At 58.0% G+C, this 57,671-nt stretch carries 52 protein-coding genes (2 of these 52 only partly in view); 33 read left to right on the plus strand and 19 right to left on the minus strand.

Going from position 1 to position 57,671, the window contains the following annotated elements; translation table 11 throughout:
• Together ACXZ66_RS13570 and ACXZ66_RS13575 are read left to right on the plus strand one after the other, a co-directional pair.
• Positions 1-702: the 3' portion of a hydantoinase/oxoprolinase family protein gene (locus ACXZ66_RS13570; protein ID WP_458749475.1), read on the plus strand. The gene continues 1,329 nt to the left of window position 1, outside the view; the window shows 702 of its 2,031 coding nt (coding positions 1,330-2,031); its start codon lies off the left edge, out of view; it ends in the stop codon at positions 700-702.
• Positions 703-709: 7 nt separating this feature from the next.
• Positions 710-2,284, plus strand: a complete 1,575-nt coding sequence (locus ACXZ66_RS13575) for a hydantoinase B/oxoprolinase family protein (RefSeq protein ID WP_458749476.1) — start codon at positions 710-712, stop codon at positions 2,282-2,284.
• A 9-nt stretch (positions 2,285-2,293) separates the two neighbouring features.
• Here ACXZ66_RS13575 and ACXZ66_RS13580 read toward each other — a convergent pair whose 3' ends face one another.
• The 4 genes from ACXZ66_RS13580 to ACXZ66_RS13595 all read right to left on the minus strand — a co-directional run bounded on the left by ACXZ66_RS13580 (position 2,294) and on the right by ACXZ66_RS13595 (position 6,441).
• Complete coding sequence (locus tag ACXZ66_RS13580) at positions 2,294-3,823, minus strand: SulP family inorganic anion transporter (protein ID WP_458749478.1); 1,530 nt, start codon at positions 3,821-3,823, stop codon at positions 2,294-2,296.
• Positions 3,824-3,913: 90 nt separating this feature from the next.
• Positions 3,914-4,480 (minus strand): hypothetical protein, encoded by a 567-nt coding sequence (locus ACXZ66_RS13585; RefSeq protein WP_458749479.1) that lies wholly within the window; start codon positions 4,478-4,480, stop codon positions 3,914-3,916.
• A gap of 68 nt (positions 4,481-4,548) precedes the next feature.
• The gene (locus tag ACXZ66_RS13590; RefSeq protein ID WP_458749480.1) at positions 4,549-5,610 is read right to left on the minus strand and encodes an alpha/beta fold hydrolase; all 1,062 of its coding nucleotides are present in this window, start codon (positions 5,608-5,610) and stop codon (positions 4,549-4,551) included.
• 72 nt (positions 5,611-5,682) lie between these two features.
• Complete coding sequence (locus ACXZ66_RS13595) at positions 5,683-6,441, minus strand: Ltp family lipoprotein (protein ID WP_458749481.1); 759 nt, start codon at positions 6,439-6,441, stop codon at positions 5,683-5,685.
• Between the two features lie 277 nt (positions 6,442-6,718).
• On the opposite strand from ACXZ66_RS13595, the gene ACXZ66_RS13600 reads away from it, so the two are divergent.
• The 4 genes from ACXZ66_RS13600 to ACXZ66_RS13615 all read left to right on the plus strand — a co-directional run bounded on the left by ACXZ66_RS13600 (position 6,719) and on the right by ACXZ66_RS13615 (position 12,202).
• Entirely contained in the window at positions 6,719-7,483 is a 765-nt protein-coding gene (locus tag ACXZ66_RS13600) for an SDR family oxidoreductase (protein ID WP_458749482.1), read from the plus strand.
• 95 nt (positions 7,484-7,578) lie between these two features.
• Positions 7,579-10,326, plus strand: a complete 2,748-nt coding sequence (locus ACXZ66_RS13605) for an FAD-binding and (Fe-S)-binding domain-containing protein (RefSeq protein ID WP_458751399.1) — start codon at positions 7,579-7,581, stop codon at positions 10,324-10,326.
• Positions 10,327-10,497: 171 nt separating this feature from the next.
• Positions 10,498-11,142, plus strand: a complete 645-nt coding sequence (locus ACXZ66_RS13610; RefSeq protein ID WP_458749483.1) for an NADPH-dependent F420 reductase — start codon at positions 10,498-10,500, stop codon at positions 11,140-11,142.
• 1 nt (position 11,143) lies between these two features.
• The gene (locus ACXZ66_RS13615) at positions 11,144-12,202 is read left to right on the plus strand and encodes an LLM class flavin-dependent oxidoreductase (protein ID WP_458749484.1); all 1,059 of its coding nucleotides are present in this window, start codon (positions 11,144-11,146) and stop codon (positions 12,200-12,202) included.
• 83 nt (positions 12,203-12,285) lie between these two features.
• Here ACXZ66_RS13615 and ACXZ66_RS13620 read toward each other — a convergent pair whose 3' ends face one another.
• Positions 12,286-13,785 carry an FGGY family carbohydrate kinase gene (locus ACXZ66_RS13620; protein WP_458749485.1) on the minus strand — a complete coding sequence of 500 codons (1,500 nt, stop codon included), beginning with the start codon at positions 13,783-13,785 and terminating at the stop codon, positions 12,286-12,288.
• A 157-nt stretch (positions 13,786-13,942) separates the two neighbouring features.
• Between ACXZ66_RS13620 and ACXZ66_RS13625 the strand changes: the two genes are divergently transcribed.
• A complete protein-coding gene (locus tag ACXZ66_RS13625) occupies positions 13,943-15,214 on the plus strand; it encodes an IS1096 element passenger TnpR family protein (RefSeq protein WP_458749486.1) in 1,272 nt (423 codons plus the stop codon).
• On the opposite strand, the gene ACXZ66_RS13630 is transcribed toward ACXZ66_RS13625, so the two are convergent.
• From ACXZ66_RS13630 to ACXZ66_RS13645, 4 genes are all read right to left on the minus strand, one after another.
• Positions 15,188-15,568: a DUF202 domain-containing protein gene (locus tag ACXZ66_RS13630; protein WP_458749487.1), complete on the minus strand. Its 381-nt coding sequence runs from the start codon at positions 15,566-15,568 to the stop codon at positions 15,188-15,190. The genes ACXZ66_RS13625 and ACXZ66_RS13630 overlap by 27 nt on opposite strands.
• On the minus strand, positions 15,565-15,963 hold the full coding sequence (locus ACXZ66_RS13635; RefSeq protein ID WP_458749488.1) for a YidH family protein: 399 nt from the start codon (positions 15,961-15,963) through the stop codon (positions 15,565-15,567). The genes ACXZ66_RS13630 and ACXZ66_RS13635 overlap by 4 nt, the downstream gene beginning before the upstream one ends.
• 45 nt (positions 15,964-16,008) lie before the next feature.
• Positions 16,009-16,443, minus strand: coding sequence for a hypothetical protein (locus ACXZ66_RS13640; RefSeq protein WP_458749490.1), 435 nt, complete (start codon positions 16,441-16,443; stop codon positions 16,009-16,011).
• Between the two features lie 76 nt (positions 16,444-16,519).
• Complete coding sequence (locus ACXZ66_RS13645) at positions 16,520-17,071, minus strand: VanZ family protein (RefSeq protein ID WP_458749491.1); 552 nt, start codon at positions 17,069-17,071, stop codon at positions 16,520-16,522.
• Between the two features lie 93 nt (positions 17,072-17,164).
• On the opposite strand from ACXZ66_RS13645, the gene ACXZ66_RS13650 reads away from it, so the two are divergent.
• Together ACXZ66_RS13650 and ACXZ66_RS13655 are read left to right on the plus strand one after the other, a co-directional pair.
• The gene (locus ACXZ66_RS13650) at positions 17,165-18,115 is read left to right on the plus strand and encodes an acrylyl-CoA reductase family protein (RefSeq protein ID WP_458749493.1); all 951 of its coding nucleotides are present in this window, start codon (positions 17,165-17,167) and stop codon (positions 18,113-18,115) included.
• Positions 18,116-19,015: a hypothetical protein gene (locus ACXZ66_RS13655; RefSeq protein WP_458749494.1), complete on the plus strand. Its 900-nt coding sequence runs from the start codon at positions 18,116-18,118 to the stop codon at positions 19,013-19,015.
• A gap of 97 nt (positions 19,016-19,112) precedes the next feature.
• On the opposite strand, the gene leuS is transcribed toward ACXZ66_RS13655, so the two are convergent.
• A complete protein-coding gene (leuS, locus tag ACXZ66_RS13660; protein WP_458749496.1) occupies positions 19,113-21,941 on the minus strand; it encodes a leucine--tRNA ligase in 2,829 nt (942 codons plus the stop codon).
• A 116-nt stretch (positions 21,942-22,057) separates the two neighbouring features.
• Between leuS and ACXZ66_RS13665 the strand changes: the two genes are divergently transcribed.
• Both ACXZ66_RS13665 and ACXZ66_RS13670 read left to right on the plus strand, forming a co-directional pair.
• A complete protein-coding gene (locus ACXZ66_RS13665) occupies positions 22,058-22,864 on the plus strand; it encodes a lysostaphin resistance A-like protein (protein ID WP_458749497.1) in 807 nt (268 codons plus the stop codon).
• A 150-nt stretch (positions 22,865-23,014) separates the two neighbouring features.
• Positions 23,015-23,470 carry a cupin domain-containing protein gene (locus ACXZ66_RS13670; protein WP_458749499.1) on the plus strand — a complete coding sequence of 152 codons (456 nt, stop codon included), beginning with the start codon at positions 23,015-23,017 and terminating at the stop codon, positions 23,468-23,470.
• Here the strand turns inward: ACXZ66_RS13670 and ACXZ66_RS13675 are convergent, their stop codons facing one another.
• Both ACXZ66_RS13675 and ACXZ66_RS13680 read right to left on the minus strand, forming a co-directional pair.
• Complete coding sequence (locus ACXZ66_RS13675; RefSeq protein ID WP_458749501.1) at positions 23,471-24,694, minus strand: hypothetical protein; 1,224 nt, start codon at positions 24,692-24,694, stop codon at positions 23,471-23,473.
• Between the two features lie 201 nt (positions 24,695-24,895).
• The gene (locus ACXZ66_RS13680) at positions 24,896-25,087 is read right to left on the minus strand and encodes a DUF4177 domain-containing protein (RefSeq protein WP_458749502.1); all 192 of its coding nucleotides are present in this window, start codon (positions 25,085-25,087) and stop codon (positions 24,896-24,898) included.
• 84 nt (positions 25,088-25,171) lie between these two features.
• On the opposite strand from ACXZ66_RS13680, the gene ACXZ66_RS13685 reads away from it, so the two are divergent.
• On the plus strand, positions 25,172-26,113 hold the full coding sequence (locus ACXZ66_RS13685) for a tetratricopeptide repeat protein (RefSeq protein WP_458749504.1): 942 nt from the start codon (positions 25,172-25,174) through the stop codon (positions 26,111-26,113).
• Here the strand turns inward: ACXZ66_RS13685 and ACXZ66_RS13690 are convergent.
• A complete protein-coding gene (locus ACXZ66_RS13690; protein ID WP_458749506.1) occupies positions 26,110-27,207 on the minus strand; it encodes a GTP-binding protein in 1,098 nt (365 codons plus the stop codon). The genes ACXZ66_RS13685 and ACXZ66_RS13690 overlap by 4 nt on opposite strands.
• A gap of 114 nt (positions 27,208-27,321) precedes the next feature.
• Here ACXZ66_RS13690 and ACXZ66_RS13695 point away from each other — a divergent pair, with 114 nt between their 5' ends.
• From ACXZ66_RS13695 to ACXZ66_RS13705, 3 genes are read left to right on the plus strand one after another with little or no spacing between them, the layout of a single operon-like run.
• Positions 27,322-28,341, plus strand: a complete 1,020-nt coding sequence (locus tag ACXZ66_RS13695; protein ID WP_458749508.1) for a FecCD family ABC transporter permease — start codon at positions 27,322-27,324, stop codon at positions 28,339-28,341.
• On the plus strand, positions 28,338-29,150 hold the full coding sequence (locus ACXZ66_RS13700) for an ABC transporter ATP-binding protein (protein WP_458749510.1): 813 nt from the start codon (positions 28,338-28,340) through the stop codon (positions 29,148-29,150). The genes ACXZ66_RS13695 and ACXZ66_RS13700 overlap by 4 nt, the downstream gene beginning before the upstream one ends.
• A gap of 4 nt (positions 29,151-29,154) precedes the next feature.
• On the plus strand, positions 29,155-30,144 hold the full coding sequence (locus tag ACXZ66_RS13705; RefSeq protein ID WP_458749512.1) for an ABC transporter substrate-binding protein: 990 nt from the start codon (positions 29,155-29,157) through the stop codon (positions 30,142-30,144).
• Between the two features lie 42 nt (positions 30,145-30,186).
• Here ACXZ66_RS13705 and ACXZ66_RS13710 read toward each other — a convergent pair whose 3' ends face one another.
• Positions 30,187-30,612, minus strand: coding sequence for an OsmC family protein (locus ACXZ66_RS13710; protein WP_458749514.1), 426 nt, complete (start codon positions 30,610-30,612; stop codon positions 30,187-30,189).
• 76 nt (positions 30,613-30,688) lie between these two features.
• Between ACXZ66_RS13710 and ACXZ66_RS13715 the strand changes: the two genes are divergently transcribed.
• The 4 genes from ACXZ66_RS13715 to ACXZ66_RS13730 all read left to right on the plus strand — a co-directional run bounded on the left by ACXZ66_RS13715 (position 30,689) and on the right by ACXZ66_RS13730 (position 37,955).
• The gene (locus ACXZ66_RS13715) at positions 30,689-31,090 is read left to right on the plus strand and encodes a YbaN family protein (protein ID WP_458749516.1); all 402 of its coding nucleotides are present in this window, start codon (positions 30,689-30,691) and stop codon (positions 31,088-31,090) included.
• Positions 31,068-33,485, plus strand: a complete 2,418-nt coding sequence (locus tag ACXZ66_RS13720; RefSeq protein ID WP_458749518.1) for an excinuclease ABC subunit UvrA — start codon at positions 31,068-31,070, stop codon at positions 33,483-33,485. The genes ACXZ66_RS13715 and ACXZ66_RS13720 overlap by 23 nt, the downstream gene beginning before the upstream one ends.
• Positions 33,486-33,670: 185 nt before the next feature.
• On the plus strand, positions 33,671-34,570 hold the full coding sequence (locus ACXZ66_RS13725) for a LysR family transcriptional regulator (RefSeq protein ID WP_458749520.1): 900 nt from the start codon (positions 33,671-33,673) through the stop codon (positions 34,568-34,570).
• Positions 34,571-34,973: 403 nt separating this feature from the next.
• Entirely contained in the window at positions 34,974-37,955 is a 2,982-nt protein-coding gene (locus ACXZ66_RS13730; RefSeq protein ID WP_458749522.1) for an amidohydrolase family protein, read from the plus strand.
• Between the two features lie 128 nt (positions 37,956-38,083).
• Here ACXZ66_RS13730 and ACXZ66_RS13735 read toward each other — a convergent pair whose 3' ends face one another.
• Complete coding sequence (locus tag ACXZ66_RS13735) at positions 38,084-40,093, minus strand: IS1096 element passenger TnpR family protein (protein ID WP_458749524.1); 2,010 nt, start codon at positions 40,091-40,093, stop codon at positions 38,084-38,086.
• 140 nt (positions 40,094-40,233) lie between these two features.
• Here ACXZ66_RS13735 and ACXZ66_RS13740 point away from each other — a divergent pair, with 140 nt between their 5' ends.
• Positions 40,234-41,022 (plus strand): metallophosphoesterase family protein, encoded by a 789-nt coding sequence (locus ACXZ66_RS13740; RefSeq protein WP_458749526.1) that lies wholly within the window; start codon positions 40,234-40,236, stop codon positions 41,020-41,022.
• Positions 41,023-41,024: 2 nt separating this feature from the next.
• On the opposite strand, the gene ACXZ66_RS13745 is transcribed toward ACXZ66_RS13740, so the two are convergent.
• The 3 genes from ACXZ66_RS13745 to ACXZ66_RS13755 all read right to left on the minus strand — a co-directional run bounded on the left by ACXZ66_RS13745 (position 41,025) and on the right by ACXZ66_RS13755 (position 43,987).
• The gene (locus ACXZ66_RS13745) at positions 41,025-41,339 is read right to left on the minus strand and encodes a Rieske (2Fe-2S) protein (RefSeq protein ID WP_458749528.1); all 315 of its coding nucleotides are present in this window, start codon (positions 41,337-41,339) and stop codon (positions 41,025-41,027) included.
• Between the two features lie 211 nt (positions 41,340-41,550).
• Positions 41,551-42,855: a dicarboxylate/amino acid:cation symporter gene (locus tag ACXZ66_RS13750; RefSeq protein WP_458749530.1), complete on the minus strand. Its 1,305-nt coding sequence runs from the start codon at positions 42,853-42,855 to the stop codon at positions 41,551-41,553.
• 178 nt (positions 42,856-43,033) lie between these two features.
• Positions 43,034-43,987 (minus strand): GlxA family transcriptional regulator, encoded by a 954-nt coding sequence (locus ACXZ66_RS13755; RefSeq protein ID WP_458749532.1) that lies wholly within the window; start codon positions 43,985-43,987, stop codon positions 43,034-43,036.
• Between the two features lie 107 nt (positions 43,988-44,094).
• Between ACXZ66_RS13755 and ACXZ66_RS13760 the strand changes: the two genes are divergently transcribed.
• The 12 genes from ACXZ66_RS13760 to ACXZ66_RS13815 all read left to right on the plus strand — a co-directional run bounded on the left by ACXZ66_RS13760 (position 44,095) and on the right by ACXZ66_RS13815 (position 56,209).
• A complete protein-coding gene (locus ACXZ66_RS13760) occupies positions 44,095-44,703 on the plus strand; it encodes an isochorismatase family protein (RefSeq protein WP_458749533.1) in 609 nt (202 codons plus the stop codon).
• 67 nt (positions 44,704-44,770) lie between these two features.
• Positions 44,771-45,232 (plus strand): SdpI family protein, encoded by a 462-nt coding sequence (locus ACXZ66_RS13765; RefSeq protein WP_458749535.1) that lies wholly within the window; start codon positions 44,771-44,773, stop codon positions 45,230-45,232.
• A 250-nt stretch (positions 45,233-45,482) separates the two neighbouring features.
• Complete coding sequence (locus tag ACXZ66_RS13770; protein WP_458749536.1) at positions 45,483-47,051, plus strand: anthranilate synthase component 1; 1,569 nt, start codon at positions 45,483-45,485, stop codon at positions 47,049-47,051.
• Positions 47,048-47,683, plus strand: coding sequence for a glutamine amidotransferase-related protein (locus ACXZ66_RS13775; RefSeq protein WP_458749538.1), 636 nt, complete (start codon positions 47,048-47,050; stop codon positions 47,681-47,683). Before ACXZ66_RS13770 ends, ACXZ66_RS13775 begins: the two co-directional genes overlap by 4 nt.
• 6 nt (positions 47,684-47,689) lie before the next feature.
• The gene (gene trpD, locus ACXZ66_RS13780; RefSeq protein ID WP_458749539.1) at positions 47,690-48,718 is read left to right on the plus strand and encodes an anthranilate phosphoribosyltransferase; all 1,029 of its coding nucleotides are present in this window, start codon (positions 47,690-47,692) and stop codon (positions 48,716-48,718) included.
• Positions 48,705-50,132: a bifunctional indole-3-glycerol-phosphate synthase TrpC/phosphoribosylanthranilate isomerase TrpF gene (trpCF, locus tag ACXZ66_RS13785; RefSeq protein ID WP_458751401.1), complete on the plus strand. Its 1,428-nt coding sequence runs from the start codon at positions 48,705-48,707 to the stop codon at positions 50,130-50,132. Before trpD ends, trpCF begins: the two co-directional genes overlap by 14 nt.
• Before the next feature lie 33 nt (positions 50,133-50,165).
• Positions 50,166-51,407: a tryptophan synthase subunit beta gene (gene trpB / locus ACXZ66_RS13790; RefSeq protein ID WP_458749540.1), complete on the plus strand. Its 1,242-nt coding sequence runs from the start codon at positions 50,166-50,168 to the stop codon at positions 51,405-51,407.
• A 3-nt stretch (positions 51,408-51,410) separates the two neighbouring features.
• Positions 51,411-52,253, plus strand: a complete 843-nt coding sequence (trpA, locus tag ACXZ66_RS13795) for a tryptophan synthase subunit alpha (RefSeq protein ID WP_458749541.1) — start codon at positions 51,411-51,413, stop codon at positions 52,251-52,253.
• A gap of 84 nt (positions 52,254-52,337) precedes the next feature.
• Complete coding sequence (locus ACXZ66_RS13800) at positions 52,338-52,889, plus strand: hypothetical protein (RefSeq protein WP_458749542.1); 552 nt, start codon at positions 52,338-52,340, stop codon at positions 52,887-52,889.
• Between the two features lie 52 nt (positions 52,890-52,941).
• The gene (locus ACXZ66_RS13805; RefSeq protein ID WP_458749544.1) at positions 52,942-53,736 is read left to right on the plus strand and encodes a MerR family transcriptional regulator; all 795 of its coding nucleotides are present in this window, start codon (positions 52,942-52,944) and stop codon (positions 53,734-53,736) included.
• 2 nt (positions 53,737-53,738) lie between these two features.
• Positions 53,739-54,623: an ABC transporter ATP-binding protein gene (locus tag ACXZ66_RS13810; protein WP_458749546.1), complete on the plus strand. Its 885-nt coding sequence runs from the start codon at positions 53,739-53,741 to the stop codon at positions 54,621-54,623.
• A gap of 167 nt (positions 54,624-54,790) precedes the next feature.
• Entirely contained in the window at positions 54,791-56,209 is a 1,419-nt protein-coding gene (locus tag ACXZ66_RS13815) for a hypothetical protein (RefSeq protein ID WP_458749547.1), read from the plus strand.
• Here the strand turns inward: ACXZ66_RS13815 and ACXZ66_RS13820 are convergent, their stop codons facing one another.
• Entirely contained in the window at positions 56,210-57,295 is a 1,086-nt protein-coding gene (locus tag ACXZ66_RS13820; protein WP_458749549.1) for an NADH:flavin oxidoreductase/NADH oxidase, read from the minus strand. It abuts the gene before it with no gap.
• Positions 57,296-57,318: 23 nt separating this feature from the next.
• On the opposite strand from ACXZ66_RS13820, the gene ACXZ66_RS13825 reads away from it, so the two are divergent.
• Positions 57,319-57,671, plus strand: the 5' end (the start) of a protein-coding gene (locus ACXZ66_RS13825) for a bile acid:sodium symporter family protein (protein WP_458749550.1). It continues 625 nt past the right edge of the window; 353 of the gene's 978 nt are visible here — the first part of the coding sequence; the start codon lies at positions 57,319-57,321; its stop codon lies off the right edge, out of view.

The raw sequence follows: 57,671 nt of genomic DNA on the forward strand, positions 1-57,671 counted from the left end.
GGCATTGATATAAGGGCGTGCCACCTCATGGCCTTTGGTGGCGCAGGGCCTTTGCACGGCGCGGACCTAGTCCACGAGCTGGCCATGGAATCAGCAGTGATCCCGTCGGTACCGGGCATTGCCTCGGCGGTGGGCATGTTGGATGCGCCGATTCGCCACGACTTCTCGGCACCCACCTACGTGGACAATCCGGAGGACTTCCACAAGCTCGCACCGCTGTACACACAGCTCAAACAACGCGCCACAGAGGAAATGGGCACCAGCGAATTCACGGGCACCCGGCTCGTCGATGCGCGCTACCGCGGCCAAAGCTACGAGCTCACCATCGCGCTCGCGCCCGACTGGGGAACTCAAAGAACTCAATTCGATCGGGCCCACGAGGAGCGTTACGGATTCTTTGACCCAGATGCGGAACTGGAAATCGTCGTCACGCGTCTTGCCGCAACCATCGAACAACCTGACACCCCGCAACAAACGTTGCCACAGGGCAACGCTGCGCCCAAGGCGAAGGAGCACCGACCGGTCTACATCGATGGAGCGTGGGTGGAGACGCCGATTTATGATCGCGAGGAGTTCACCGCGGGGGCGAGCATCGAGGGCCCGGCGATTCTGGATCAATTCGATACGACAACCTTTGTGCGCCCCGATCAGCGTTGCGAATGCGACGAGTTCGGATTCTTGCACCTGACCCGAATCAAGTGAGACAAAGATGAACACCGAACTCAACGCAATTGAACTTGAGATCGCCCGCAACCGCTTGACCTCGATATCTGAGGAGGTGGGCATGGCGCTGATCCGCACTTCCTACTCCCCCAATATTAAGGACAGGCGCGATTGCTCCGCGGGTATTTACGCGCCCGACGGCGAGCTGATTTCGCAGGCCGAGCACATTCCGCTGCACCTGGGACTCATGCCCACGGTGATCGCGAATGCGGTGAAGGAGTACGGCCCCGAGAACTTGCGCCCGGGCGATGTGCTGATGACGAACAATCCCTATCTCGGTGGCTCGCACCTGCCGGATATGTGCGTGATCACTCCCGTTTTCGCAGGTGATGAGGTCATTGCGCTGGTGGCCACGATGGCTCACCACGTGGATGTCGGCGGGATCACCCCGGGGTCGATGGCCACACACGCCACCGAAATTTTCCAGGAAGGCATCCGCGTCCCGCCGATCCGCCTCTACGCCGCCGGCGAGCTGCAGCACGAAACCCTTGCCTTGCTCCTGATGAATATCCGCACAGCCGATAAGACGCGCGGCGATCTCATGGCACAGGTCGCGGCGAATCGTCTCGGGGAGCGTCGCATCAATGAACTTATCGACGAGTGGGGCGTGGCCGGTTTCCACCGCGCCGGCCGCGCCCTGATTTCCTATGCCGAGCGCCGTACCCGCGCAGCCATCTCGGCGCTGCCCGATGGCACCGGGCGCTTCACCGATTACCTCGAACACGACGGAGTGGAGGAGGCTTCCATACCTATAGTCGCTACGGTCACGGTCGCCGGCGACGAAATTCTCATCGATTTGACCGAGACCTCCGACCAGGTCCGCGGGGCCGTGAACTGCTCCTATGCGGTTGCCGAGTCGTGCGCTGCCTACGTTGTGAAAACACTCGCCGACCCGACGCTGCCCTCGAATGCGGGACTATATGCCCCGATCACGGTGAAGACCCGCCCGGGCAGTCTTGTGCACGCGGAGTTTCCAGCGCCTGTGGCCCACGGCAATATTCAGACGGCGCAGCGCATCGTGGACACGCTGTTGGGTGCGTTTGAGCAGTTCACCGATGGCTTGGTCCCGGCCGCCTCGAGCGGGTCGATGAGTATGGTCACCATCGGCGGGATGGACCCGCGCACCGGCAAATACTTCTCCTATGTGGAAACCTACGGTGGCGGGCAGGGCGCCAGCGCACAAGGCGCAGGGGCGTCGGCCACGCACACCCACATGACCAACACGCGCAATACGCCCTGCGAGGTCATCGAGCGCGAGTATCCCTTGCGCGTGGAGGCCTATTCCATTGTCCGCGGATCTGGCGGGAAAGGGCGCAATGCTGGCGGCGATGGTATCTATCGCCAGCTCACACTCACCGCAGGTCAAGCTACGGTCGTCGCGGGTACGTCTCGCGTGACGACGAGCCCCTGGGGACTTCGCGGTGGCGAGAACGGGGAGCGCGCCGTAGTGCGTTCGCATACTAAGGAAGGGGTGCGGGAGCGCTCGTCGTTAAGCAAATTCGATCTTTCCGCTGGTGAAAGTGTGTCTATTCAGACGGCCGGCGGAGGGGGATACGGCTAATCCCCGGCGCTAATCCCCGAGCCTGCCGGAAAGCTTGTCCAAGCGGTCTTGGCTGGCGCCGTCGAGGCCGATAATGGAGACGGTTTTGCCCTTGGCCTGGTACTTCTGCGTGATCGCGTCGAGGGTTGCCACGGTGGAGGCATCCCAGATCTCGGCGGAGGTGAGGTCGATGACGATGTGGTCGGCGGTGTCGTTGTAGTCGAAACGGTAGACAAGATCGTTGGAAGAAGCCCAAAACAGCTGGCCGTGGACGCGGTAGGTGCTGGTGCCCGGCTCGGCGATCTTTTCAATGGAGACCATGTGGGCGACGCGGCGGGCGAACATTACCATCGCGGTCAGCACACCGAGGACAACGCCAATGGCCAAGTTACTGGTGGCAAGGGTGGCAACGACGGTGACAAGCATGACCGTGGTCTCGGAAAGCGGCATGAATTTCAGGGTGCGCGGGCGCAGCGAGTGCCAGTCGATGGTGCCGATGGAGACCATAATCATGATGGCCACAAGCGCTGCCATCGGGATCTGGCCCACGATGTCGCCGAGCAACAGGATCAGGATGAGCAGGAAGGTGCCCGCGAGCAGGGTGGATAAACGGGTGCGGGCGCCTGATTCGCGCACGTTAATCATGGTTTGGCCGATCATGGCGCAACCGCCCATGCCACCGAAGAGGCCGGAGGCGATATTGGCTATGCCCTGCCCCATTGATTCGCGGGTTTTGTCGGAATGAGAGTCGGTGATGTCGTCGACAAGCTCAGCGGTCATGAGCGACTCCATGAGGCCAACAATGGCCATGGCCAGCGCATATGGCGCGATCATCCGGAGCGTTTCCAGGTTCAGCGGAACATTCGGGATGAATAGTTCGGGCAGCGATTCGGGCAGGCGGCCCATATCGGCGACGCGTGGCACGTCAATGCCCGCGATGAGCACGATCGCGGTAATGACGATGATGGTGACTAACGGTGCCGGGATGGCACTTGTGAGCTTGGGGAAGAACACCATAATGGCGATACCGAGGGCAACCAGTGGATAGACCGCCCACGGCACGTCGATGAGGTGTTCGAGCTGCGCGATGAAAATTAGGATGCCGAGTGCGTTGACGAAGCCGATCATTACCGAGCGTGGGATGAAACGTTGCAGCTTCGCCACGCCGAGGGCTCCGAGCACGATCTGGATCACGCCCGCGAGCAGCACCGTGGCGATGAAATAGTCCATGCCGTAGTCGCGCGCCACGGGTGCGATGACCAGGGCGACGGCTCCGGTCGCGGCTGTGATCATGGCTGGGCGACCACCGGTGAAAGCGATCGCGATGGCCATCACCACCGAGGAAAATAGCCCCACTGCTGGGTCGACACCAGCGAGGATGGAGAAGGCAATCGCCTCAGGGATCAATGCCAGCGCGACTGAAAGGCCTGCTAAAACCTCTATGCGGAGGCGGCGTGGGGAGGAAAATGCGTACTTGAATGACGCAACGACGCCTGTCGGTGCGTTGGCTCCGTCAGCCGTGGGTTCGGGTGCGGTGGTGACCGCACGGGAATCAGACATATGTATCCAATCGTGTTGAGGGCGCGCATAAGTAAGCCAACCCTCCAATTTTGGGGGTTGGCGCTGGTGAATACAGTAGCCCGGGCGGTTCTAAGTCTCCAGCCGCTCGCACACGCCTGCAAACTGGTCTCGCGAGATCGGGCTCTCCCCCACGCCCAAAAACTCCACGGCGATGTCGCCAGGATTGTAGGCCGCCAGAGCCGTCATGCTTGTCGACGATTCCGTGAAAAACCTACTTGCCCTAATAGGTTCCGGCCCACCCTGATTCGTTGGAACGGCTTGCGCAACAAAGAAGTGATCGGGCCTGTCAGGCAATGTGAGCGGATACTCGGCGATCCACTCGCCTGGATCATTAATAGGAATCTCGATCACGCCTTGTACCGGCTCCGGGGCGACATAAAGGCCGATGAGCTCGTTCTCCTCTTCCGAAGCAAGCGCTTCCCTATCCGCGTAAATCTCAACTCTGTTCGTTGAATTTTCGCACGTATTCACGTGGATAACCACGTTGTATGAAGCATCGCGAGAGATTCCGACAATTCCGTCTCGTTTCGAGTTCACAAAATTTCCGCAAGCCGTAGTACTTGCGGTGGCCAGCACTACGGCGCCGACTAACAGGCGCCTGGCTAGTTTTCTTGTGTCGTTCCTTGTGACGGTCATGGCGTGATCCTTGATGTAGTTGTGTGAGACTGATTTTCTCACACGTCACGCCATGAGGGCTCCGTTGGTTAGGTTGAGAACAACTCGTTGAGGTGCGCATCGACTTGTTCGAAGTAGGATTGCTCGAAGCCGAACAATCCGAAGTGCCCACAGACGCTGTCAAGCACACGCAGTTCTGCGGTTGGGCAGAGGTCAACTTCGGCTTGGGCATCAGCCGGAGGGAAGAACATGTCTGAGGAAATCGGCATGTCAAAGAATTTTGCTTGGACTCGACCGAGCGCTGCGGATAAATCTCCGTCGGTATTCCTGGCTACATCGCCCCGCTGCCATTTCCATGCCATGGTGAGCAGGACATTGGGATCCATTTGCGCGAACAAGCTGCCAAGGAAGTTCTGGGAAAATTCTTCAAAGTTCCAACTCTGCCCCTCTGGCACGAATGGCTTCCAGAACTCAGTTTTCCAAAACTCCGTGCTGAACCCCATTACAGCCCAAATATCCGCGTGTCGACGAAGGCCTGCCTCGACTTCCTCGCGAGATTCGTAATGCCCCTCGTTGAATCCTGGATCCGAGGTAATGGCATCATTGAGCGTCTTTGTAAAAAGAAAATCGTGCGGAGTGTTTTGTGCGGTACCTGCTATTGCAGCGGCATGTCGTACGGCATCTGGGAATCTCACCGCCCACTCCCAGGTTTGCTGCGCACCCATTGAACCGCCGAGAACCGCGAATAGGGATGTAATCCCCCACTCTTGCTCAAGGAGGATTTTCTGGGCCCGGACGTCGTCGCCAATTCGTACTTTCGGGAAGTTTGGTCCTGCTTGGTCTCCGCCAATATTGTTCGGCGAGGTAGAGAGCCCATTTCCGATCTGATTGACTATCACGATGAAGTACTTCGCTGGGTCTAGGGCCCGGCCCTCTCCGATATAAAGCTGCTCCCAGGCTTGGTGAGTGCCTGAGAACCAGGTTGTGATCAGGATGGCGTTGTCTTTTTCGTCGTTAAGCTGGCCTTGAGTCGATACAGCAAGTTGTAAGTCCTCAAACACTCCGCCCTCCTCGAGTTCGAAGTGCCCGATAGAAATCATCTGGTACGGACCTTGTACTTCAGGCGTGTAAAACGGGTTCGGCGAAGGCATGGCAGGCTACTTTCTGTGACGTGGATTACATTAGGACTAGCCTAGACCTCTGCCATGCTTATGTCAATGCTTTTAGAGATTATCCACCGCGTACTGGGCCTGCTCTGGGGTGAACTGCTCTCCATAGGAAGAAACAAGCTGGTCATAGACCGCGGTTCCAGACATAGCCATTGAATCTTGGTAGGTACGTGCCTTCTCCAATGCGTTTGCATTCCAGTCGGCGTCCACGTTATCCACCGCATATTGTGCTTCCTCTGCGGTAAATTGCTCTCCATAAGAACTGGTCAGCTGATCATAAACACCAGCTTTGGACATGTGCATCTCGTCCGAGTAGGTTTTCGCCTTTTCGAGCGCATTTGCATTCCAATCAGCGTCGACGTTATCTACTGCGTATTGAGCGGCCTCGGCGCTAAACTGCCCACCGTATTCACTGGTCAGCTGATCGTAGAGCCCTGCCTTCGACATGTGCATCGTATTTGAATAGGTGTCTGCCTGGCGAAGAGCATTCTTGAAATCTGCCGAGACGTTCGAGTCTTCCTGTGCTGCGCCACCTTGATCTGCCGAAGAGTCACCTGCTGGGAGGGCCTCCGCGCTCACACTCGAATCGGTGGCAACGCTTGCGGAGTCGGAGCTTCCACTGCCCATATTCGAAGCCACGCCGATGACGATCAATGCCGCCACGCCGATGCCGCCCCACTTCAGACAGCCGCCCTTTTTCTTCTTCTTTGGTGGCTCAGCCTGCTGCTGGTAAGGCTGCTGCATAGGCTGCTGCTCAGCGTACTGGTAAGACTGCTCCGGTTGACCTGGGTTCTGTGGAGATTGGTTAGTCATGTCGACTCCTAATTCTGAAAATACGGGAAACAATGCACCGGACCTACTGGCCGGAGCCTGTTGCTTAATGCAACTAATGAAAAGATAAAAAATGCACTAGACATTGATGCGTCAAGCATCGAACAACTTAGCGAAATTACATAGACCAAATTTCGAAAGCAATTCAAACCTGCAATCGTCGCTATGCGAAAAATCGATCTATCCTGGCATTTTCCAGGTATATGCTGGGCTTTACTTCTACAAAAAGTCCCGACCAGAGGAAAAACGCGGAGGAATAATGAGCAAACGAATCTTGATCACTGCAGGAGCAAGCGGCATCGGCCTGGCCACTGCCCGAGCTTTCGTGGCCCAAGGCGACAAGGTCCACATTGCGGACATCAATGCGGAAGCCGTTGCCGAGGTCGTGGCCTCCGATGATCACATCACCGGCACAGTCGCCGATGTGTCCAAGCCCGAGGACATTGCACGCATTTTCGCAGATATCGACGACGCGCTCGGCGGCCTAGACACATTGATCAACAACGCAGGAATCGCAGGTCCAACTGCTCCTACCGAGGACACCGACCCCGACGCGTTTGATGCAGTTCTCGACGTCAACCTGCGTGGCACGTTCCGCGTCACCCAGCACGCCATCCCTCGTCTCAAAGCAAATGAGGAAGGTGGCGCAATTGTCACCATGTCCTCGATGGGAGGAAAGTTCGGCTACCCCAACCGCATCGCCTACTCCACCACCAAGTTTGGCCTGGTCGGCTTCGCTCAAACCCTGGCCCGCGAGCTCGGCGAGTTCGGTATTACCTCCAACTCCGTGCTGCCCGGCGCGATCAACGGCCCACGCCTCCAAGGAGTACTCCAGGGCCGCGCTGATCTGGCAGGCACCACGCTCGAGGAAGAGAATGCCAAAGCGCTGGCAAACCAATCCGTGCAGTCCTTCACCGAGCCGGAAGAAGTTGCCGCGCTGATTCTCTTCCTGACCGGCCCGAATGGTCGTCATATTTCTGGCCAGGCAATCTCTATTGATGGAGATTCCTACAAAGCGAGCTAGGAACTTTCCTAGACTGGGTAGCACACAAAATAAAGGGGTCGATCGTGATCACTGATGCCCAGTCCTCCTCCATCCTGACCAAGCTGCGCCGCGACATGCCCACGCGAGCGGCCTATAGTTCCGACGCCTCCATCTTCCGTCGCGTCCCCGCAACCGTTCTCGAGCCCACAGGCACCGACGACATCCGCGCAGGTATCCACCTTGCGCGCGAGAACGGCTGGTCCATCGTGGGTCGTGGCGGTGGCTCGTCGGTAGCTGGCAACGCTATTGGTGACGGACTGATCATCGACACCTCGCGCCACTTCAACTCGATCCTCGCAATCGATCCCGAAGAACGCACCGCCACCGTCGAACCAGGCGTGATCTGCGACGATCTGCGCGCCGCTGCCTCCGAGTTCGGCCTGACCTACGGCCCCGATCCGTCCACACATTCGCGCTGCACCATCGGTGGCATGGTGGCGAATAACGCCTGTGGTTCCCACTCGGTGGCATACGGCACCGCCGCCGAGAACCTCGTTGCGGTCACTCTCATGCTTGCCGATGGCCGCGAGGTCCGCATCACCGAAGATGGCGCCGACGATCCAAGTATCAACGCCGCATTGCGCCAGCTCTACGCCGATAATGCTGCGCTGATTAAGGCAGAGCTCGGTCGCTTCCCCCGCCAGGTTTCCGGCTATGGATTGCACTACCTCGGCTTCGACATGGCCAAGGCGATCGCTGGCAGTGAGGGCACGATTGGCATTATCACGGAGCTCACGGTGCGCCTCGTCGAAAAGCCAGCTCATACGGCGTTAGCCGTGCTCGCTTTCGAGGATGTCTTCGCCGCGGCCGCGGCGGCTCCCCTGTTGCGCCAGGACGGCGTGGCCACCATCGAGGGAATGGGCGGCGACCTGCTCGACGCGCTGCGCTCCAAGCAGGGCCAGTCGCAGGCGGGGTCCAATTTACCTGGTCAGCCGGGTGCGGGCGGCTGGCTCTACTGCGAGACGGAGGGTACCACGCTCGCAGAAGCCATCGCACGGGCACAAAGCTTAACGACGATTGCGTCCACCACCGGATCTGTCGTCGTGCATGATCGTGCGGAAATGCGGGAATTGTGGAAGATTCGTGAGGCGTCGGCGGGCATTGTGACTCGCCTGCCTGATGGCGGGGAGGCCTGGCCGAACTGGGAGGATTCGGCGGTTCCTCCGGAGAATTTGGCCTCCTACCTGCGCGATCTCTACGCGTTGATGGATAAATACCACTACCGGGGTATCCCCTTTGGCCACTTCGGTGAGGGCTGTGTGCACGTGCGCATCAGCTTTGATTTCTCTAATTCGGAAGGCATTGCCTCGTTCCAGGCATTCATGGTTGAGGCGGCGCGGCTGGTGTCGTCCTATGGTGGTTCGCTTTCCGGCGAGCACGGCGACGGACGGGCACGCAGTTCCCTGCTGCGCGAGATGTACTCCCCTGCCATGCGCGACCTATTTGAGCAGTTCAAGCTCATTTTCGACCCCGACCGCATCTTCAACCCGGGTGTTTTAGTGTGGGCTGATTCCGTAACCGACGGGCTCCGGATGGATCCTGCACAGCGCCAGTTTGAGATCACGCCGGTGCATGCGTTTTCCCAGGACAAGGGCAGTTTCACTAATGCGGTGAATCGCTGCGTGGGAGTCTCGGCCTGCCGCTCGATGGATGATTCCATGTGTCCTTCCTTCCAGGTGACGAAGGACGAGGTGCATTCCACGCGCGGGCGCGCCCGAGTGCTGTCAGAGCTTTTCCGGGGCGAGACCGTTACTGGTGACAACGTTGTCGAGGCCCTTGACCTGTGCCTATCCTGTAAGGCTTGTGTCTCGGAATGCCCAGTCAACGTGGACATGGCCACCTACAAGTCGGAGTTTTTGCACGACCATTACAAGGGCAAGATTCGCCCGCGGGCCCACTATCTCATGGGCTGGCTGCCTCTTTTGTCCCATGTGGCGCACAAGTTTCCGCTGGTCCCCCGCGTGGTGGACCTGGCCATGCACACCCCGGGACTCTCTAAAGTGATTGCGTGGGCAGGCGGGTTGGACACCTCTCGCCCACTGATTAACTTCGCACCTAAGTCGCTGCAGAAATGGGCTCACTCGAGGGCTTCTGCCGAGGGTGCTCGCGAAACAGTTGTGTTGTGGCCCGATTCGTTTAACTCCAAGCTGGCCACCGGGCCTGCGAAGGCTGCCGTGGAGGCTTTGGAGGAATTGGGATTTGAGGTTCTGATCCCCGATGGCTTCGTCTGTTGTGGCCTGACCTGGCATTCCACCGGCCAACTCGGCATGACCAAGCAGGTCCTCGAGCACACGGCCAAGGTAATGAAGCCCTACCTAGACCAAGGCCTGACCGTGGTGGGTATCGAGCCATCGTGCACGGTGATGCTGCAATCGGAGGTAGTCGAGCCCTCAGACAATCCAGACTTGGGGAAGCTTGCGCAGCTGACGAAGAGTTTTTCTGAGGTTGTCACTCCGCGGGTCGCTTCGCTCATGGAGGCAGGCGAGCTGAGTAAAACACCAGGTGACGTGCTTACTCAGGTTCATTGCCACGAGCAATCATTGGGAAACCCCTCGAATTCTTCTAGGCTATTAACTCTGTTAGGCATGTCGGAACAGCACATCCAGACTGGCTGCTGTGGCCTAGCGGGCAACTGGGGCTACGAGGCAGGCCACGGGGAAATCTCCCGCGAACTCGGGGAGCGTGAGCTGTTTCCGCGCGCCCGCGCGCACGAAGGGATCATTGCCGCCGAAGGTTTCTCCTGTCGCACCCAAGTAGAGCAGGGCACGGGCAAGCAGGCTGCGCACATCGCCGAGATTCTGCGAGATGCGCTGCGAAAATAGCACTGGCCAGCCGATTTACTATCGACGGATCGTGGATTTTTGGGCCAACCCGGGGCTCAGACCCGCGATTGGTCGATAGTGCTCCCGGTTAACCAACTGCCAAGGTTGTTGACGTGTCACAAATAAAACTGTAATCTTAAAGCAATTACAACAACTAGCTCGAGGTTAGCAATGAGTGAACCACGCTCGATCGGAATCTTGGGTGCTGGCAAGGTTGGAACCGCCATCGGTCGCCTCGCCGTCACCGCAGGTTACACGGTAAAAATAGCCACGGCCCGACACGCTGAAGAAATTAAACTCCTCACCGAAATCATGGTGCCCGGCGCGCAAGCCGTGGACGCAGAAGAAGCCGCCGAGGCGGACCTCATTATCGTGGCCATCCCGCTGCGCAAATACAAGGAGCTTGACCCAGAGCTGCTTGCGGGCAAGGTCGTCGTGGACGTGATGAATTACTGGGAGCCCACCGACGGGGAACTGGCAGAGTTCGACGATCCCAACCTGACAAGTTCCCAGGTTGTGGCCAATCACCTGCATAAATCCACGGTCGTGCGCAGCCTCAATCACATCGGCTACCACGATATGGACGAGGACTCCCGCGCCCCGGGCGCCCCGGATCGCCGCGCGCTCGCTGTGGCGGCGGATGACAATGAGGCGAAGGCGCTCGTCGCAAAGCTTATTGATGCTTTGGGGTTCGATCCCGTCGATGCTGGCACCCTGCACGACGCGAAGCTGTTCAACAACGGGACTGAGATTTTTGAGGGCTCGCACAATAAAGACCAGATGAAAGCGCTGCTCAGCGCGAAAGTAGAGGCATAAAATGGCACCGAAAATGGAAATCGGCGTGTACTCGTTCGGCGACACACAGCGCAACGAGGACGGTAGCTTGCGGTCGACGGGCGAGGCGATCCAAAACTTGTTCGAGGCAATTACGCTTGCCGACGAGCTGGGGTTGGACTATTTCGCCATCGGTGAGCACCACACGGAAACCATGCCGATGTCCTCGCCGGGCACGATCATCGCGGCGGCTGCGGCTGCCACCAAGCAGATTACGCTCAGCTCTGGTGTCTCGGTGATTAGTACCGACGATCCGGTGCGCATCTACCAGCAGTTTTCCATCGCTGATGCGATTGCGGGTGGCGGGAATCGCATCGAAATTATTGCCGGGCGTGGCTCCTCGACTGAGACCTTCCCGCTATTCGGCTACAGCTTGAATGACTACGACGAGCTCTACGCCGACAAGTTGGATCTGCTGCTCAAACTCAATGACAACCCCGAGGTGAATTTTAGCTGGGAGGGGAGTACTCGGCCGACGATTGATAACCTGCCGGTCGTGCCGAAACCTGTTTCCGGCAAGCTGCCAATCTGGCTCGGTACCGGCGGAAACCCCGGTTCCTCCATGCGCGCGGGGCAGCTGGGCATGCCGGTGTCTTACGGCATTATTGGTGGCAAGCCTACTCGATTCGCTCCGCTGACGCAGCTGTATCGTCAGGCGGGCAAGCAGGCCGGCTTCAGCGATGAGCAGCTCAAGGTCTCGGTGGCCACGATTGGTCTGGTGGCGCCAACGAATGAAGAAGCACTGGAGCGGATGCTTCCCGGGTGGATCAATATGAACTACGAAATGCAGGAACGCCGTGGCTGGAGTGAACCCGATACCCGGGCTTACTACGCGCAGGCTGCAATGGACGGCGCGTACTTCTTGGGCAACCCGGACGTGGTGGCTAAACGCATCGTGGACCTTTATGACCACATGGGGCACATGCGGCACTTCCTGCAGATGGATATCGGCTCGACACCCCACGAGTACATCCTGGAGGCCATCCGGCTGCTTGCCACCGAAGTAAAGCCGCGCGTGGATTACCTGATGGCTAAAAAGTAGCGCTGAGCTGTAGATTTGATATCGACCAATATGGTGTTTTGGGCCCTGTTCGGGCGCTCAGACCCACGATTGGTCGATAGTAACTACACCAATTTGGCGTAGAGCTCGTCGAAACGTGCGCGCCAGGCGTCGAAGTACTCGGCGCGGGAGGCAACAGGGGAGACTGGGTCGCTAAATGGCGGGATAGCGCGCTCGATGCCCGGTGCGATCACGTCCAAAGCGATGATTGCGGTGCCGCGCAGGGTCGCGCGCTTCATAGCCAGCGGGATGACCTCACAGTCGAGGGCATCGGCGAGAATCTGCAGCCACTGCGGGTGATCCGTGGAGACGCGACCCGAGGCAACGATGCGCTCTGGCTGGGCGCCTGCGGTATCTAGCTGCTCGTAGACGCGCTCGTAGGAAACAGCGATGCCTTCGAAGAGGCCGCGCCACAAATCCAGGGGAGTGGTGTCGTCGCTAATGCCGACGAAGGAGGCCTTTGCGTTGGCGGCCCAGCCGGTGGCGCGCTCGCCGGAGAAGAAGGGGAGCACCTCAGGGGCGTGGCCGGAAGGGTCGCCGGAGAGGGCTTCGGCAAGCTCGTCGGGGTCGACCTCGGTGACCACGCGTTCCAACCAGGCCACGGCGCGGCCCACGTCGTTGAGCGCACCGCCGACAATTGCCTGGTCCCGGGAGACTCGGTAGCACCACAAGCCCTCGGGCAGGACCTCGGGGACCTGGGGCAGCAGCACGCGCATCGCGCCGGAAGTCGCAGCGGCAACGGCAATTGTGGAAGGGGCGGTGGCGCCGGGGCCCACGTTGGACGGCCAGCCGTCGGGGATGCCGTGGAACCAGGGCACGCCGTCGAGGGCTTCCCAACCGGTGCCGGTGGGGTAGGCAGGCTCGTCGGGGTAATGCAGGGGAGCGATCATCTGAGCCGGCACGTTGCAGGCCTCGAGCAACTCGGTGTCCAGCTCACCGGTGTGCGCGTTGACTATGCCAGACCAGGCGCCGGTGGAGACGGCTAGGCCTACAACATCGGCAAGCTTGAGATAGACGTATTCGCCAATGGTCATGACCCATTTCGCCTGGTTCCATTCATCTGCAAACTCCGACTGCGCCCAGAGGAATCGCGCGGGGTGATAGGAAGTATGCACACGGACGCCGTTGCGTTGGTGGTACTGGGATTCGTCGATAAGCGAACGCACTTCTGCCACGAACGGTGCGCACCGCGAGTCGGCATAGGTGGCGCACTGTGTGAGAGCATCGCCGGACTCGGAGACCAGCATGAACGACGAGGCGAAGGAATCGAAGCACACGCCCTTGATCTGCAGGTTGTTCTCGGCGGCGAAGGCGACGATGCCGTCGGCAACCTCGCGGCACTCGGCGACAACCTGGTCAGGGTCGATCTGGCTGGTGCCGTCGGTCGCCGTGGAGAACTCGTGCGCAATGCGCTGCTTCGAGCCCTTGACGGGGCGCCCGGAAACATCGTAGAGCCCGCCGCGGGAAGCTGTGGACCCAACGTCCATGGCTAACACGTACGGACCTGCCGATTCCTCCAGGTGAATCGACATGGTGGGGATCTTCTTTTTCGCTGGGGCCGACATCGAGGGCTCCTTTGGCAAGCTATTGGGATAGTAAATCGATAGTTTCTAGCTTATTCACCCGAAGTATGCGCGGGGTGCAATTACCCCGATAATCTCTGCTTGTACTCTGTTTCATCTCACCGCGCGGGTTGGGCCGTTCTCTCGTAGGGTATTGGACATGATCGTTTCGCTCCTCATCACCGTGGAGGGTTCCAAGCCCGAAATGTCCCGGTTGCTCAATGTGGAAGACTCGACGAATCTGGGGGAATTAGCCAATATCATCGAGGCCGCATTCGGATTCTCGGGGATGGCCACACACATGTACATGGACTCCACTGGCCCCACCCGCCACGTGTATGCACCGCAGCCCAGCCTGGGTGAGATCGCGGAGGATTCCGTGACCGTGGCCGAGATCGGTCCGACTACCTACGTTTACGATTCGGGCGCGAATTGGAACCTCGCCATCGTGCCTTTAGGACAGTCCGATATTGATGGGCCAACCCCATTATTGGTCGATGCACTAGGCCCTGACGTGGTCGAAGCCAGTGGCGGCCCCTCCATGATGACACGCTTTCACCACGAGGCACGTCGCCTGTCCGCCGGGCTCGTGCCCGACATGGAGGTCGCCCCGTTGCTGCTGAGCTTCCTGCCCGTGATGAGCCCCGAGCGGATCCTACAGCGCCTCTCGGTCGCCGACCACGTCTCGGTGTCCGAGCGCATCTCTTATGTTGCCGAGGAGATGCAACTTAATGCCGCCTCCCGCGCCCCCGAGGATTCGCGTGCGCCTCAGCTGGCCAATGAGTTCGAGCACTTCCTCGAGCAGCGCCCTGACCTGCAGCAAATCATGTCGCTTGATCCGCGCCCGGAGCACAACCCGACGCTGGTTGCCGCCATTGCCGAGTTCTTCTCGGAGAACCTCGCCGACCAAGATGACTACGACGATGGCTTCGATGTCATGCAGCACAACCTCTCGGTCCTGCTCGACTACGCCGCCGAGGGCCTCCCCCTCACCGACGCGGGCGAACTCCGCGAGGGCGACGCGCGCATCATCGGCGAGGAAATCGGCCTGTCACCGCTGGCCAGCGCCCGCCCGGTCGACGCACTGCGCGAAGCACTCACCGCCACCAAGGTGCTCGAATCGCAGGGCGGAATTCTCACCCTTTCCAAGCTCGGGCATTCGCTTATCGACGACATCCCAACCCTGGTTACTCACCTCGTCGATAAGCTGCCGCAGGCATTCCCTGCCGCAGAATGGCCCAGCGTGCTGATGTGGCTGACCTCTTTCTCCGGGGCTCACCCGGGGCAGGCACCAACGCTGTCCGATCCCGAGCGCGCCTTGGACGTGTTCGTGGGCATGGGCGTGCTTTCGCCTGAACCCGGAAACTCCATGACCACCTCGGGTCAGCGGTTCTTGGCGCAGCTGCTAGACCGCCACGCTAACGAGGTATAAGCCAATTCCGCCAAGAACCGAAAGGCCCAGGGTCATCGCCAGGACTGACGCGATGTTCGGCTCGAGGCGTTCTTGTGCGATTCCGTGGGCTTCGCGGGAGTAGCGGGCGCGCTGGGTGACCACGATAAAGATCGCCAGGACGGTCAGGATACCTATGGCGACGTAAACTACGGCGGGGTAGTGCCATGACCAGCGCAAAAGGGTAGCGGAGCACACCAACATAGCCAGCGAGGTGCGGGTCCAAGCAAGGGTGGTGCGCTCGGGTTGCAGGCCCGGGTCGGTCACGGGAATAGTGCGCGGGCTGGGACGTGAGCGCGGGCGCTGGCTGGGGCGCTGGCTGGGGCGCTGGCTCATAGCAGGCTCGTCAACACAATCAGGGAGCCAACTACCACCGCAAGGCCCAGCACAGGAATAATCGCAGGCACCGGCAGGGGGCGACTGTGGCGCATCGCCCGCTCGACGCGCATCCACCGGACCGCAGCACCCAGCGCGATCAACATGCCGATAATGATGATCAGAATTGCAGCTATGCGGCGCAGCTCGGGATCCAACGTAGGAATCTGGAAGGCCTCTAGGGCGATTCCGCCAGCAAGGAAGGCCAAGGCTGTGCGCATCCAGGCGAGGAAGGTGCGCTCGTTGGCTAGGGTGAACCTGGGATCGGGCTCGTCGCCATCGGGGAAAATGGCGCGGGCCAGGGCGGATCGGTCATCGGTGGGCTCGTGCTCCGCCTCGCTGCGCTTTTCAACCATGCCCCTAGTGTATGGTGCACGGCATACTAGGGCGATGCGGCGGAGCTAGTTTTTGAGATTGCGTTTACGACCCCGACGCTTCGAACTATAGGCGTCTATCGCGGCGTTGTACTGACCAAGCCAAAAGGCTTCCTTTTCCTCTGGCGTAGCATCTGCGGCTAAGAGCCCCATGCTCCTCGCAAGGTTAAAGAAGCCCTGACCAGGCTTATTTTCATTGCCGTACATCACGATCGCAGAAAGTAATACATTGTTCTCGTCGTAGCTCTTCTCCGCAACATCACCGAGCAAATCACCAATCGCGTTTCGACCTTCGGGGTGCTCAAAATTAAACGCCTCCTGGCCGGTCGATTCTTTTAGCTCTAGGTTCAATTCAGTGTAGGTTACAGTGCTTCCTCGCCCTGCCTTCTTCTTCAAGTAAGCGAATGCTACCGATACAAGCTCGTCCCATTCTTCTTCGGTACGGCCATGCTTTAGTTCCACGTTCAGCTCCTTTGTCGTTTAACTCAAGGCTAATACTTAACGCAGACGCTTTGAGGCCGTTTCTCGAACATTTGCTCTAGAGGGCAGCAACTACAAACGGCAGCACCACAATCAATCCGGCAGCAATAATCAGCCCGACCATTGTGTACTTGCCCTGCAGGCTCAGGTGCTTGGCCAGCAGCGCTCCCAGAACCGCGCCGAGGGTGTTGAAGATGAGGTCGTCGATATCTGTGTACCCCAACGCAAAGATGTACTGAGTCACTTCGATGAATGCGCTGGCGCCTAATCCGACGAAAAATGCCGTGCGAATTGGCCTGCGAGGCGCAAAGATGAGCACCAACAAAAACCCGACCGGAATGAACAAGAAGATGTTCCCGCCGACGTTGAGAAGTGGGCCGTACCACACATTAGGGTGGAAAAACTCATAAAAGGGGATGGGGCGAATCTCGCGACGCAGGTGCACCGCAGCATTCCAGAAGGGAAGATCGACGAACCCTTTGAGCAGCGTGTAACACACGATCGCGGCAACAGACACAACGGCAGCAACCCATGCCGAAGCCCGGAGGCCTCGCCCGGCCCGGGGAGTCTGCGTGGGAGTCTGCGTGGGAGTAGTTGCTGTGGGAGTCACTCGGTTCACGTTAGTAACTTCGCCTGGGCACTTGCTGTGAGGCGATGGAAAAATCCCCCGACAATCACGCCCCGCTCGCCTACGCTTGGAGGCATGACTTCCACACTTCTCGTAACCGCCGACGGCACGCAACTCGTCGATACGCAAGACGAGCATGCCGGCACCGGCGACACCACCCTCAACCTGACCTACTCCTCCGTCAACTACAAGGATGCGCTCGCACTCAACGGCAACAAGGGTGTCGTGCGGGTGTGGCCGATGGTGCCTGGCATCGACGCGGTGGGCACCGTCGTGGAATCGCCCACGCTAGCAGCGGGCACGCTAGTCACCGTTAACGGCAACGGCATCGGCGAGACGCGCCACGGCGCCTACACCCCGCGGATGCGCATTGACGCTGATTTGATCACGGTCGTGCCTTCGCGTTTCGACGACTTTTCGGCCGCCGCCATCGGTACCGCCGGCTATACCGCTGCGCTGAGTGTGATTGGCCTCGGCGACTTTGACGGTGACGTCGTGGTTACAGGTGCCACCGGCGGCGTGGGCTCTATTGCAGTGCAGCTGCTTTCCTCGATGGGCAAGCACGTCATTGCGGTGACTGGTCGCGTCGACGAGTACGGCGACTACCTGCGCTCCCTGGGAGCTGCCGAGGTCATGGACCGCGCAGAAATTTCCGAGCCAGGCAAGCCCCTACAAAAGGGACGCTTCGCCGCCGCCGTGGATACTGTGGGTGGCGTCCCGCTGGCCAACGTGCTCGCCCAGGTGAAGATGGGTGGCGTGGCCACTGCCTGTGGAAACGCCGCCACCGCCGACCTTCCCACTACCGTGTTGCCATTCATTCTGCGCGGAATCACGCTCAAGGGCATCAACTCAGTTACTGCCACGCCTGAGCTTCGCGACGAGGCCTGGCAGCTTTTGGCCGATCACCTCGACCTAGATTCCCTAGCTTCCATGACCGACACAGTCGACCTCGCAGGTGCCATCGAGACCGGCAAGTCGCTGCTGGCAGGTACCCACCACGGTCGCACGGTGGTTAAAGTGTCTTAAATGACCGATCTCATTCTGGAATCCGACTCTGGTTCAGTTGAACTTTCCCTCCCCGAGGGTTGGACCGCCACCGACCTGACTGCTGAAATCGATTCGGCATTCGGCCTGTCCGGTGGCACGTTCAGCGACGATCCCGTCAAGACACTGACCACCCCGGGCCAGTCCATCACTTATTCCGCCGGTGGGGTAGAGGTCGCCGTGACAGTGACCGGCGAGCTCGGCGTCTGGGAGATGATCGCAGGCGCCTACCCGCGCCTGACTCCGCTGATTCGTGCAGCCAACCTTGAGCAGTACAGGCAGCTTAACGACGACGACCTTCGCTCTATCTCCGAACACATCGGTAAGGTACTCGATCCGATCATCGAGGAAGTCTCCGAACAAGACATCGAGTATCCCCAGGTGCCGGTGGGCTCTACCCTGCAGACCGTGCCTTTGGCCGCGGGCTTTACCGGCGAGGGAGAGGCAGAGCGTGCAGCATCTTCCCTGGTCAAGCTACTCATTTCGGCCGAGCTGGTAAAGTACCGCCGCGATTCCTTGAAGCCCACCAACCTTGGCGAGGCCTGCCTCGACCGCGACGTCGAGTACGTCATCGCCCTCGAGCAATCCTTCCCGTGGGTGTTCAATGCCAACGAGCAGGTCGAAGCCATCGTGAGCACCCTGTTCGCCTACCTAGGTCAGAACAAAGCTGGATCCTTGTTGGGCGTGGATTCCCGCGACGTGGACAACGCATACTCCGAGGTCATCCACGAAATCACCGGTAATCATGTCACCCCAACTACCACCCTGAACCGAGATTTGCGCACGCTGCTGGGCTTGGAGAAGCTCAACCCGCTAGTGGGAACGCTGCAGCCAACCGCAGTGGGCAAGAAGCTGATGGGCTACCTACTCGCACAAATGTGAAGGTTTGGAATCGACCAACAGGCCTTTTCCGGCCTAAAACTGGCCCCGAAACCCCGGTTGGTCGATTCCAGTATCGACCAACCGCAGCGCCTGGAGGCTACTTCACCACCAGGTTGACCATGCGACCAGGCACGACGAAGGTTTTCACCACGTTCTTGCCGTCGGTGAGCTCAACTACCTTGGCATCAGCCAAGGCGATGGCTTCCAGCTCGTCCTTGGAAGCCTCAGCAGGAACCTGGATGCGAGCCTTGACCTTGCCGTTGATCTGCACTGGGATCTCAACCGTGTCGTCGACCAGCCACTTCTCGTCGAACTCAGGGAACGGCACAAACGTGATGGATTCGGTGTTGCCCAGGCGTTCCCACAGCTCCTCAGCAATGTGCGGTGCCAGCGGGGAAACCATCTGCACCAGTGGCTCAACGGCGGCGCGTGGAACCAGGTCAGGGTAGGTTTTGGTCAGGTAGTTCACGTATTCGATGAGCTTGGCCACCACAGTGTTGTCGCGCAAGTTTTCGTAATCGTCGGCAACGCCTGCGATGGTGCGGTGGAGGTGCTTGTTGTCCTCGTCAGTCAAACCATCTTCGGAGAGCAGCACCTGGCCGGTTTCTTCGTCGATAAGCAAACGCCACAAACGCTGCAAGAAGCGGTGCGATCCGACGACGTCCTTCGTTGCCCACGGGCGCGAGGTGTCCAATGGGCCCATGGACATTTCGTAGACGCGCAGGGTATCGGCGCCGAATTCCTGGCCGATCTCGTCGGGAGCCACGGCATTCTTCAGGGACTTGCCCATCTTGCCGTACTCCTGGTTGACCTCTTCGCCCTGGTAGTAGAATTTTCCGTCGCGCTCTTCCACCTCGGCGGCTGGGACGTAAACGCCACGAGAATCCGTGTAGGCGTACGCCTGGATGTAGCCCTGGTTGTAGAGGCGGCGGTACGGCTCCTTGGAGGTGACGTAGCCCAAATCGTAGAGCACCTTGTGCCAGAAACGGGAGTAGAGCAGGTGCAACACGGCATGCTCGACGCCGCCGACGTAAAGGTCCACGCCGCCCGGATCGTTCTCGGAGCGAGGGCCCGTCCAGTACCGCTCGTTTTCAATGTTGCAGAACTCTTCGGAGTTGTGTGGATCGATGTAGCGCAGCTGGTACCAGGACGAACCCGCCCACTGTGGCATCACGTTGGTGTCGCGGCGGTACTTCTTCTCGCCGTCGCCCAAATCCAGGGTGACGTTGACCCAGTCCTCGGCCTTGGCCAGTGGGGGAGCCGGCTCGGAATCTGCGTCGTTCGGGTCGTGGGAGACTGGGTTGTAATCCTCAACCTCGGGCAGCTCCACGGGCAGCATGGAATCAGGCAGCGCGTGGGCGTGGCCTTCCTCGTCATACACAATGGGGAACGGCTCGCCCCAGTAGCGCTGACGAGCAAAGAGCCAGTCGCGCAGCTTGTACTGGATGCGCGCGACCCCCTTGTTGTTGGCCACCAGCCATTCGTTTGCTGCGTCGATGGCCTCCTGCTTACCCAGGCCGTTGAGGTCTAGGCCTTCGCTATTGGCGGAGTTCACGTGCTCACCCTCGCCGGTGTAGGCCTCCTCAGCGATGTTGCCACCTGCGACAACTTCACGAATTGGCAGGCCGAAGGCGGTGGCGAACTCATAGTCGCGCTCATCGTGCGCCGGCACAGCCATGATCGCACCAGTACCGTAGCCCATGAGCACGTAGTCCGCGATGAAGACAGGAATCTCCTCGCCATTGACCGGGTTCACAGCGTAGGAGCCGGTGAAAGCGCCCGTTTTCTCCTTGTTTTCCTGGCGCTCCAGGTCCGACTTCGCGGCAATGTCGCTCTTGTACGCGGCAATTGCCTCAGCAGGGGTGGACTTGCCGTAGGTCCAGCGCTCGTCCACGCCTTCAGGGTACGCATCAGCAGTAAGCTTTTCGACGAGCTCATGCTCCGGCGCGATGACCATATAAGAGGCACCGAACAGGGTATCCGGGCGGGTGGTGAACACCTTCAGCTCGTCGCCATTGGAGGAGAAGACGACCTCGGCGCCGCGGGAGCGACCAATCCAGTTGCGCTGCATGGACTTGACCTTCTCCGGCCAATCCAACAGCTCAAGGTCATCGAGCAGGCGATCCGAGTATGCGGTGATGCGCATCATCCACTGGCGCAGGCGCTTGCGGAAAACAGGGAAGTTGCCCCGCTCCGAGCGACCGTCGGCGGTGACCTCCTCATTTGCCAGCACGGTGCCCAGACCAGGACACCAGTTCACCATCGAGTCAGAGAGGTAGACCAAACGGTAATCATCAATAGCTTGGCGCTGCGCATCCGCGTCCAGAGCGGCGTAATCGCGACCATCTTTGGTTTTGCGCTTGCCGGAGTTCAATTCGCTAACAAGCTCGTCGATCGGACGCGCCTTCTGCTGCTCCTCGTCGAACCATGCATTGTAAATCTGCAGGAAGATCCACTGCGTCCACTTGAAATACTCCGGATCCGTGGTGGCAACGGAGCGACGCATATCGTGGCCGAGACCAAGGGAGGAGAGCTGCTTGCGCATGTTTTCCACGTTCTTCATCGTGGTTGTGCGCGGGTGCGTACCGGTTTGGATTGCGTACTGCTCTGCGGGCAGGCCGAATGCGTCATAGCCCAGCGTGTGCAGAACGTTCTTGCCGCGCATGCGGTGGTAGCGCCCGTACACATCGGTAGCGATGTAGCCCAGCGGGTGGCCTACGTGCAGGCCAGAACCCGATGGGTAGGGGAACATGTCCTGGACGAAGAGCTTCTCTTCGGGCAGCTTTTCATCCGTGGCTAAGTCACCGACAGGATTGGGCGCGTTGAACGTACCGTTGTCCTTCCAGTACTTTTGCCACTTCTTTTCAATGTCGTTGGCCAGCTCGGCCGTATAACGAAAAGCAGGTCCCTCAGTCGCATTGGTCATGGTTAGACAGTGTAGTAGGCGCACTAGACACGTGGGGAGCTAGGGCACGCTGGGCGGGATCAGAATAATTGTCTTATGCTTTTGCAGTCGAAAACTTCCGTAGCGAAAGGGTCAGCATGGTTGTAACGCAGACAGAATTAGAAGACAGTGAATCGTCGCGAAGCGAAAAGCCTTTCGCCCTCGCTGCTGTATGGATTGTGCTCATGGCACCCTTGTCGCTAGGGCTGGGAGCACTGCAGCCCTTCACGCCGGTGCCTTATGAAGTGTTCCCACTAATTATGCTGGGCCCAGCGCTGGCAGCAGCGGTGTGCCACCTGGCGTTTCGCGGTTGGTTTCCACCTCAGGCCCGCCCAAGCACAAAGGTAGTGCGCATGTGGGTTGCGGTGGCAGTGGTCAGTGCATTGTGCTTTACGACGATGGTCGTGGCACTTCCCGCCGGCCCGTACCCTTTCTATCCTGAGGGCTGGAGTGCGGTGTTGGGGATTCCTGCTGTTGTTTTCGGGCTAACGATTGCCAGTTGGTGCGAGGAAGTTGGCTACCGTGGCGTGATGTATCGGGCGCTGGCTGCCCGGTGGGCCCCGTGGCTGTGCGTTGTTGTCAATGGCTCATTTTTCGGTCTAGCTCACTTGCAATATTTTGGAGCAGGATTGGTGCCTGTGGCGTTGTTTGTCCTAGCAGCAATCTTCATCGATGTGGTGATGGTGTCGCTTTGGTCGGGGCAGTGGTGGCATCGCGTTCTGGTAGCTGGGGCCTTCCATGCGATTGTGAATATTTCCATGCAGATGCGCGGTTCGGAGATGGTGACGGTGGCTCCGTATGCGGCGATGGCAGGAGTGCTCGGAGTCTGCGCTGTGGTGGCGTATTTTCTGGGACGGTGGCTGGGGATTGGAGACTTCCACGGTGTTCGCGAGGAGCGCATTTGACGATCTGAGGAAACCCACCCTTCCCTCTACCCCTACCCGGACCCAACTACTTTCATTAAGCTAATGAACATAAGGAGTGCGCTAATTTTTCGGACTTCACCAGGCACATTGGGGCACTCTCCATTTCTTTAATCGGAAAGGTAGATCACCATGAACAGCAGGAAAATCGAAGGCGTCAATCCGATCGACGAGAAATACATCGACGAGCGCGAAATGGTCTCCGAAGGCGGACCACTTGGCCCCGAAAACTACCACGACGGCCGCTCCACAGAGAAAAACATTCAGCAGCTCACCGACGACTTCCTCAAGAAGGCCCTCGTCTCCGAGAAGGGTAGGGAAGCGAAGCTCCTAGCCAAGGACGGTCCGCTCCGCCAAACGGTGATTGCTCTGCGTGCCGGAGAGGTAATGGCTGAGCACAACTCCCCACCGGCTGCCTCTGTTTTCGTGCTTCACGGATACCTCAAGGTCACAGGCCTCGAGGAAGAAACGGTGAAGGCTGGCGAGATCAAGATCCTGACCCACCAGCGCCATTCGGTTGAAGCGCTGCAGGACGCAGTATTTCTTCTCACCACCGTCACTGGCGTGGACACCGAATCTAAAGAGTAGCTACGCAACAAATTCTTCCGCTAGGTAAGACAGCGCTGGCTCCATACATTGGGCGATGCCGTAACCGACGATCAACTTGCCTAAATCGGTAAGTTGATCGTGCTCCATGGTGAACGGCTTTGTTTTCTGTATGCCCAGAACCTGGCGCAGAATGTAATTCATCGCGTACGCGTGCAAGGCTTCTTGCGTGCCCGGCTGGTGGCAGTACTGGTGGATCAGTTCAGCCTGTTCAGCTGCAGGAACTCCCAGTGCCCGCTCGGCCTTCGCAGGCCCCAGGTAGGCGATCATGGCATCCATAAGCGCGATGGGAGTGTCGGTCTCACCAATCGAATAAGGTGTTGCCCGAATTACTGCGGGAACAAACAGAGATGGGTCCGATAGGGCATCCCGACCAAGCTCAGTAAGAACGATGCCACCACAACCCATATCCACATCGGCGAGCCCGGCTCCCATCAGGAATGCAGTCAGCGTGATCTGCTGCAGTTGTTCGTCGATATGTTCCATCTTCTTTGTATTGCGCTTAAACCAGCGACGAAGATGCTTGTCAGGCACCATCGTCCCCTTCAAATCCACGTGTGGATGCCGCTGATCAATCAAACGCAGCAGAGAACTCAGCCTGCCAGCGAGGTGCGCTGCCATGCGATCAATATCGTCCTGAGGCATGTAAACATGTTCATCCACGAAGTCGCACGCGGTCAGTAGGGTTATCACTTCATCGTTGTGTTTATGTTCTTGACCAGTCCTTTTCGACATTACATATTTCAGCATTGCAACCCGTGCCTGCCTATGAACCTCATTTGGATCGAGATCCGTCGGCTCCGCCGAGGGTGGATCCACAGCTTCGGCCGCGACCAGTTCCTGGATCACCGGCGACTTCCACAGAATGCCTCGCACCCACCCCTTTTCAAGGTCTGTGAGCGGAACTCCATCCGTACCAAGCCCACAGAACTGCAAGGTGAAAACTGCATCCTCCAGCGCCTCATCGACTTCGCTGAGATCCGGGGTATACCCAAAGCCCTCCTGGAAAGCATCGGCGACTTCAGCATCGAGATCGTAGCCGTCCATCGCGACCGCTACCAGCACTAATGCAACTTCAAGGCTACTCAACGGTATCTCGGTACCTATATGCACCAGTCCTAGGTCAATGGGCTTCTCATGCATTTCTGCCAGGTCATACAGTTGCGCCAAAGCGCTAATTTCGTGGTCAATGGTCGGTTTGGACATGGCGATTTCCCCCTCTAGGTATCACCGGCCAAATGTTCAGGCCGGGTGTTCGTTCTAAAGCGCATATCGGACCTCCCCCAAGGCCCTCGGATGAATATGCTGACTCCCAACCTAAACTGCGCACGCCATATGCGCTAGACCAGCGAAAATAGCCTGTGGATAACCCGCTTTAAAAAAGGGGTTATCCACAGAAACCGGACATTATGGCTTCTCGAACACAATCAACAAGCCATCTGTGCCACCTGGACCAACACGACCCTTTACCGAGGCAGTGGTCATAGACTTATAATTCCAACCGTCTTTGGCGTGCTCGTTGAGCACCTTTTCAATCTTCTTCGCGTTGAGCTTGTCGCCGACGAGGCCTTCGCGCATTTCTACAACTTTGTATTCCATAACCCGAGGATACGTCGCGCAATCCGCATAGGTAAGATGTTGCTTATTGCCATTCATTTCCATTAAAGCGTTAGGCTGAGTCCCATGAGCGAGCACTTCCACGATTCCTGCACCCCCGATCTCCAGCGGGACCTCGAGGTCACGGGCCTCAAAGCGCCCCACAGCCACGACCACTCAGCCCACGACCTCACGCCAACCCAGCACGCGCTGCCGATCGTGCAGGTCACAGCGCTAAATCTCGAAGACGAAGTGATCAAAAGATCCGCAAAAGTCCCCGTTTTCGTACTCATCGGTTCGCCGGTTCAACATGGCATGAGCAAGCTATCCACGCAACTGCGTACACTTGCGGAAAGCGCTGGCCTGCGTTGGATTCTGGGCATAATCAACCCGGATCTGGACCCCGTCGCGGCCTCACACTTCCGTCCGCGCCAGCTCCCGTGCGTGTACGCCGTGGCCGACGGGGCGAGCATTGCCCTCTTTGAGCCGGGACAGCCCGGTCGCGATATTGCCGATTGGGTCACGGAGATCCTGAACCGCATCGGCACCCAGCTCCCCGGCCTCGACCCCGAGGAAATCCCCGACCAGGCCGATCCAACACCAACGCACGGGCACGATCCGCGGTTGCTTCAGGCCGCAGAAGCCGTCGATGCGGGCGAGTTTGAGCATGCAGTTTCGCTTTACGACGACCTCCTGGCCGCCCAACCTAACGATCCAACCCTGCTCCGGGCCCGCGCAGCAGTCTCGGTGCTTGTGCGCGCAGAGCACATTGACCGCACCACCGACCCGCTCGCCAGGGCAGCAGTGGCTCCAAAAGATGTGGATGCCGCCCTCGATGCCGCCGACGTGGACGTGATTCTCGATTTCCCGGCGCGCGCTGTGAACAGGCTATCCGGTCTAATTGAGTCTGCCTCAAAAGTAGAGCGAGAGGTACTGCGGGTTCGGCTGCTGGAACTGATGCGACTACTCGACCCGAATGACCCGGTGATTCTTGTAGCGCGAGAGCGGATCGCTAGCGCGGTACTTTAGTTCACCGCGCCGAGGAGGGTAGACACCTCGTCGTCGCTAAGTGTTGCGGCCTCGAGCTGGCGGAGCAGTTCCTGACCGTCGAAATCAATGCCGATGAGGACAACTTCGCTGCCTGGCGTCATGTCCGAACCTGCCCAATAGGCCGCCGGGCGAATGGAAAGGTCGGGGCCGGCCTGGTGCCAGACCTGGACAATGTCGAGGTGATCGGAAATCCAGCAGTAGCCCTTGGAACGCACAAGACCCCGTGAGCTGCGCAAAACGCCCAGGAGGCGCTGCTTGTCGAAGGGGCGATCCGAGCGGAATACAACGGAGCTGATGCCGTACTCCTCCGTCTCTGGGGTGTGCGGGTTCTCCAATTCCTCGGTGTAGCCTTCGTAGGCGCGGGCGGTAGCTTCGTCGTAAAGCTGTGCTCCCAGAATCTGATCGATCACCGAGCGACCTTCGACCTTGCCGTTGTCCAGCACCTCCACGCGGGCGCGCGGGTTCATGGCCTTGACCAGGCCGATCGTGCGCTCCTCGCGCTCTGGGGTGACCAGATCGGCCTTGGTGATGTAGATGCGATCGGCGAATTCGACCTGGTCGATGAGGAGATCGGCGACGGTGCGCTCGTCCTCGGGGGTGGCGGCGCGGTCGGCGTCGGCGAGCTTGGTGCGGTGGCCGAGTTGGTCGATGAATTGGACGGCATCGACGAGGGTGACCATGGTGTCGATGGGCGCGACATCCGCCAGGCGCGTGCCGTCTTCCCACTGCCATTCAAAAGTGGCGGCAACGGGCATTGGCTCGGAGATGCCGGTGGATTCGATGAGGATGTGGTCGAAGCGGCCGTCTTTGGCAAGGGTGCCGACGGATTCGACGAGGTCCTCGCGCAGCGTGCAGCAGATGCAGCCGTTGGAGAGCTCGACGAAGCGGTCTTCGCCGCGCGTGAGCTGGCCTTCGGCCTCGATGAGGGCGGCGTCGATATTGATTTCGGAGAAATCGTTGACGATCACTGCGATTTTCTTGCCGTTACTGTTCGCCAGTACTTCGTTGAGCAGCGTGGTCTTGCCCGAACCGAGGAAGCCTGAGAGGACGGTCACGGGGGTCGTGGAGGCCATGAGGGTCCACCTTTCTGAAGACTGTTTTCACTAACACTTGAGAGTGTAGCGGAATTGTTGCAAACGATATTCATTCGCATTAACGTGTCTTGCGTTAACGCAGGAGGAGGATCCATGAAACGCGCGCTCACCATCCCAATAATGGCGCTGGTCACCGTCGGTTGCTTCGTAGCTGCTGTAGCCATCGGACCTGTTTCTATTCCTGCGGATCAAACAGCAATTATCATCTTCAAAGCACTCTTTGGCCTGGATACATCGGAACTAAAAGACTCACTGGTAGTAACCCAGATCCGTTTGCCACGTGCGATCGTCGCAATGCTTGTTGGTGCAGCACTTGCCGTCAGTGGGGCAGTGATGCAAGCCGTTTTCCGCAATCCGCTCGCAGATCCGGGAATTATCGGTGTGTCATCTGGAGCAGCCACCGCTGCGGTACTTTCCATCGTGACGGGCTTCGCCGCCACGTGGACCTGGGGTCTTTCCGCATCCGCATTTGTCGGGGCGTTGTTAACGGTGCTGCTGGTTCAAGTCGTCGCTGCCACACGAGGTGGTGGGCCAGCAACATTAGTGCTGGTCGGCGTTGCTTTCAGCGCATTTCTAAGCGCAATAACGTCGGCTGCGATTTCCAACGCTCCGACCGACTCCGAGATCCGCGGCATCACTTTTTGGCTGAATGGAGACCTCGTCGCCCGCGACTTCTCACACGTCAAGATCGCGCTCGTTCCGATCATTGTCGGCCTATGCATCGTGATGTTCATGGGACGCGACCTCAACATCATGCTGATGGGCGACACCGCAGCCCGCTCGACGGGAGTAAACCTACGCTTGATTCGCGCCATCCTCCTCACCGTTTCTGCGCTACTCACGGCGACCGCAGTCTCTGTTTCGGGTGTGATCGGGTTCGTCGGATTGGTCGTTCCTCACCTCGTGCGGTTAGTCATCGGCCCCGATCATCGTCTACTAATTCCTACTGCTGCGCTAACTGGAGCCAGCTTCCTTCTTGTCGCCGACACAATTGCTCGAATGCTCTTTAGTCCCGTAGTTTTGCAAACAGGCACTGTCGTCGCCTTTATCGGCTCGCCCGTATTTTTATGGCTCCTGCTGCGAACACGGGAGACAAAGAGGTTCGCCTCATGATCGAAGGGCACTCGATAACCGTTCCCGGGATACTCTCCCAGATTAACTTCATCGCAGAGTCAGGCCAGGTCACCGGCATTATCGGCCCGAATGGCGCAGGCAAGTCCACCTTGCTTAGCGCTCTCAGCCAGTTGCACGACAAGGCTCGAGGCACAGTAGAGGTCGATGGTACGGCTATCAACGGATATAGCGACCGTCAACGAGCACGGCTTATTGCTACCTTTCCGCAAAACACCTCATTGGATTTCGATTTCACCGCCCGCGAGGTAGTTGCCTTCGGCAGGCACCCACATCGAGGTCGGCTCGACCGCGAGACCGACCATGACCGCAATGTCGTTCGCGAGGCTATTGCACGCGTCGGGGCAGAGTCTTTTGCCGATCGGCCCGTACCACAGCTGTCGGGAGGGGAGCGCCAGCTCACCCACATCGCGCGTGCACTCGCGCAAGCAACGCCAGTGATGCTTCTCGACGAGCCCGTGAGCGCCCTCGACCTACGCCACCAATTGGTGGTACTCAATCTCCTGCATTCACTTGCGAAGAAGGGGAGCACCGTGGTGACGGTTCTTCATGATCTCAGCCAGGCCGCGAGGTTCTGCGATCAGCTCGTCCTTATCGCCAACGGACAAGTGTGTGCCACCGGCCCCCCAGAAAAAGTGCTTCTACCTGATATTTTGGCTCAAACCTACGGAGTACACGCCAGTATTAGGCGCAATCCAGATACCAACTCCGTAGACGTCACTGCGCTTTATCCCGTCTCTTTTGGCGATAAAGCAGCCCATTCAGCTACTACACCACCTAGTAAGGAATAAATTTATGACTTCTCGTTACAAGCGTCTCGCCGTCGTTCTTCCTGTGGCATTTGCTCTCACAATGGGCGCTTGCAGCTCGAATTCGAGTGCTGATACTTCGGCGGCCAGTGAAGCTAACGGCTCCACCGCCTCGTCCGCTTCGGAGTCGGGTGCTTCCGCATTCCCTCGCGATGTGGCAGTGGGGGAGGAAACCGTGCACGTGGCTGAAGAGCCTCAGCGCATTGCCATCTTGTCTAGCGATGCAACCAATTTGGTGCAGCAACTCGTCTCGATTGACCGCATTATTGCGGTTCCTGATTCCGGCGGCGAGAACCCACCTGTGGAGACTATTCTTCCTGGTGGCGCTAATGCTGATCCAGAGCAAGTGCTCGCCCTCAATCCTGATCTTGTTATCCTCACTGCTCGCCACGGCGCTGAGCAAGATGCGTCCACACTCTTGGAACAGGCGAATGTACCCACCGCCTCTTTTGATTCAGACTCCTGGGCAAGCATCGATGGAATGCTTACGGCACTAGCCACACTTGGTGAGCTCACTGGTTCAGAAGTTAAGGCCAGCGAGCTTACAGCGGAAGTAAACACCAAGCGCGACGAAACTCTTGCGCAGATCGACGAAAACGAGCATCCACGAGTCCTAACCCTCATGGCACGTGGCAACAGCAAAATGATCATGACCTCCACGACGATGCTTAATGGTCTGGTACGAGAGGCCGGTGGCGTACCAATCGTCGACGAGCAAGAAATCGTTGGATCCGCCTCTGCCGACCCAGAGCAAGTTGTTGCTTTGGCTCCCGATGTCATTCTTATCGAGGATTTCCGCGGTCAAGGGCGGGAGCAATTTGCGGACCTTATCAATAGCCCAGCTCTCGCCGAGGTACCTGCCATTTCAGAAGGTCAGGTGCACTATATGTCCCGAACGACCACAGGATCATCGGCTGGAACCCAAGCAGTAGAGGGTTTGCGTGAGGTTGCTGAAGCAATCGGGACCTTGAAGTAATCGGTAGATTTCAAACGCAATGTTTCACGTGAAACATTTGCCCTAACTCAGATTCTCAAACGTCACGTTCGTCTCGTGCTCGACCGTCCGAGAAACAGTGCAATCCTTCTCATGTGAGATACGAATCAGGTTATCCACCAGGCCCTGCGCCTGCTGACCTGCCTTATCGTCAGGGAAGTGGACAGTAAAACCAACGCGGACATCGCTTAAGCGCGAAGCACCTTCCTCATTCACGCGGTCGCCTTCGACGTGGACCGTGAATTCGGTGGGCTCCGATCGTCGAGAAGTAACTACGTCCACGTCTACTGCGGTGCACCCTGCGAGCGCCGCAAGTAGCACCTCAACGGGAGTCATCAGGCCTTCACCCTGACCGAATTCGATGCTTCCGCCCTTGCCATTTGTTGCCTTGTAATGCCTCTGCGATTCGCGCGTGAGGTCGATGGAATAGGTCCTTGTAATCTCAGCCATGACACCACATTACGCGCGAACAAAAGCACTGATCGGCAACTTCAAAACATCAAACTAAAGTTGTACAGTGATAGATATGCTTAAACCGATCCTGATCACCGTGGGAGTGATTTCACTCGCCCTCGGCGCGCTCGGAATCGTGCTCCCCATACTTCCCACAACACCATTCTTGCTGCTCAGCGCTTTTTGCTTCGCCCGCAGCTCGGACCGCCTGCACAACTACCTGCTCAACCACAAGGTATTCGGCACCTACATCTCCAATTACTACAACCACGCGATGACGCCGAAGCACAAGGCCCGCACGCTTACCGTCATGTGGCTGGGCATCATCATCTCCGCGCTTCTTATCGGCGCCACCGCGACCTGGATCGTCCTGCCCATCATCGCGGTGCTTGTGACCATCCACATCTTTCGGCTCAAGCCCCAGCCCGAGAAGTCACGCGTAACCTGGGAGCATGCTCCAACCCACACACATTGAGGTCCGTGGCGCGCGCGTCAACAATCTCAAGAACATTGATATAGATATCCCGCTCGGCCAGCTCGTTGCCATCGCAGGTGTGTCCGGTTCGGGTAAATCCTCGCTCGCCATGGGAGTCCTCTACGCCGAGGGCTCGCGCCGCTACATCGAAGCGCTGTCCACCTACACCCGCCGGCGCATGAGCCACGCCCCGCGCGCGGATATCGATCGCGTCACCCACGTCCCCGCCGCCCTCGCACTGCGGCAACGCCCCTCCGTGCCAGGCGTGCGCTCCACCTTCGGCACCACCACCGAGCTACTCAACGTCGTCCGCCTGATGTTTTCCCGCCTTGCTCGCCACAAATGCCCCAATGGTCACTACAACGAGCCCAGCCTCAATGTCGCAGCCGAAAAGCCCGTGACCTGCGCAACCTGCGGCGTCCAATTCAATCCTCCCGGCGCGGAATCGCTCGCCTTCAACTCCGACGGTGCCTGTCCCACCTGCGAGGGCCTCGGCACAATCCGCGAAGTCGACGACGCCAGCCTCATCCGCGACCCCGCCCAATCCATCGACGAAGGCACCGTCCTGCCCTGGCAAGTCTTCGGCTTCAACGTCCAACCCGACATCGTCCGCGAGTTCGGCGTGCGCACCGACGTCCCATGGCGCGACCTCGAAGACTGGGAAAAGGACATCGTCCTGGACGGCCCCGAGGAAAAGAAGCACATCACCGTCACCACCAAAAAGGGCGTCCACGACCTCGATTTCACCTTCCGCAACGCGCGCCTCACCGTCACCGAAGAACTCAAACGCGCCGACAACGAAAAACGCCTCGCCAAAGTCGCACGCTTCCTCACGGAGCGCACGTGCCCCAGCTGTCACGGCACAAGGTTGTCGGAAGAGGCAAGGACACCGCTTATCGACGATTCCTCCCTGGCAGATGTCACAGCCCTCACCTTGCGCGAAGTTATGGACTGGGCGCAACACGTGCCCGACACGGTCCCACAACCCATGCGCCCAATGGCGCTGACGCTCAGCGACACCCTCACCCACATGGGCGCCCGCCTCGTCGAACTCGGCTTGAGCTACCTCTCGCTCGACCGCGCCGGTAATACTCTTTCCACCGGCGAGCGCCAACGCGTCCAACTCGCGCGTGCGGTACGCAATGAAACTACCGGTGTGCTCTACGTTCTCGACGAACCCTCCATCGGATTGCACCCTTCCAACATCGAAGGCCTCCAGGGCGTGATCCGCGACCTGCTCTCTGGCGGCAACTCTGTGGTTATGGTTGACCACGATCCACGCGTGCTTGCCGAGGCCGACCACCTCATCGAGATCGGCCCGGGGTCTGGCCGGCACGGGGGAGAGGTCACTGCTCAAGGCACCATCGAAGAAGTGGCCGACAGTCTGATCGGTGGCTACATCACCGGCCGCACCTCAGTGGATGCACGCGAGCAGCTCGGGGAGGCAGAAGAATACATCCACATCACCACCACGCCACTGCACACGGTGCATGCGCTGGACGTGAAGATCCCCGTTGGTCGCATGACTTCGGTGACGGGAGTTTCTGGCTCGGGTAAGACAACCCTTGTTCTCGATTCGCTCGTACCTGCGCTACAAGGAAAGAATCCAGAGCACGTGTCGTCGATAAGCAATGGTGGCGTTCGGACCGTGCACGTCGTCGACGCGACGCCGATCGGCGCGAACGTGCGCTCCACCGTGGGCACGTATACGGGAGTTCTTGATCAGCTACGGCGCGAATACGCCAAGGTCAGCGGCCTGAAACCTGGGGATTTTTCCTTCAATACGGGCAAGCTCAAGTGCCCTGAGTGCGAGGGTACCGGAAAGATTTCCCTGGACGTGCAGTTTCTGCCGGACGTGGATATCACCTGCCCGGAGTGTGGCGGATCGCGGTACGCTCCCGAGGCCAGCGAGTACAAACGCGACGGTCTCGCCTTGCCTGAGCTTCTTGCGATGACTGTCGACGAGGCGCTCGAGCATACCGAGGACTTGGCGAAAGTGCACCGCACTTTGCAGGCGATGAGTGATGTTGGCCTTGGCTATCTCACGCTTAACGAGTCGACACCCGCACTTTCTGGAGGTGAGGCACAGCGCCTCAAACTGGTCGGGGAGCTACATCGTAAGCAGGAGAGCGCGTTGTTTGTCTTCGACGAGCCGACGGTTGGTCTGCATCCGCAGGACGTGGCTACGTTGATCGGGGTGCTACAGCGACTGATTGACAAGGGCGCGACGGTGCTGGTTATTGAGCACGACCTAGATCTGATTCGAAATTCCGACTATATCGTCGACCTGGGTCCGGGCGGGGGAGTCGACGGTGGCCGCGTTGTTGCCGTGGGCACCCCGGAGGAAGTGGCTGCGAATCCGGAGAGCGTGACGGGGCGGTACCTGGGGGAGTAGGTGATGTTTCACGTGAAACATTTACCAATTATTGCATAGATGAAAGCTATTTATGGTGGTGCGGACATGTATTAATTTGCTTCCGAAAGACTCAGGGAAATTAGCACGATCTTTAGAACAACAATTGGTTTCCCGAAACTGAAAACTTACTGAAATCTCCGAGATCTGAATATAAAGTACCATCTATGAAATCGGCGGAATTTAGTATTGAGAGCTTAAGGTACGCCAATGCGGCGGAAGTAGAAGGTTCTTTTAGCGCGGCTGCTCGAATCCACGGCATAGCACAACCAGCACTCTCCACTAGCGTGGCAAACCTTGAAAAGCAATTGGGGTGCCCGATCTTCTCCCGGTCTCCCAAAGGAGTTGTTTTGACTGAATTCGGCGAGAAGATCTTTCCCCTTATTAGAAAAGCGTTGGAGTCCTTCGACGACATTTCAGAGGCATCGCTTCATCATTCAAATCCATTTAACCGAAGTATTCGGGTTGGCACTACGTCACTTATTAGTCCGAACTTGTTGGAACCAATCAAACAATACATTCATTCTGTTACTCCTGATCAAGAAATCGTTCTCAAAGAAGCAGAGCTTCGAACCCTGCGCGAAGATCTAACAATGGGAGAACTGGATTTATTAGTCATCCCTGCAGTCGGCCCGATGAAGGGCTTTGAACACCGCATTATTGATTCTGAGCCAATTGCCGTCGTTGGAGCACCTGGCACCTCGGGAAGCGTTATCGAAATCAAAGAACTTGCTCAAAGGGCAGTTGTCTTCCCACCGCCACATTCGGCGCTTGCAAAATTTACCCATGATCTCTTCGAAGTAAATGGTGTTTCTGTTTCGATCTACCCCGGGGAAGCAACCAGTTGCAGCACACTAGAAAACTGGGCAACCATGGGATTTGGTTGCGCAATCTTGCCCCTCTCGCAAATCAGCGCAAACTGCCCGACTGTCCGGCCACTATATGAAGACGGCCACGAAGTTGAAATTTTTTATGAAGCCGTCTGGTCCGAATCTTCCCTTTTTGCGGAAGTGACTTCTTCGGCTGTCTCCAAAGTCGCATCTAGCGAAGCTATTTGTAGGGCATAGCTTTAAGAGATAACCCCTATACCAAAATCAGTCTAACTAAGTGATCTGGGATACATATAGGTTTCATTAGTGATGCGAAACATAGTTAGCTCAACCAAGGCGCGCTTTGCATTGCACATTTAACCGAGCCCACAACGCTTATCGGTCTCAACCCCCACTTGCACTATGCACTGATTTTGGAGATCTCAATTTGCCTACGAAGAATTTCCCACCCTCTTTACCTAAGCAGAAATTGCGTGCGAATCCCTTGCGCAGCCTGATTGCAGCCGTTGCGGTAACAGTAATTGGCTCCGGGATGTTAACGGCGTGTTCCACAGACGCTTCGAATCCTGAGTTGGCCAGCTCTTCTAGCAAGATGTCGTCGTCAACGAATGTACAGGCTGCTGCTTCAAACTCACCAAAAATGGCTGATGTCACCGTTACTGAGGCAACAAATATTAGCGCGGCCAGCGCCCCAGACGGATCAACAGTGATTGATCTCCATGGAATGTTGTACCGAGTCCCTGCTGGTGGCGGGACCGCAACTCAGCTTTCGAAACCAGAGCACGAAGTAGCTCGTCCCGATGTCGGCCCTGACGGGAGGATTGTTTATCAATCGTATGACGGCGGCGATTTCGATATTTGGGTTGCTAACCCCGATGGAACGAACCCTGAGAAGATCACCGATGGAATCGCCGATTATCGTGAACCTCGCTGGTCACCCGATGGACAACACATTGTTTTCTCAAGCGATCGAGTGAAAGGGTCCTATGACATTTGGTCGATTGAGCTAGCCACCGGAGAGTTTACCCAGTGGACTAACGGTAAAGGTGACGAATCTCAGCCCTCCTGGTCTCCGAGTGGTGACGAAGTAATCTTCATCAATCAGAATTCCATCGCTGCAGTTGACCGACAGGGCTCGATTCGTCAAATCAGCGAAGACCCGGGCGAGAAAATTCTCGTACATGCACCAAGCATGAGTCCAGACGGTCAAACCGTCGTGTGGATTGAACATAATGGAAACGTAGCTAATCTGATGGTCAATGGTCAGGCCATCACGAACGGCGAAGACGTCTTCCCCTTCACTCCCGACTGGACCAGCGATACGTCCTTCAAGTACACGGCAAACGGGAAGATTTGGGAGCGGAACCTTGGCTCCAACGAGGTTGCTGAAATTCCATTTGAAGCTACGCTGAATATTCCTGGCGCAGATTACGAAAAGCGCGCCTATAACTTCGACGATACAACGTCACGATCAGCTACTATATTGACCCCTCAGATTTCTCCGGATGGAAAGTCCGTCATCTTCATCGCCTTGGGCGATGTCTGGCACATGAATTTTGGTGAAAAGCCAGTACGAATCACTGATGATGATTTCCATGATGTCGATCCTGTCTTTTCCCCAGATGGCAAGACCATCGCATGGGCAACTGACCGCTCTGGTACTCAAGACATCTACACCAGAAACCTCGAGTCTGGTGAAGAAAAGATCGTCACTACGCTGCCTGGTGCAGAAGTAGCCCCAGCATTCTCTCCGGATGGGAAACAGCTGGCATTCCAAGATCAAGACGGTGCAACATACCTTTTGAACTTGGAAAACAATACTATTAGGGAGCTAATTCCTAAGATTTTTGGACCCGGTCGACCAAGCTGGTCTGCCGATGGCAAGACCATCACGTTGGCTGCAGTTAAAGTTTATTCTGAGCGTTTCCGAGAAGGTACCAGCCAAATCCTGACAGTCAACGTTGACTCTGGAGAACAAACATTCCAGGCCCCTGGTGCGGAAGATTCGTCCCTTTCCACGCGTGGCGACGACGGACCAGCATGGTCTCCTGATGGAACCTCCCTTGCTTTTATCAGCAACTCACTCTTGCACACCATGCCAGTCGATGAGCAAGGTAATGCCACCGGTGATCCAAAGGTAGTCAACAACGAAATTGCAGATGCTCCGTCCTGGTCGGGCGATTCGAGCAAGCTGCTCTACCTTTCAAACGGTGCACTAAAACTCGCCGATGCCGCTACCGGTGAATCCACTCAGATCGATGTCCCTCTGGAAGTAAATCCTCACATTGAAGAAGGTGTAAAAACAATCCAGGCCGGTGCTATTTGGGACGGAACGAGTGAATCGCTCCGGGAAAACGTTGACATTGTCGTTCGTGACAATCGGATCGAATCGATCAGCGCCCGTGGCGAAAACAAGCCTCAGGGTGAAGTCATCGATGCTACCGACTTAACGATCATGCCCGGTTTGTTCGACGCCCACATCCACCAAGGTCTGCAATCTCGCTTCCAAGGAGACCGCCAAGGACGAACCAACCTCGCATACGGAGTTACTTCCACCATGTCTATGGGCGACCAAGCGTATCGAGCGTTGGAGGAACGCGATTCAATCGATGCAGGGGAGCGTGTTGGCCCACGTTTCTTTGCCACTGGTGAGCCGATCGATGGATCTCGCGTGTACTACAACTTCATGAGACCCACAAACTCAGATGAAGACGTTCAACGTGAGCTTGACCGTGCCGCGGGCATGAACTACGACTTTTATAAAACCTATGTTCGACTCCCTGCTTCGGGAATGAAGAAGGTTATTGATACTGCACATTCGAAGGGTATTCCTTCAGGATCTCACTATATGAGTCCAGGAATGTTCCTCGGACAAGACGGTACAACCCACCTCGCAGCTACGCAACGTCTTGGTTTCGCGCGAACCATGTCAAAGACCGGCCAATCCTATGACGATATTCCGGCCATGTACGCAGGAGGCAACCGATTCGTCATGTCCACACTCTTCAGCACCGACTTTGTCGGCGCGGATGAGTTCGCCAATGACCCTCGCATGGACCTCATGCCAACATGGATCAAGGCTAAACTAGATAAGGCCACAAGTGATAACTTGGCGGATCCAAGCGATCCAAACTGTGCCACCGCGGAGTGTCGCGAGACTCAGACCCTTCTGAAGATCAATGAAGCTGGCGGACAAGTCATGGTTGGCACCGATGCTCCATTGGATTATGTCGGTCTTGGCATGCAAACCAATCTCCGCGAACTCGTAGGTTATGGATGGTCACCATACGATGCACTACGTGCTGCCACATCCGCCCCTGCCCAGTTCCTCGGTATTGATAAGGACTTGGGAACACTCGAGCCCGGGAAGATCGCAGACCTTATTGCCGTTCGGGGAAATCCGCTTGAAGATATCGATTCCCTCATCAACGTCGAATTAACGATGGTTGGTGGTAAGGCATACACCCAAGATGACTTGATTGCTCCATTTGATCCGAACGTTGAGCAAGCTAGAGCTGCGGGTGCAGACGCTACAGCTACCCGCGTCACTGAGTTCGCAAATGCCGCGGTCGTCAGTCCAGAGCATTTGAGGAATGACGGTCACGACGGTCACGCCCACTAAGTCATCTCGACGAAGAGATTTTAGAGCGCATAGCGATTCACAACGCTATGCGCTCTCTTTCTTTTCGGGGAAGTACCTCCCGCAACCGATCCGAAAACAACCAATGTTTCACGTGAAACATTGCCCATTTACAACATGGAATCTGGGCTCATTTCTCGAAGGCGCTCGCCAACGGCGTGGGTAAGTGCAATCCTGCCCAACGAAGTCAATTGCGGGACGTCTCCCATCAGGGGGTTGATCTTCTGCAGGCCAAAGAAGTCGCGCAACACATTTGCCATGTCCGGAATCTGCTGAGATCGGCCTTGAGCAAACGGAAGCTCCGAATTTTGACTGAGAGTCACATTCAAGGCGATTTCCTCGATTCCGAGTAGACGCGCCGCCTTCGTTCGGCCGATCAAACTAGCCAAAGCATCAAGCAAGACCACGAAGTTTTCATTTGCATAGTCACCGGGCAGAAGCTCGCCCAAGATCGGATATACCGCGGCGTATGGCTCACGGAGCACTTCATTCCCCAAATCGGATAGCACGTAGTGGCTATCATTGCGCGCATCGACAATGAAGCCGCAGAATTCCAGACACTCCACCACGGTTCTTAACAGGGTCAGCTCCGGAGCGCTCACCATGTCCACTCCCGAATCGAGGAGCATGGTGGTCAGCCGAGGATCAATCTGATCGTCAGGCTCCCACGGCACTGGGATACCCTTACCGGAAAAAGTTTGTAACGCGGTTGTGATCAGTGGTGCAAAATGTGTGCCGATCCGAACAAAGTTCTCCTCGGACAGCTCCGCGCCGAACGTGGCAATGTCAACCGCACCAAATAGTGTTTTGAACATCGGGCTCATTTCGCACAGAGTATTCACTATTTCGGGAATACCGGCAGGCTCGGGAGCATCCAAAGATCCTTCCACTGTGTCCAACATGTTATTCAACAATGTGCTCAGGAAACGTTTCGCCTTCAGGTTCAACGCGCCATTGGAATCAATCCAGCCCGCGACTTCCACCAACGCAAGAGTCGGGCGAGTGACATCCTCGTAAGAATATTGGTGACCCGGAGGCAGGATGCGGCGTGAAAGCTCGAGTACTCGGATCGGAGCAACACCACTTTGCCTGGCCAGCTCTTGGGCAAGACTACTTATCGTTTCTAACTGGGTGGGGAAGAGCAGCATTACCATCTCTGGGATCAACCCTCTGCGTATTGAGTCATGACCCACAGATGTCACCCGCAGCTCGGAACCATATTCCTCCAGTTGATTAGTCAGCTGCAGCCACTCGCGCAATCCATACAGTGCCTTTAGGTCACGCTCTTTCCGTGGAACTGGACGATCCAGCCCGATCGCAGCCATTAGCTCTGGCAGGGCCGATGGCTTGATATATCCCGAAGGAGTGAGAGGCGTCGAATGCTCACGTACATACCGCAAATACTGCATCGGTGCCGTGCTCAATTCATCAACGTCACGCCCCGACATCTCCTCAGCCGTCTGCCCGAGCGTTACTAATTCGCGCAGCGCAAGCAGAGCCGAATTCGGCTCGGAGAACTCCAAGTCGTCCGCATATTGCAATTCAGGGTTTTGACCGGAAGGAAACGGATGCAAGATGGAGAGTTCGGAAAGTTTCATCTGAATCTCATCACCGCGTGGCTCAGTCAGGTAAGAGAGCGCGGCAGCTCCGCGCTGACCTGTGTAGTGCTCTAGGAGATCGTTATCCTCGCGAGTCACCTTCTGTCCCCGGAACGCGCGGGAGGCAAGCCCAAAAAGATCTTTTAACCCAGGTACCCCGCCCACATCGTCGATACCTCGAAACCCCGCGGCCTTCATCAACGCGAAGTGCTCTGTCTCGGTTTTCAGTTTCTCCTTGACCACGACGGAAACTTCCCATTCATCGCCATAGTCATAGTGATAGGTTGCAGCATCGCCGACCTTGTCCAGGAGTCGTTCAATGCCGATTTCACTCCCTTGATCCATTTCTACAACGACACCGTCGCTGCCGGTGAAGTTCCACAGATGAGAATCCGTCCAATCAAACACCACCTGAATGGCTTCATGTAGTAAGCGCAATGCAAATGACGAATCGACAAGGAGGACGAATTCACCGCCTTCGTCAAAGTCCACCAGCTGCAGGGAGAGTACAAGTCCAGACATCGGATACGGCCTTTCGCGATCTGATGATTTTCCTCAAGCGTAGAGCACCTACAACACCACGTCATCGGTATTCAGCGAAGAAAACCAGCCGACCAAGCCAATCACGCCGCTTAATTTCCCACGTAAGATACCCTCAACACATGGCAAGAACTCTGTGGGCAGTCAGTGACATTCATGTCACGTTCAAGGAGAACCAGGCAATCGTCGATAAGCTTGCTCCGCGCGACCCCGGCGACTGGTTGATCGTCGCCGGCGACGTCGCCGAACGCATCCCCGACGTCGTGCGCGCCCTCAAACCGCTTGCCGAACGCTTCGCCAAAGTCATCTGGGTGCCCGGCAACCACGAACTGTTCAATCGCGCCTCCGACCGCATCAACGGCAAAGCCCGCTACCGCGCACTCGTGGGCGAGCTGCGCGCAATCGGCGTGGTCACGCCCGAGGACCCATACCCCGTTTTCGGCGACGTGACCGTCTGCCCGCTATTTACGCTCTACGATTACAGCTTCCGCCCGCTCGGGCTGACCGCGAAGCAAGCGGTGGCAAGAGCAAAGATCAAGCTTGACGACGAGCTTGCCATCGCACGATACGTCGATATCGAACAATGGTGCGCTGAGCGCATCGAATACTCGGAGGACCGCCTCGATGCGGTGCGCGGGGAAACGATTTTGGTGAACCACTGGCCACTGGTGGTGGAGCCGACGCACCGTCTCAACGAGCCCGATATTGCCCTGTGGTGCGGCACGACCGCTACCAGGGATTGGGCGGTGAAATACCACGCTCGCGTGGCTATTCACGGCCACCTTCATATTCCGGCGGAGACGCGCGTGGACGGGGTGAGCCACATCGAGGTGTCGCTGGGCTACCCCTTCGAGGAGCACCCGCCGCAATTCCGCAGGCCCTGGCCGCTGGAGGTTATGCAGGCACCTTAGCTCTAGCTCTGCGAGCTGGTTCTTACCCAGATCTCGCCTTCGCGGATTTCCACCTCGTAGGTATTCAGCACTCCATGGGCGGGGTAGCGCAGCGTCTCTCCGTTTTGCGCGGAGTACTGCCCGTGGTGGAGCCAGCAATCCACAACCCCGTCGGTGCAAGTGCCCTGTGCGAGTGAGGCACCGAGGTGGTTGCACTTGTCGTCGATGGCAAAGACCTCGCCAGAGGTGTCTTTGAAAACCGCAATATCCCCGTTTTCAGTAGCTAGTTTTAGCCCGCGGCCGGGCTCGAGGTCTGTGAGGTTAGCTGCGAAGATCATGTGCTGATCTTATCGGGAGATTCGTTGCCACCTTAACGGTTGAGGGTCGACGAAAGCCGTCGTCGTCAGCTCAGCACCCGAAACAGCGACCTTGGCTTTCGCTAAACCTCAACCGTTGATCTGGCCCAGCAGTGCCCCAGCTGCAGCCCAGAAACAGAAAGCCGCCACCCACGAAGGGCGGCGGCCACAAGGCGAAAACAGAGAAGCGAAACTACTCAGGTTTCTCGTGCTTGTGCTGCGGAAGGTCCGCAGGATCGACAATATCCTCAGGGCCGAAGGATCCGCCCTGGCCGTCAACACCAGCCAAAGGCTTCTCGTCGTAATCCTCAACAGTAACTGCCTCGATCTTGCCAGCTGCGAAACGGTTGATAATCAGCGCGATTGCGCCGTCACCGGTGACGTTGGCTGCGGTACCGAAGGAGTCGATAACAATGTAGGCGGCGATCATCAGGGCGACCTGGTTCTCGTCGAAACCAACCATCGAGGAAAGCAAGCCAGTTGCCGCCATAACAGCGCCACCAGGCACGCCCGGCGCGGCCACCATGGTGATACCCAGCATGAAAATGAAGCCAATGGACAGTCCAACCGAGATATCCATGTTGGACATGTAGATGATTGCGAAGGCATAAAGCGTCAGCTTCATCATCGAGCCAGCCAGGTGGATGGTGGCGTTCAGCGGAATGACGAAGCCGGCAACGTTGCGGTCTACACCGTTACGCAGGGTGGACTGCAAAGTGACTGGAATCGTTGCTGCTGAAGAAGAGGTACCCAGTGCGGTGAAGTACGCGGGCATCATGTTCTTCAGCGCGGTAAATGGGTTCTTGCTCGCGATCGCACCTGCGACTATGTACTGCAGCAGCAGGTAGATCCAGGTCATCACAACGGCGAGGATCAGCACCTTGCCGAAGGCAGAGAGCGTAGAGCCGAGGTTGTCGTTCATACCCAGGTTGAGGAACATGCCGAAGATGAAGATTGGCAGCAGCGGGATGACAAAAGACGTGATGATCTTCATGATCACGCGCTCAAGGTCGAGAGTTACCTTATATAGCGTGTCCGACTTCACCGCGGTCATGGCTAGTCCCACGCAGAATGCGAGGACGAGCGCCGTCATGACCTCGAAAGGTGCTGGAATTTCGATGGTGAAGTACGGGGTCAGCCCACCTTCGTCGATATTGTCAACGTTTGTATTCAGCTGATCGCCGGCAAGCATCGTCGGGTAGAGCGCTAGGGAAACGCCGTAAGCAATGAAGCCGGCGAGAACCGTGGAGCCATAAGCCACACCAGTGGTGATGCCCAGCCACTTGCCTGCGCCACGGCCAAGGCCGGCGATTGCAGGGGTGATCAGCGCGAAGATCAGCACGGGAACGAAGAAGTTCAGGAAGTTGCTGAACAACGAGTTAAACGTGATGAAAATGCGCGCCAGCCACGTCGGGAAGAACAAGCTGCAGATGATGCCAAGGATGATCGCAAGGACAATCTTGAATAACAAGCTGTCCGCGATTTTTTTGAAGTTCATAGGCGTACTTTCACGTATGCGAGAAATGACAGGGGACATTGATAATCATGACAGTGAAAAAGCATGGCGCTTTCATTTGGTCATGCCTTACTGCACTATTTTCTCCTACGGTGACCCCAATAGTGCACATGCGGTCTCATTTACCTTGGTAAGCAGTGCGCGTCACGACGAAAGATTCTTAGCCACCCGCATTGGAAAAACGCCGACGATAAGCCGATGGGGGAGTTCCGTACGCATTCAAGAAAGCCTGACGAAATGTCACTGGCGAACCATAACCGCAGGTCCGGACCACACGTTCGATCGACCACGAAGTCGTTTCCAGCAGGCGGCGGGACTCGTCGAGACGCTGCGTTGACACCCACTTTCCCGGAGACGTCCCGGTAACTTCTCGAAACCGCCTGGTGAAATTTCTGGTGCTCATCCGCGCGTGTTCGGCGAGATCACTCACGCCCAAAGGCTGATCCAGGTTGCCCAACGCCCATGTCATTGCTTCTTGGATGCCGTCGTCGGCAACATCTACAGGCAGAGGCCTCTCGATGTACTGTGCCTGACCACCATCACGGTGAGGTGCAATGACCAATTGGCGGGCGACCATCGAGGCAGCTTCAGCTCCCAAATGTTTTCGAACCAGATGAAGGCAAGCGTCCAATGCGGAAGCTGTCCCTGCAGATGTCAGGACATCGCCGTGGTCGACATACAAAGCATCCGAGTCTACCTGAACTTCTGGCGCTAGTATCCCCAATTCTTCAGCAGCCCTCCAATGCGTCACGGCAGTGCGACCATTAAGGATCCCTGCGGAGGCAACCGGGAAAGCGCCCAGACACAGACCTGCGATCCTCGTGCCTTGCGCGTGCGCCGAACGGATCAGCTCAAGAAGTTTCGGGGCTGGCTCTCGGAGGTCGGCATGCCACGAAGGCAATACTAGGAGGTCGGCCTCACTGACGGCCTCAAAGCCTGCGAGGCGATCGAGTAGCAATCCCTCCGCGGTCCGCACGGGCAAGCCATCGTCGCTAAAGACCGACAAATTCCAGCCCGATGCAAGCTCCAACGTGTTCACTTCGCTGAAAACAGCAAGTGGGGCAGCAGCGTGAAACATTGTGATGCCGCCAAAGACGTAGATAAGAATCCGCATTGTTGGCCTAATTTCATCGATAGTGTGCACTTCTGCCTCTCACGGTACAAGGACAACATCGCCCAGACTAGGAAGCGCCAACCACTCCTACAGAGAAAGTGAAACCCATGAGCAACCGCGCAGTCATCCTCGTCGACGTCCAGAACGAATACTTCGATGGCCCACTTGAAATCCAGTACCCGCCACGCGAGCAGTCCCTGCAAAAGATCCACCAAGTTCTCGACGCAGCCGAAGCCAACAACATCCCAGTCGCACTCGTCGAGCACCTCTACCCAGAAGGCGCCCCTGTGTTTGCACCAAACACAACCGCACAAGAAACTCATCCTGAAATCCAGGAACGCATGACCGAGAACTGGGCGCAGTTTACGAAGAGCTACGGCTCTGTCTTCCCAGGGACCGGCGTGCAGCAGTGGCTCGAGGACAACAACGTCAACACAATCACACTCGTTGGATACATGACGAACAACTGCATTCTGGCCACCGCAGCTGATGCAGAGCCCAAAGGCATCAATGTGGAGGTCATCTCCGATGCCACCGGCGCGATCAACTTAAGCAATTCGGCAGGCACCGCAACTGCTCAGCAGGTCCACGAGACCTTGATGGCACTGCTCAATTCAAATTTCGCTGCAGTTGGCACCACTAAGGAATGGACCAAGGCAGTAGAGGAGCAAGAAGCGCTCCCTGGTGGCAACCTCATCGAGTCTGCAACCCACTAAGCAACCTACTAAGCAACTACCCAACCAAAAATATGCACCTCGCAACCCCACCGATAGGATTGGCACTATGACCCTCAATCTCATTGTCGCCATCATTTTCCTCATCGTGGCGGTAGCTCTTATCGTCGTGGGTGGCATGGCGTCCGCGGGCAAGCTTCCTGGTAACTCGTATATCGGACTGCGTATCGCCGAAGTTCGCAAGAACGAGTCCACCTGGATCCAGGCACACAAGGTCGCGGGCCCATTCTGGATACTCTCGGGCGTGATCATGGCCTTCGGCGCTGCCTTTGCCTGGATCTCGAGTGGTTGGCTCTGGGTGCTTCCGGTTCTCGCGGTGATCCTTGCCATCGTGTTTGTTTCCGTGGGTGCCAACTTTGGTGCGCGTGCGGCAGCTGTCGTCGATAAGACGATCGAAGATCGGGAAAGCCAGCCACCTGAGCCGCATCCTGCTCCGCAGGTCGATTTCGAAGCGATGCGACGAGCGGCAAGCAAGTCCGACAACCAAGACAACAAAGAGACAGACCAATAACCCCATAGCCAGTGAATATGGCAAACCAGTTGCGCGGATCACGATCTCGTCATAAAGTTAAGCGCGTGATCGACATTCTTCCTAACAACTGGTGGTGGCGCGCGTAACGGCGAGCCACAATTTCGTTCACTTCTTTCGGCCCGCCGGCTAGCTTCAAGCGCCGCGGGTCTTTTTTATACCCAGTACTTCTCAAGGCGCGAGAGCCAGCCGGTGCCGATTAGCCGGTCAACAAACATTAAAGAGAGTACTGATGGAAAATTTCCAGCCCGTTGTGGCGAGACGCGAGGTGCGGTATCACGCCAACGCGTCGAGCCTTTTCGCGCACATCGGTGGTACGGAGTCGACAGATTCTGTGCTGCTTGAGTCCGCTGATATTACTACCCGTTCTGGTTTGCAGTCTGTGGCCATTGTGGCCTCGTCGTTACGCGTGACCTGCAATGGCACCCACGTCGTCGTCGAACCTCTCACTGCCTCGGGCGAGGTCATTGCGCGTCGCCTGCACGGGCAGCTTGAGCAGTACGCCACCGCCGAGAATGAGTACGACTTCCCGGTCTCGCAGGCCGCCGACGAGCGCGAGCGCCTCACCGCGATCAGCTCCGCAGAGGTGCTCCGCCAGCTGACGCAACATGCGGGCTACCAGGACGCGGATCTGCCGCTGCTCGGCGGGGGAATGGCCTTCGACTACCTGGAGTCCTTTGAGGTGCTGCCTGCCGTTGAGGAATCGGCGAACACGTACCCCGATTACCAGTTCGTCCTGGCCGAGGTGCTGCTCACCATCGACCACAAGACCCAGTCGGCGCATCTGACCTCCATCGATGCAGAGGGCGCGCAGGGCACAGTCAAAGATCTTATCGACGATTACGCCTCCCGGATCGACGCCGCCGAGCCCGATGCAGAGCACGCCTACCAAGCCACGGAAAACCCCTCGGGCACCCTGACAGTAACCGCTGACATTCCGGATGCAGAGTTCCGCGAGCAGGTAGAGAACCTGAAGCAAAACATTTACAACGGCGACATCTACCAGGTCGTGCCGGCGCGCACCTTCACCGCCGAGTGCGTTGATGCCTTCGCCGCCTACCGCCAGCTGCGCGAAACCAACCCTTCGCCGTACATGTTTTACGTTCGCGGCGTGGACCGCAACGGCGAGCCTTACGAACTCTTTGGTGCCTCGCCAGAGTCAAACCTGAAGTACTCCTCCGAGACTCGCCAGGTGCAGCTCTATCCCATCGCCGGTACTCGCCCACGCGGGCTGAACCCCGACGGCACGATCAACGACGAACTGGATATCCGCATGGAGCTCGAGCTGCGCACCGACGCCAAGGAGATCGCCGAGCACACAATGCTGGTCGACCTCGCGCGCAACGACATGGCACGCGTTGCCGAACCGGGCACCCGCAAGGTCGAGGATCTGCTCCAGGTGGACCGCTACTCTCGCGTGATGCACCTGGTGTCTCGTGTGACCGCTACTCTCGCACACGACCTCGATGCTTTCGACGCCTACCGCGCGTGCATGAACATGGGCACCTTGACCGGCGCGCCCAAGATTCGTGCCACGGAGCTCCTGCGCGGCGTGGAGAAGCGCCGCCGCGGCTCGTACGGTGGTGCCGTTGGCTACCTGCGCGGCAACGGCGACATGGACAACTGCATTATCATCCGCTCGGCTTATGTTTCTGGGGGAGTGGCGGCCGTGCAGGCCGGTGCTGGTGTCGTGCGCGACTCGAATCCACAGTCCGAGGCCGATGAAACCCTGCACAAGGCCTATGCGGTTCTCAACGCCATCGCGTTGGCTGCCGATGCACAGTTGGAGGTTGTGCGATGAGCAAGATCGTTCTTCTCGATAACCAGGATTCCTTCGTTTATAACCTCGTCGACGCGCTCCACGGCTACGACTACACCGTCTTCCGCAACACCGTGCCCGTCGACCAGATCCTCGCTGAAGATCCCGCCCTGATCATCCTCTCGCCGGGCCCCGGCTACCCGGCCCAGGCCGGCGTCATGATGGATCTCATCCCCGCCGCCTTCGAGCGCGGCATCCCCATCCTTGGCATCTGCCTCGGCTTCCAGGCTCTCATCGAGTACTTCGGTGGCACGGTTGAGCCGTGCGGCCCGGTCCACGGTACGTCCGAGCCCATGATGCTTAGCGACGAGGGCGTGGCTCATCCCGTCTTCGAAGGACTTGCAGTTGATGCAGCTCCCGAGTTCCCCGAACACGTCGGTCGTGTGGTTCCTGTGGCTCGCTACCATTCCTTGGGCACCACCACGGTTCCCGAAGGAATGGTCGCACTGTCCACTACAGATTCGACGATCGGGCCGATTGTCATGGCTGCCGAGTCGGCGGATAAAATGGCCATTGGCCTGCAGTTTCACCCGGAGTCAATCCTGACTCCGAAAGGTCCTGTAATTCTCAATCGTTGCGTAGACACATTATTGACACTCCCAAGGAAAGGCTAACTAAACATGGCAAGCGATAATTCGCTCGAGATTCTGAAGCGATTCCTCGACAACAAGCACCCTTCACTCGAAGAGGCCATCGAGGCTTTTACCCCGTTGACTGTCGGTGACTACGACGATGTTCACATCGCCGCCCTTCTGACCAACATCCGTACCCGCGGCGAGACCTTCGAAGATATTGCCGGCGCTTCCAAGGCGTTCCTGGCGGCTGGCCGTCCTTTCCCAATTACCGGCAAGGGCATCATGGACACCGCCGGTACCGGTGGCGACGGCGCCAACACCATCAACATCACCACCGCGGCTTCGCTGACAGCCTCTGCAGGTGGCGTAAAGATGATCAAACACGGTAACCGTTCCGTCTCCTCCAAGTCGGGCTCCGCCGACGTCCTCGAGGCGCTGAATATTCCGCTGGATCTTGATCCTGAGCGCGCAGTGCGCCAGTTCGAGGCCTCGAACTTCACCTTCCTGTTCGCGCCAGCCTACAACCCAGCCATCGCGCACGTGCAGCCAGTGCGCAGGGCACTTGGTGTTTCCACCTTGTTCAACACCATGGGCCCACTGCTCTCGCCAGCGCGCCCCGAGTACCAGATCATGGGGTTAGCCAACCCCGACAAGGGCCAGATGGTCGCCGAGACCATGCGTGAGCTCGGCCGTGGCCGCGCGCTCGTTGTTCATGGAGCAGGTACCGACGAAGTCGCCGTCCACGGCGAGACCACCGTCTGGGAACTCGACCGCGAAGGCAACATTGAGAAGTACTCCTTCATGCCGGAAGATATCGGCGTCCAGACCCATTCCCTGGAGGACCTCCGCGGTGGCGACGGCGCAGAAAACGCCGCCGCAATGCGTGCAACGTTTGCGGGCACTGGTCCGCAGGCGCACGCCGATGCCATCGCCGCATCCACCGGCGCGATGTTCTATCTCTACGGCAAGGCCAACACCATCAAGGAAGGTGTCGAGCAAGCGAAGGAGCTGCTTGCGAACCACACCGTGGAGAACTGGTTAGCACAGCACGAGGGGACCGATTACAGTGACTAAATTGCCTACAGTTCTTGAAGGTATTGTTGAAGGCCGAAAACGTCACATTGACGAAATTAAGGCACGGATCTCCCACGTCGATCCGGCGACCCTTCCGGTCTCCGAGCGCTCTTTGTACGATTCACTGGCGCGCGGCGGCAGGGGAGCGAACAACTTCATCATGGAGTGTAAGTCTTCCTCGCCTTCCCTCGGGCTGATCCGCGAGCATTACGAGCCGGGCCAGATCGCGCGCATCTACTCGCGATACGCCTCCGGCATCTCCGTGCTCTGCGAGCCAGACAAGTTCGGTGGCGATTACAACCACCTCGCCACGGTCTCCGCCGAAACTCATCTGCCGGTGTTGTGCAAGGACTTCATCATCGACCCGGTCCAGATCCATGCCGCGCGCTACTTCGGCGCCGACGCGATCTTGCTTATGCTCTCCGTGCTTGACGACGATGAATACGCCGCCCTCTCCGCCGAGGCCGCTCGCCTTGGCCTAGATGTGCTCACCGAGGTCATCGACGAAGAGGAAACCGAGCGCGCAATTCGCTTGGGCGCCAAGATTTTCGGCGTGAACCACCGCAATCTCCACGACCTGACCATCGACTTGGACCGCTCCGCCCGCCTGGTGAAGCTTCTCCCAGAAGATGCTGTTGTGGTTTCTGAGTCGGGAATCCGCAATGCACAGACTGTCCGTAAGCTCGGCGGTCACTCCAATGCCTTCCTTGTGGGATCACAGCTCACCAGCCAACCGGATATCGACGCAGCAGCCCGAGAGCTCGTCTATGGACCCAACAAGGTCTGTGGGCTCACTGATTGGTCGGCGGCTCAGGCAGCAAAGTCCGCCGGCGCAGTCTATGGCGGTCTGATCACTATCGAGGGGACACCTCGCTATGTTTCACGTGAAACATCAGCAGAAATCATTGCTCATGAGCCGGGCCTGAAATACGTTGCAGTGTCCGACCGCACCGAAGGCTGGGCCGAGCTCATCCAGGACGGCATCCATGCCATCCAGGTACACGCCCCTTACCAAGGTTCCATTGAAGCTGAGCTGGAACTCGTCGCAAAGGCGCGCGCAGAACTCGGCGATGGGGTACAGGTCTGGCGCGCGCTTGCGATGACGGAGGCGCAGGGACCTGCAGTGGCGGAGGCACTCGTCGATAAGGTCGATCGCCTTGTACTCGACGGACGCGAAGGCGGCAGCGGGGAACCCTTCGACTGGTCCACCGTGCCTGAGTCCGTGAAGTCCAACGCGCTGCTGGCCGGAGGTTTAAACCTGAACAACCTCGAAGAGGCACTGCGCGTGGGTACCCTTGGACTGGATATGAATTCCGGCCTTGAATACGGTGCGGACGCAGGTGTGTGGGCAAAGCGCAAGGACGCGGGCGCAATCCTGCGGGCCTTCCAGATTATCCGTAGTTTTTCCAACTAGCGCAGACATAAAACCGAAGAAGAGAGACACGAAATGACAGAAGAATCCCGCAGCGGTGGAAGCACCATCCTGCCGGCTTATTTCGGCGAATTCGGTGGACAGTTCGTCCCTGAATCCCTCATGCCGGCCCTCGACCAGCTGGAGCGAGCATTCGTTGATGCCTGGAACGACCCCGAATTCATGGACGAGTACCGCACGATCCTGCGCGACTACCTCGGACGCCCCACGCCTCTGACGGAATGCCGCAACCTTCCCAAGGACAAGAAGCACGCGCGCATCTTCCTCAAGCGCGAAGACCTCGTCCACGGTGGCGCGCACAAAACTAACCAGGTCATTGGCCAGGCGCTTTTGGCAAAGAAGATGGGCAAGACCCGCATCATCGCCGAGACCGGCGCGGGGCAGCACGGCACGGCAACGGCCCTTGTGTGTGCGTTGCTCGACCTGGAATGCGTGATCTACATGGGCGCGAAGGACATCGCCCGCCAGCAGCCCAACGTCTACCGCATGGAGCTCATGGGCGCGAAGGTCATCGGCGTGGACTCGGGATCCGGCACCTTGAAGGACGCCGTGAACGAAGCCTTGCGCGACTGGACCGCAACCTTCCACAACTCGCACTACCTGTTGGGTACTGCGGCGGGTCCGCACCCATTCCCAACGATCGTGCGTGATTTCCACCGCGTCATCGCCGAGGAAGCCAAAGAGCAGATGCTCGAGCGCACCGGTGGACTGCCAGACCTAATCGTCGCTTCCGTTGGTGGCGGTTCCAACGCGATTGGCATCTTCTCCGATTTCATTGACGACGAAGGCGTCGAACTCGTTGGCACCGAGCCGGGTGGCGAAGGCATGGAGTCCGGCAAGCACGGTGCTGCTATCGCAGAGGGCAACATCGGTATTCTGCACGGCACGAAGTCCTACCTGATGCGTAACCCGGATGGCCAGATCGAGGAGTCCTATTCCATCTCCGCTGGCCTGGATTACCCAGCTGTAGGTCCGCAGCACGCCCACCTGGCAAAGACCGGTCGCGCGAAGTACGTGCCGGTTACTGACAAGGAAGCGCTGATTGCCTTCCAGCTCCTCTCGCGCCACGAGGGCATCATTCCTGCACTGGAATCCTCCCACGCCTTCGCTTACGCCTTAAAGCGCGCCGAGGAAGCCGAAGCCAAGGGCGAGGACATCAACATCCTGGTTTCCCTCTCGGGCCGCGGTGACAAAGACATCGACCATGTCCGTCGCACCCTCGACGAGCACCCCGACTATGTCCTGAAGGAGGACTAAGCCATGACTACTCGTTACGAGAAGGCTTTCGCAGACCTCGAGGCCAAGAATGAGGGTGCCTTCGTTCCCTTCCTCATGCTTTCCGACCCCTCGCCGGAAGATGCCGTAGAGATTGTGAAGACCGTCGTCGATGCCGGTGCCGATGCGCTCGAGCTAGGCGTCCCGTTCTCCGATCCGATCGCCGACGGCCCAACCATTCAGAAGTCTCACGTGCGTGCCCTCGATGGGGGAGCAACGGTAAACCAGGCCATCGATCAGGTCCGCCAGATCCGCGAGGCCTACCCAGACCTGCCGATCGGCATGCTGATCTACTCCAACGTGCCATTCGTTCGCGGCTTGGACAACTTCTACAAGGAGTTCCACGAGGCCGGCGCCGATTCGATTCTGCTTCCCGACGTGCCCGTCCGCGAAGGCAAGCCCTTCGCCGATGCCGCCGAGGCCAATGGCGTTGACCCGATCTTCATCGCTCCGGCCCAAGCATCCAAGGAGACCCTCGAAGGTGTGGCCGCCCGCTCCAAGGGCTACATCTACGCCATCTCCCGCGACGGCGTGACTGGCACCGAGAAGGAGTCGGACACCACCGGCCTCAAGGAAGTCGTGGACAACGTGAAGTCCTACGGCGGCGCTCCGATCCTGCTGGGCTTCGGTATTTCCAGCCCGCAGCACGTCGCCGACGCGATCGCCGCGGGCGCAACCGGTGCCATTTCCGGTTCCGCGGTGGCCAAGATCATCGACAAGTACGTCGAGGGCGAGCACCCGAACCCTGGCCGCATCACTGACATGGACGCCCTGAAGAGGGAACTCACCGAGTTCGTCTCCGCAATGAAGGCTGCCACCAAGAAGTAAGATTTCGCTTCGCGACGATTGCCTCTCCCGCTCAATGTTTCACGTGAAACATTGAGCGGGTTTTCTTTTGGCAGAATCGACCTCATGGACAAATTTAAGAGGGGTACTGGGCGGACAATCACCGCATGGATGGAGTTCATGCAAGCCCATGAAAACGGCAATAAGGACCTCAACGAACTCTCCCACAAGCAGATCGCTGCCTTGGCCGAAGACGGTGGGGCAAGTGCGTGGTGGGCTCAGAGCATTGCAGTCGACATCGAACGCGAGATCGGGCGCCGTGAAGTAGGCCAACGGAACTCCGGAAAGTTTTCCGCGAACGCCACAAAGACCATGCCAGGGGAGTGGACTGACGTGTTCGCCAGGTTCACCAAATTCATGAACCGACAGGACGGTGCTCTGCCTGCTGAGGTCGACGGGGAGTCGTCGACAAGCGAAAGCGAGAAATGGCGATACTGGCGTGCCGACCTTGTCGACGGCACCAAGGTCGTTGTCATGTGCAACGACGCATCCGCAAAAGGGGTGGCGAAGACCCGGTTTGCGGTGCAGCACGAGAAGCTTTTGACGGCCGAATTGCGCGACGAGATGAAGACGCACTGGAAGGCGACGTTGGACTCATTTAGAGCCTCGTTGGACTAGCTTTCCCATTAGGCTTGACTGTGACGCTGCGTCACAGAGTTAGGTGGAGAGTATGAAAGTCAAGGAACTCGCGGACCTAACAGGGACCACGGTCCGCGCTATCCGTCACTACCACCATGTCGGGCTGGTTCCGGTGCCCGACAACCCTGGCGTGCGTCGTTACGGTCTCGAACACGCGGTGCGAATAGTACGGATCCGCGCGCTCGCGGAATCTGGTCTCTCGCTCCAGGCCATCGGTGAAATTTTGCTCGCCGAGGATGCCGACACCGAGACCCAGTTGTCTGCTGCCGAGGCAGATATCGATCGGCGGATCGCAGAGCTCGAAGGGCAGCGCGCGCAGCTTCGTGCGATTCGCGCGCGCTTGGAGGGGCCGAAGTTTCACGTGAAACATAGCGCGCTTCTCGACGATTTCTACGCCCAAGTCTTGGCTCGTGTGGATCCCGCTCACGCCCCCCTTATTGAAAGGGAGCGCAGCGCAGCCGAAGTGGTCTGTCGGATTCCGGGTGTGCGCGAGGTATTGAATCGTTGGTTGAGCCAACTTACCGAGGAGCGATTAGATGCAACTCTTGATCTCTATGGTTGGTTCAGTTCCATCACGGACCTAGAACACGGCGAAGCCGAGCAGGCGATAGACGAAGCGTTGATCAGCTACGACACCGCAATGCATGGGGACTGGGGCATCCTTCCTGAGGAATGGAGCGTCACGCTTCCCCGGATAATGAAGTTCCCCGGGGTTATGCTGCTCTTGGATTCTGCCTATCCGCATCCGAATCACCAACTTTTTATCCGCAAGTTTCTGAACTACGTCGACACAGTTGTACATCCTGAAACTACAGAAGGAGAATAGTCATGGAAGCCGTGAATCCCGTCCTCGAGGTTCGAAGCGTGGTGAAGAAATTTGGTGACTTCCGCGCATTAGACGAGTTCGATCTCACTGTCGAGCAGGGAAGCGTACATGGCTTTCTCGGACCGAATGGGTCAGGAAAATCAACCGCGATCCGCACCTTGTTGGGAGTTCTGCATCCCACAAGCGGAGAGGTGCGCGTCCTGGGGAAGGACCCACGAAGGAACCCGGAGATCCTCAAGCGCATCGGTTACGTGCCGGGTGACATTTCTCTCTGGCCAACGCTGACAGGCGCAGAGGTGCTCCGGGCGCTGGAGTCGATGCGCGGGGTGCCCTCCAACCGAAAGAGGGAAGAGGAACTCATCGAGGCATTCGGGCTTGATCCTTCGAAAAAGACGCGCGACTATTCCACGGGAAATCGTCGCAAAGTGAGTCTTGTGGCTGCGCTGTCCTTCGGAGCCGAAGCCCTCATCTTAGACGAGCCCACCGCCGGATTGGATCCACTCATGGAGGCAGTGTTCGTGGAGCAAATTCAACGGGAGAACGAGAACGGTGTTTCGGTCCTACTTTCTAGCCATATTCTCAGCGAGGTGGAGAAACTGTGCAATTACGTCACAGTGATTAAATCGGGCAGGGCGGTGGAGCATGGGACGATCGCTCAAATTCGCCACCTTTCCACCCATACGGTTACCGCCCGTGTTTCACGTGAAACATCGATTGAAGGGGGAGTCCTAGATAAGCGAGGACTGACCACGTACACCGTGGAACGCGACGAGGTACCCGGGCTACTGCAAGAGTTGCTCGACGCGGAAGCCACCGACATTACAACGCAGCCGGCTAGCCTCGAGGAAATCTTTATGCGCCATTACGAAACCGAGGCGGTGAAATGAAATCCATCCTGACGCTCACGCGCCTGAACCTGAGACTGAAGCGAGGATATCTTCTCGGGTGGATACTTCCCATTCTTGCCATAGTCCTTGTCTTTCCCTTGGCCTATTACAGTTACTACCCTGAACTCGAATTGCGGCAGCCGATGCTCCAAGGCGTCTCGAACAATATGGGCACTCGGGCTCTCTACGGTCTGATCGATACCCCGGGAACGGTGGGGCAGATGACTACCTGGGAAGCCGCGATGTGGGCTGGGTTGCTTGGCTCGGTCATGATCAGCCTCCTCGTTGTCGACCTCCACAGGCGACAGGAATACACCGGCCTCGCCGAACTTCAACGCTCCACTGGCATCCGACCAATGACACCGTGGGCAGCAGCCTCGCTGACGGGACTCTTAGTCGCAACAGTATTGGGAGTCGGATCCACCCTTATCCTCTGGGGGCTGATGTCCTATATAGACGAACTCACCACCGAAGGCGCGGTAGCTTTTGGCCTCACCATCTTCCTCATGGTTACCGGATCCATGCTTGTGGCCCAGGCAGCGCTCCTCCTAGTCAACGACGGGGCAACCCTCGGACGCACCGCACTTCTCACTGTGGCCATCACCTATATCCTGCGCATCATCGCCGATACCCAGGAAATCGAGTGGATCAACTGGTTCACCCCGCTGGGATGGCGTGAGCTCATCGGCGCCTACACCGAAAATGATTTCGGCCGCGTCGGAATCCTGGCACTTGTCTGCGTTGCAGGATTCATCCTGATCGGGCTTGCTGAATCACGTCGCGAATACGCCAACGGATTCCTGCCGCGGCGATCAACATCCAGGCGCGCCAGAAATATCCGCGGGCCGATTCACTTGCGTTGGCTCCTGGTCAGAGGCGGACTCATCGCCTGGATTGTCGTTGTGGCCATCGCCTCCGCCTTCCTACTTTCACTTTCCGGGGACATGGCAGAACTTATCGGAGGCGCCGATAGCACTGGCCAAATCTTCCGGGACCTCCTCGGAGGCACCGGCGCATTCGAAGCCTTCATCGCCTACATCTGTCAAATGGTGGCCATCATGATTAGCGCGGCAGGCATCCAACAGATCACCACTTACCGCGCAGAGGAAACGGCGCGCACCGTCGACCTCCAGCGCTCAACCGGAATGCGACGCTGGGTGCCACTGGGAACGGCGGCACTCGTCGCAACGCTCAGCGTGATCCTGCTGACCGCCATCATGCACGGCGCTGGAGCGTTCGGCCTTGCCACACAAGAGAGCACAATTAGCGACGACTATGCCGCCCTCGCCCAAGCCTCCTGGTCCATGCTGGCGCCGTCCATCCTTTTCGTCGGTGCCGCGGTGGCCATCGTTGGTTGGGTTCCACGTGCAACACCGTGGGCCTGGGCCCCTCTGGCAGCGTCTGCAGTTGTGACACTGATGGGCGAAATCCTGCAGCTGCCGCAGTGGGCTATCGACCTCTCGCCACTGGGCCACCCGGTCACCCCGGAGGATCAGCAGTGGGGAGTTGCCGTGGCACTTGGCCTCACGGGCCTCGTGCTCATTGCCGTTGGACTTTACGGCGCGCAGCGCAGAGAGATCCGCTAACTAGCTCCAAGCACGGAAGTAGGAATCAGGGTAGGGCAGGGCATCACGCTCTGCCCCTAACTTTTTCAAGGCGTGAATCGGCCAGGTAGGCATGCGCAAGGATTCGCGGCCCAAGAGAACTACGTCGGCGTGCTCGTCGACAAGCACTTGCTCTGCTTGCTGCGCATCGGTGATCATGCCCACGGCACCGGTGGAGATCCCTGCCTTTCGCACGGCGGAGGCGAAGGGGACTTGGTAGGCGGGACCGACGGGGATCTTCGCGTGGACGTTGCCGCCTGTGGAGACATCGATGAGATCCACACCCTGAGTGCGCAGGAGGCGGGCAAGTTCGACTGTTTCCTCGGTGGTCCACCCGCCTTCGGCCCAATCGGTGGCAGAGATGCGCACGAGGAGTGGCATCTGTTCAGGGATGGTGGCGCGCACGGCGTCGACGACTTCGCGGGTAAGTCGGGTGCGATTGTCGAAGGAGCCGCCGTACTCGTCGTCACGCGTATTGCTCAAAGGGGAGAGGAACTGGTGTAGGAGGTAGCCGTGTGCGGCGTGGATCTCTACGGTGTCGAAGCCTGCCGCAGCTGCTCTGCGTGCGGCCGCCGCGAACTGTCCGGGGAGCGCGCGGACTTCGTTGGTGCTCATCGCCCGAGGCTCGGCCTGGCCCCGCGCCGCGATAGGGGAGGGACCCGCGGTGACCCAGCCGCCCTTCTCCGGTGGCACGGTCCCGCGTGCGTCCATGTTCGGCAACATTGGCACCGTGGAAGCCTTGCGTCCTGCGTGGTTGAGCTGAATGCCCATCGCGGCGCCTTGCTCCTTGACATAGCTGACAATGGGGCGCCAGGCCTCCACATGCTCATCCGACCAGATGCCGGTACACAGAGGTGAGATGCGCCCCTCCGGCACGATTCCGGTGGCCTCGGCAAGGACCATGCCGAAACCTCCATTAGCGAGCCCACCGTAATGCACCTGATGCCACGTCTCAGGGATCCCGTTTTCAGCCCGCACGTGGTACTGACACATCGGCGAGACCCAAATCCGGTTGCGGACGGTCAGTCCACGCAGAGAAATTGATTCTGAAAGCTTTGGTGAGGTCATGGGTTCCACAATAGACTCGGGGCATGCTCTCAAGATTGAAAAGGACTGATCCGTTAATCGTCCTCATTATCGCGGCAGTCATCGTCGCAATAATTTTTCCCGTCCGCGGGCAATATGCTGAATGGTTTAGCATTGCGACGAATATCGCCATCGCTTTGTTGTTCTTCCTCTACGGTGCCCGCCTCTCCACAAGAGAAGCCCTCAACGGCTTGTTGAACTGGAAGCTCCATCTCACCATCTTGGCTTTTACCTTCGTGGTCTATCCCATCATTGGCGTACTGCTGCAGCCGCTGAGTCACCTCATCGGCGAGGAAATGTACCGCGGCATTTTGTACCTCACATTGGTGCCATCCACAGTCCAATCCTCAGTCGCGTT

It is taken from the genome of Corynebacterium sp. S7 (genome assembly GCF_054401105.1).

Coding starts and splice junctions, on each gene's coding strand:
- ACXZ66_RS13575 (WP_458749476.1), top strand. CDS start 710: ATGAACACCGAACTCAACGCAATTGAACTTGAGATCGCCCGCAACCGC.
- ACXZ66_RS13580 (WP_458749478.1), bottom strand. CDS start 3,823: ATGTCTGATTCCCGTGCGGTCACCACCGCACCCGAACCCACGGCTGAC.
- ACXZ66_RS13585 (WP_458749479.1), bottom strand. CDS start 4,480: ATGACCGTCACAAGGAACGACACAAGAAAACTAGCCAGGCGCCTGTTA.
- ACXZ66_RS13590 (WP_458749480.1), bottom strand. CDS start 5,610: ATGCCTTCGCCGAACCCGTTTTACACGCCTGAAGTACAAGGTCCGTAC.
- ACXZ66_RS13595 (WP_458749481.1), bottom strand. CDS start 6,441: ATGACTAACCAATCTCCACAGAACCCAGGTCAACCGGAGCAGTCTTAC.
- ACXZ66_RS13600 (WP_458749482.1), top strand. CDS start 6,719: ATGAGCAAACGAATCTTGATCACTGCAGGAGCAAGCGGCATCGGCCTG.
- ACXZ66_RS13605 (WP_458751399.1), top strand. CDS start 7,579: ATGCCCACGCGAGCGGCCTATAGTTCCGACGCCTCCATCTTCCGTCGC.
- ACXZ66_RS13610 (WP_458749483.1), top strand. CDS start 10,498: ATGAGTGAACCACGCTCGATCGGAATCTTGGGTGCTGGCAAGGTTGGA.
- ACXZ66_RS13615 (WP_458749484.1), top strand. CDS start 11,144: ATGGCACCGAAAATGGAAATCGGCGTGTACTCGTTCGGCGACACACAG.
- ACXZ66_RS13620 (WP_458749485.1), bottom strand. CDS start 13,785: ATGTCGGCCCCAGCGAAAAAGAAGATCCCCACCATGTCGATTCACCTG.
- ACXZ66_RS13625 (WP_458749486.1), top strand. CDS start 13,943: ATGATCGTTTCGCTCCTCATCACCGTGGAGGGTTCCAAGCCCGAAATG.
- ACXZ66_RS13630 (WP_458749487.1), bottom strand. CDS start 15,568: ATGAGCCAGCGCCCCAGCCAGCGCCCCAGCCAGCGCCCGCGCTCACGT.
- ACXZ66_RS13635 (WP_458749488.1), bottom strand. CDS start 15,963: ATGGTTGAAAAGCGCAGCGAGGCGGAGCACGAGCCCACCGATGACCGA.
- ACXZ66_RS13650 (WP_458749493.1), top strand. CDS start 17,165: ATGACTTCCACACTTCTCGTAACCGCCGACGGCACGCAACTCGTCGAT.
- ACXZ66_RS13655 (WP_458749494.1), top strand. CDS start 18,116: ATGACCGATCTCATTCTGGAATCCGACTCTGGTTCAGTTGAACTTTCC.
- leuS (WP_458749496.1), bottom strand. CDS start 21,941: ATGACCAATGCGACTGAGGGACCTGCTTTTCGTTATACGGCCGAGCTG.
- ACXZ66_RS13665 (WP_458749497.1), top strand. CDS start 22,058: ATGGTTGTAACGCAGACAGAATTAGAAGACAGTGAATCGTCGCGAAGC.
- ACXZ66_RS13670 (WP_458749499.1), top strand. CDS start 23,015: ATGAACAGCAGGAAAATCGAAGGCGTCAATCCGATCGACGAGAAATAC.
- ACXZ66_RS13675 (WP_458749501.1), bottom strand. CDS start 24,694: ATGTCCAAACCGACCATTGACCACGAAATTAGCGCTTTGGCGCAACTG.
- ACXZ66_RS13680 (WP_458749502.1), bottom strand. CDS start 25,087: ATGGAATACAAAGTTGTAGAAATGCGCGAAGGCCTCGTCGGCGACAAG.
- ACXZ66_RS13685 (WP_458749504.1), top strand. CDS start 25,172: ATGAGCGAGCACTTCCACGATTCCTGCACCCCCGATCTCCAGCGGGAC.
- ACXZ66_RS13690 (WP_458749506.1), bottom strand. CDS start 27,207: ATGGCCTCCACGACCCCCGTGACCGTCCTCTCAGGCTTCCTCGGTTCG.
- ACXZ66_RS13695 (WP_458749508.1), top strand. CDS start 27,322: ATGAAACGCGCGCTCACCATCCCAATAATGGCGCTGGTCACCGTCGGT.
- ACXZ66_RS13700 (WP_458749510.1), top strand. CDS start 28,338: ATGATCGAAGGGCACTCGATAACCGTTCCCGGGATACTCTCCCAGATT.
- ACXZ66_RS13705 (WP_458749512.1), top strand. CDS start 29,155: ATGACTTCTCGTTACAAGCGTCTCGCCGTCGTTCTTCCTGTGGCATTT.
- ACXZ66_RS13710 (WP_458749514.1), bottom strand. CDS start 30,612: ATGGCTGAGATTACAAGGACCTATTCCATCGACCTCACGCGCGAATCG.
- ACXZ66_RS13715 (WP_458749516.1), top strand. CDS start 30,689: ATGCTTAAACCGATCCTGATCACCGTGGGAGTGATTTCACTCGCCCTC.
- ACXZ66_RS13720 (WP_458749518.1), top strand. CDS start 31,068: ATGCTCCAACCCACACACATTGAGGTCCGTGGCGCGCGCGTCAACAAT.
- ACXZ66_RS13725 (WP_458749520.1), top strand. CDS start 33,671: ATGAAATCGGCGGAATTTAGTATTGAGAGCTTAAGGTACGCCAATGCG.
- ACXZ66_RS13730 (WP_458749522.1), top strand. CDS start 34,974: ATGGCTGATGTCACCGTTACTGAGGCAACAAATATTAGCGCGGCCAGC.
- ACXZ66_RS13735 (WP_458749524.1), bottom strand. CDS start 40,093: ATGTCTGGACTTGTACTCTCCCTGCAGCTGGTGGACTTTGACGAAGGC.
- ACXZ66_RS13740 (WP_458749526.1), top strand. CDS start 40,234: ATGGCAAGAACTCTGTGGGCAGTCAGTGACATTCATGTCACGTTCAAG.
- ACXZ66_RS13745 (WP_458749528.1), bottom strand. CDS start 41,339: ATGATCTTCGCAGCTAACCTCACAGACCTCGAGCCCGGCCGCGGGCTA.
- ACXZ66_RS13750 (WP_458749530.1), bottom strand. CDS start 42,855: ATGAACTTCAAAAAAATCGCGGACAGCTTGTTATTCAAGATTGTCCTT.
- ACXZ66_RS13755 (WP_458749532.1), bottom strand. CDS start 43,987: ATGCGGATTCTTATCTACGTCTTTGGCGGCATCACAATGTTTCACGCT.
- ACXZ66_RS13760 (WP_458749533.1), top strand. CDS start 44,095: ATGAGCAACCGCGCAGTCATCCTCGTCGACGTCCAGAACGAATACTTC.
- ACXZ66_RS13765 (WP_458749535.1), top strand. CDS start 44,771: ATGACCCTCAATCTCATTGTCGCCATCATTTTCCTCATCGTGGCGGTA.
- ACXZ66_RS13770 (WP_458749536.1), top strand. CDS start 45,483: ATGGAAAATTTCCAGCCCGTTGTGGCGAGACGCGAGGTGCGGTATCAC.
- ACXZ66_RS13775 (WP_458749538.1), top strand. CDS start 47,048: ATGAGCAAGATCGTTCTTCTCGATAACCAGGATTCCTTCGTTTATAAC.
- trpD (WP_458749539.1), top strand. CDS start 47,690: ATGGCAAGCGATAATTCGCTCGAGATTCTGAAGCGATTCCTCGACAAC.
- trpB (WP_458749540.1), top strand. CDS start 50,166: ATGACAGAAGAATCCCGCAGCGGTGGAAGCACCATCCTGCCGGCTTAT.
- trpA (WP_458749541.1), top strand. CDS start 51,411: ATGACTACTCGTTACGAGAAGGCTTTCGCAGACCTCGAGGCCAAGAAT.
- ACXZ66_RS13800 (WP_458749542.1), top strand. CDS start 52,338: ATGGACAAATTTAAGAGGGGTACTGGGCGGACAATCACCGCATGGATG.
- ACXZ66_RS13805 (WP_458749544.1), top strand. CDS start 52,942: ATGAAAGTCAAGGAACTCGCGGACCTAACAGGGACCACGGTCCGCGCT.
- ACXZ66_RS13810 (WP_458749546.1), top strand. CDS start 53,739: ATGGAAGCCGTGAATCCCGTCCTCGAGGTTCGAAGCGTGGTGAAGAAA.
- ACXZ66_RS13815 (WP_458749547.1), top strand. CDS start 54,791: ATGGGCACTCGGGCTCTCTACGGTCTGATCGATACCCCGGGAACGGTG.
- ACXZ66_RS13820 (WP_458749549.1), bottom strand. CDS start 57,295: ATGACCTCACCAAAGCTTTCAGAATCAATTTCTCTGCGTGGACTGACC.